The organism is Enterovibrio norvegicus (assembly GCF_002876705.1).
GTDB lineage: Bacteria > Pseudomonadota > Gammaproteobacteria > Enterobacterales > Vibrionaceae > Enterovibrio > Enterovibrio norvegicus_B.
In genome coordinates this window covers 63,268-106,382 of sequence record NZ_MDAG01000013.1, presented here as the reverse complement: position 1 = coordinate 106,382, position 43,115 = coordinate 63,268, and the positions used below count along the sequence as shown (strand labels likewise).

Sequence of the window (43,115 nt, the reverse complement as noted above, 5' to 3'; positions counted from 1 at the left end):
CAGGGAGAGCAGGGAGAGCAGGAAGAGCAGGAAGAGCAGAAGAGCAGAAGAGCAGAAGAGGAGCAGGTTTGAGTTTCGAGAGGTTAGATAAGAGCGAGAGAGCAGAGCAGGAAAAGCAGAAGGAGCAGGGTGGCGTTTCGAGAGTGCTAGGTAAGAGCGACAGACAGGAAAAAGAGCAGAATGGAACGACTATCGAGAGGTGGGCTCTGCGACCAGAAAAAGTGTTAGAGCCCACGAATCTTTGCTTAGACAGATCCCGCATTCACTTGATAGAAATACACACCTATTCCCACGAGAGCCGCAACGCTCAGTGCTGTTAGGCCGATTTTCACCCAGCTATACGGGCGCTCTCCTTGTATTTCACCAGTACGGGCATTCACCAATATTTGGTAGAGCTCGCCCTTGTGGCGATAGGCAGATACCCATACAGGGCACAGTAAGTGTTTGAATGTTTCCTTACTGAATTGGGTTTGCGTAGAGGTGATCTGTTGCCGATCGCCGCCAATGTCTCTGTGAATAGTTCTCTCAATTTGTGGTTTCATGATGTCTTTTGCTTCAATGAAACCTTCTTTTAGATCAACCTGATAGCTTTCAGTAACATATCCACTCAAGTACTCTTTTTTGTAATCAACAACGTTGTTGAGATCCCAAGGTTCTAATTCATAGAGCATTTTTCTTGGCAGCGAATGCGTAGCAGGTACCAGAACATCGTCAAAAGAATCATAGACTTCTCCCCTAACGCTTCTCCATCGTGTTTTTCTCACCTGCTCACTGACAGATTCACCGTCTGAATTTTGGCGTGTCACTGTCTCGTAGTAATCATCACCTCGCTGCCCACGATATTGCGTTTTGGTCTCGCAATCGTACGTCCAGTAAGGCAAGTAAATACCTTTGAATTTCTCGTGCTGCGTAATTTGCTTTTGAAGCGAATTCGGGGCAAACCAAAGGCCTTTCAACCAACTGGAAAAACTCTCCCTTGCTTGGCTTCGCGAAACGTCAAAGGCAAGCAAGCCTTGCGGTTTGATCAACTTCTTCGATTGCGCTTGTCCAACCACAATAGGAGAATCACAGAAAGGACAGTTGCCAGACTCCTGATTCTCTTCCAGTTCAGGTTGAGCACCACAGCCTGAGCATTTCACTATGTGCCGCTCAATTTGCTCTTCCGGCAACGGTGAGTAGCTCTCTAGGTAGCTGGAAAGGCAGAGTTCTTCGTTCGCTTCATTGGCAGCGGTTTCTTCGGTCTTGAATTCAGTGAAATGCCCACAGTAGTTACAAGAAAGCCCTTTCGTTCCGGGTAAATAGACTTGATCAGCAGCACAGTTTTCACACTGGGTTTTTAGCTGTTCCATTTACGCCCCCGGAATTGGTGGTGGCACAGCACCAAACAGATTACGTAATTCACTGACGTCAGCCGCACCCGCCCAGCTCGCCATGCCTTCTTTCCAAACCAGAGTTTGACGAGTTATCTCTTGTGACTGCACTTTGGCCTGAATAACATCTAGACCGAACGGACCTGTTTGTTGTCCATTGATCGCCACGAAAAACTGGGCTTGAGCTGGAAGTGGTGGCGGCGCAGCTGGCGCTGCAGCCTGTTGGGTGTTGACGTTTTGCTGTTGTGAATTTTGGTTATTGAGTGATTGCGCCATCTGGTTAGCCATGGCAAAACCCATCCCCATTTCCATCCCTGCGTTCGCACCGCCGCCAGGGTTGTTTGCCGCTGTTTCCATGGCGTTTGCGGCCTGAAATTGCGTGTATTGATTCAGGTTACCCAAAATACCCATTGATGAACGCTTATCCAGCGCTGCTTCTACGTTTTCTGGCAGTGAAATGTTTTCTACCAAAAATTTCTGCAAGCTCAGTCCATAGCGAGCAAAATCGTCATCCATTTTGGTGCAAAGAAACGTAGAGAATTCGTCGTAATTTGCTGCCATATCAAGAACAGGCAATTTGCTTTCTGCAACGGCATCAGAGAATCGAGATACGGCCAGCGTGCGAAGTTGGCTCTGGATTTCATCCAGCGTAAATTGCCCGTCTGTGCCGACGACTTCCTCAAGCAGTTTCTTAGGGTTACTCACTTTGATATCGAAGTTGCCAAACGCGCGGATTCGGATAGGGCCGAATTCTGGATCGCGAAGCATGATAGGGTTTTTAGTACCCCATTTGTTATCCGTAAAAGTGCGAAGGTTTACGAAATATACTTCTGCTTTAAACGGAGAGTTAAACCCGTGTTTCCATCCTTTGAGTGTGCTCAGAATAGGAAGGTTAGCCGTGGTAAGTTCGTACATCCCGGGTTCGAAAATATCGGCAATCTGTCCTTCATTGATAAAAATGGCAGCCTGTCCCGGTCTTACTGTCAGTTGTGCGCCGTTTTTGATTTCATTCTGATAGCGCTCAAATCGCCAGACAAGCGTATCGTTGCTATTGTCTATCCACTCAACAATATCAATAAATTCGCCGGTGATTTTATCCCATAAACCCATTGCTTAAACTCCATTTCGCCAATGACTATTTTTTGAAATAGTAACAATTCTCGAAGGGATAAACGTCGCTTGGGAGAGCCAAGTATGGCTGAAATAGTCACCTATGTGATTCGGCTCACATTGGTTTGTAAAGTGTCACTATTCCATTTAAAAACAGATGTTTAATAAAAAACACAAAGGGCTCAATAAAGAGAGGGACGATGCGTTAGACGTCGTTTGGGGAATTGCGATGAACCAAAAAGGCAGCAATTGAATCGTTGGTAAGCAACCTTGTTTCGAGAGCGGTTAAGCATATCCTCGGTACTTTCGTCATTCTATCTATCTCATCTCATCTCATCTCATCTCATCTCTTCATTCATCCAAGACGCCAATCCGAGTGTTGGATGTGTGTCCTAATTAGTACATTGCTTAATTAGTATTCACTGAATATGGACAGAGAAAATCGGGAACGTTAGCTTATTCTTGAACAGCAATTGTTTGAAACAGCAATTGTTTGAAACAGTAGTTATTTGAAATAGTAGTCATTTGAATAATAGGGCGCTCGAAAATGAATCAAGTGAAGAAGAACACCGCCCTTTGGGCAGGGATGGCATTGGCGTTGAGTTTTCCAATGCAGGGACTTTCCGCAGAAGCATCGAGCAGCACTTACCAAGGCACAGGCAGTATCACACAAGGTACGGCGACACCCATTGAAGCATCCATGTTTGAATGTAAAAACGGTCGCAGCCGTGTGGCAGGTGTTGGCGAGATAAAAGACGGCGACGGACAGGTATGGACAGTACCGGCGGATACGCAGTATTTAACCGCGACGAAAGCGGTCGATCTTTACGAAGAATGCGCCAACATTACCCCGAAAAACATCGAACAGGTTGATCTCGACAGCGTGCCTGTTGTGACGGTGGATGCAGATGGTGAGGTGGTAACAGGTTACATTTTTGCGGATAACTACTTCGAGCTGTACGTGAACGGCAAGTTTATCGCATTGGATTCCGTCCCTTTCACGCCATTTAACTCAAGCGTGGTGAAGTTCAAAGTCAGCAAGCCTTACACGATCGCCGTAAAACTGGTCGATTGGGAAGAGAACCTTGGTCTTGGCTCTGAAAACAACCGTGGCAAGAAATACCACGCGGGCGATGGCGGCTTTATTGCAAGCTTTAGCGATGGCACCATCACCAATGCAGATTGGCAAGCACAGGCTTTCTATACCTCGCCGATCTACGATCTCACCTGTTTGAGCGAAGAAAACGGCGCGAGATTATCGACAGATTGCACTACTGAAGGCACAGATGACGGCGCAGACGCGTATGGCGTTCACTGGAAAACCCCTGAGGCGTGGATGAACCAAGCGTTTGATTCCGCATCGTGGCCGCAAGCAACCCTGTACACAGAAGATGAGATTGGTGTAAACAACAAAAAGTCTTACATGAATTTCAGAGAGAAATTTGCAGGCGCGGGGGCGAGCTTCATTTGGTCTACCAATGTCGTGCTCGATAACGAAGTGTTGTTGCGATACACAGTGAAGTAGTTCTGCCTCGCGGTCATACAAAGGTGCTTATACATTCGCGCTAGACAAACGCGAAGAGGTAAAGGGGTGAGTGCATCGCCCCTTTATCCGTCCCAATCCGTTATAAACCGTTAGCATTCCCAAACACCCGTCAACGTATCCCAACTACTCCCACCATCCTGATCTTCGTTTATGGCGTTCGCATTTTTATCGCGACGTCGGACTGGTTGCGGGAGGTGTTAAGACGCCTACATATTCGTTCTGAAACTATTTCGAACAAAAAAGGCCTAACAGATGCCTACCCTTTGAATTTCCTATTCGATAGTATTGGCGATGTCTTCGAAATAGTTTGGAAAACGAAACAATGAAGAGTGTTCCTACACACAAGCCACGCCCTATGATTGACCTGATGGTCAGTATCGTTGCACCCGCATTTATCCTCATGAAAATGAGTGGTGAGAATGAATTAGGTGCGAGTGGTGGTTTGATCCTAGCGCTAAGCTTCCCATTGGGATGGGGCTTATTTGAGCTAGTGAAATACAGAAAGTTTAACTTCATCGCGTTATTGGGCTTGGTCAACGTACTGCTTACGGGCGGCATTGGATTGCTAGAGCTTGATACCAAATGGTTAGCGATCAAAGAAGCTGCTATTCCTGGGGTTATCGGTCTGGCGGTTCTCGCCTCAACGTTTACCTCTTCGCCGTTGATAAAAGCGCTGCTGTTCAACCCATCGGTGATGGACGTTGAGAAAATCAACGAACGTCTGCAATTGCGTAACAGCATGGCCGCGTTTGAATCGCGCTTGCTGAAAGCCACTTACTTTGTCGCGGGTTCGTTTGCGTTCTCTTCCACCATGAATTACATCCTGGCGAAATGGCTCGTCACCAGCCCAGCCGGTACGCCTGAGTTTAACGAGCAATTGGGTCAACTCACGCTTTACAGCTACCCAATGATCGCACTGCCATCGACAGTGATGATGATGGCCATTTTCTATTACCTATGGCGCACCATTCATGGTTTGACAGGATTGAAACTGGAAGAAGTGCTGGCGAACAAATCTGCGGGTTAAGTTTGTATACGTGATATCGACATCGCCGAAACATGGAAAGGCCGCTGAGAAATCAGCGGCCTTTTTTGTTTTCAGCAAACGGAATGCTTCGACTTCAGCCTGAATGCAGAGGCTAACCAAAGTGAATTCGCTTAGTAGTGACCGCCATGATCACACCCAAACAGAGAGAAGCTCGGCATATCCCAGCCGTGTGTTAAATGCCCATCAAACGCGTATGCGGTTCCCATCAAGCCAAACAGAACCAAAGCACCAATTGCGAGTTTTTTCATTGCGTTAATCCTTCTATTTCGAACTCAAACTTTGGCGCTAGTATCGCCATTTTTACTGGGATGAGAAGGCGATTTACGTAGCTTTACCTTGGTTTACGGTTTGATAAATAAATGGAATTTTTAGAGGCAGAGTACGAGGTGCGAGATAAAGGGAAGGGACTAGAAGTGAGATTGCGAGTATCGAGATAAGAGAAAGAGCCAAAGCGAAATGGCTCTTAGGTTCTCCCCACTTTACAAATCAATCGAGTCTTTGGGATGATGAATACCATCGTAGATTTTCACTGGCTCTAACTCATAGGCATTGATGCCTTCTAAGCACGCGACGTTTATTGCAAATTGATGCGGGTTCGAACGTCTTTGGTGGTGCGTATAAATGCCACAGGTTTTACAAAAGTAATGCTTTGCCGTCATTGTATTGAATTGATAAAGCGTAAGATTCTCTTCGCCTTTAGTGATTTTTAAGTTCTCTAACAATACTGAAGCAGCAATCGCACCGCGTTTCCGACACATAGAGCATGAACAACGACGTGGGTCTTCAAGGCCATTGGGTAACCTCAATTCAAGCTCGACCGCGCCACAATGACATTTTGCGATGTGAACCTTTTTCACTTCCATTTTTTCTTCTCCCTGTCTATGCGCAGATGATTGATTTATTGCTCATTCACGGGTCTAGCCCACCCGATACGTCATGAATGCTTCTACGAACGTATCATACTGACGCAATGCATCGGTTGAACAACGTATTGTATTGCGACACGAGTAAAAGCTCAGGGGCGAGAGGTGAGATTGCGCGAGGGACGAGAAGTGAGATTGCGAGTATCGAGATAAGAGAAAGAGCCACAAGCGTGAGCTAAGTGGCTCTTAGATTTGCCCTAGAGGGCTCTGTGACTAAGGATAATGAGATTTGGGATGTCTATCCCGAAGCATATTTTATCTATGCCTCAACAATATCTAACACAGGAATGGCTTTATCGGGTTGTATACACTCACTAGGGATAACAAATAACTTTGCTCCCTCTGATATACCTTCCCATTTCGAGTATAAGTCACCAGATGTATTTTCTTTTGTTAAATAGTACTGGTTTGATTCTATATCTTTGGCAAATTTTCTTGTGGTATCTTTCATTACATGATAAACCCTAACTTCAACATAAGACGAATCTATTTCATCTAATCCCGTTCTTTCTTCAGTTAAAACGCTGATGTGTTGAAGCGGGTTTTCTGGGAAATCAATATTTTTTAGCTTTATTACGGTTTCTTTTATTGCTTTGACTTTAGATTCTGTATTTTTATCCAAAGATTGTTGGTCAATAATTCCAATATAGTGAGATTCAATGAAATTTAGACTGGTTCTACAGAAATCATTCCATTTTTCATCATCAAATAGTCTAGGTATGGCAAAATCAATTTCAGTGATTATTTTTAGACTTTGTATACAAGGGCTTTTTAAATAACCAGCTAGTTTAAAAACGTTATCCATAACAACTATACTATTTGTCATTCCCTCTACATAAGCATCGATATTAGCCTTAAAACTATTTTCAACCGTTCTTTTATAGGCAGTAGCTCGATAGCCGCCAAATAAAGCGCTGAATGTTTTTCTATCCTCCCAATCATTGGTTTGTTCGATTATTGTGCAATAATCACCTCTCCATAGCAGGGATTGAAAAAGTCCATGATAAACATTGGCTAAGAACTTAGTGTCCTGTATTTCCAATTCTTCGCATTTACTAACTAGCTCTAAATAGGTCTCAGCGCTTAATTTGTAATCTTTTGAACGGAAATAACAATCAGCCAGTACAAATAAATTGAGTGGTTCGTCTCTACTAATACATACCGCCAATTTTGCTTGTTGAACGGCTGTTTTATAATCCTTTAAGTAACTTGATATTCGAGCATATTCACGTTGAAATATTGCTAAGCTTTTATATGTTTCGTATGAATTTTTAAACCTTCTTAATAATTCTCCCATTTTTTCCATATCTGCCTTGCAACACCTATGGAAACTCTCTAGTAATATTTTTAGACTTTGAGTTGTGTCGTTAGGAATATATGATACATTAAGGTTTGATATTGATAGCTCGATTTGCTTTTTATCAACTTCATTAGATTTTATATCTAGGTTATTTTTTCTACTAAGGATGGCATCTCTAATGGTTATATTCTTTGTGTCAATTAGAAGTAGATCTCTTATTGATGAACTTAAGTCATATAATTCGACGTCATCATATATTTTTCTTGATATTAAGCTAGTTGGTATTACTTCTCTTAAAGCGCTTGATAAGTCATCTAAGCTTAATTCTAATAACGAGCATAGATGTATTTTGTCACTTTCTCCTGCAATCAGCAGCGCCTCTAAGATAGAATTGGCATTAACTGATAAAGATTCTATCAAGTTTCTAAAAGAAAATTCAGCAATTTCAGATTTTGTACTAGATATCGCAGAGTGAATAGCGCTTCCACATAGTATTTTATCAATTGTTAATCTGATTGCTAATGGATTAAAGTAACAATCGGTCGCAACCTTTTCTGTGAACTCTCTCCCCAATACTTTACCACCTCTTTTCTTAATATAAGAGTTGATTAGATTAATTGAATGTTTTTTACCTAGAGGCTCTAAAGCTATTGATTGGTTTGAACCGATCATTGTTCGACTTGTAACTACAATTCTCCACAGCGGAGGTAGTTCTAGATTTAGCTCATCAAAAGCTTCTGGGTTGTCACGTAGTAGAGTTTCAAGGTTATCAATGCAGATCAATAACTTTTGGTCTTCAAGATATGCTGTGCATTCTTCGAAACTGTCAAAAGGAACCTCATAAGTAGTTTCGGCAGCAGTTGTTAAGGCTTCTTTTAGTTGCTGAATCGTCTGAGGAGCATTTTGGTTTCTGATGCCATCTAAAGTTAAGCTCTCAGTCTTCAAGGTGATAAAGATAATAGCATCTGCATAGGATGAAGTTTTAGGATTACTAATTTGCTGGTGTAATAAGTCTAAGACTAGTGCTGTCTTTCCATATCCCCCAGGGGCAACAACTGCTACTGTGTTTACTCTAGGGTTTGTTAATAGACTTATTAGTTTTTCATGTTCTTTTTCACGACCAATCAGTCCTGTAACGTCATGTTCAAAATGTTCAGGAAGATTGTTTCTGATTTCGAAAATTGAACTCGATAACCATTCTTCAGGAGGGTCAGATATTATACCTTCTTCTGCTGAAAGCAGACACTCTTGGATACCTTTAATACCTAACACTGCAATCAAAGGGTCACTAGCAAAAGCAGCTACTCTATACCAATAACAATTTGGGAATGTGCGGTTTGGATGAGCTATTGAATTTCTAATGTCGTATAGCTCATAAATAATAGCGAGCTTTGATATTTCAGCGATTAATTTGTTAAATGAAGTGTTATCAGTTGCTACCGAAGCTAGCTGGAAAATTTCTGATAGATAAGTCCTTTCGACAACATGGTCAATTGTGGTGACCTCGACTTCAAGTTTTCTTTCTTGTAATGTGTCTAAAATTGATGATGGTATTTCATTTATATCACTGAGATTGTCTTTTATAAATTTTCCAAATGATTCTTCTATTTCAAATAATAGCATTGCAGCTTTTCGTCTATTGATCGATTGATCTCTCAATTTTGTTTTCCTTTTACTTTATTTGTTGTATTTTGGTGTGAATTTCAAGTGAAGTAATTTTGGTTACTTTAGTGGTTTATCTGCTTGAAAATTTTATTGTCTGGCATTGAGAGACTCGGTCGGTAGGCTAGCAGAACTCAGAATCTTTATGAATTAAGTCTAAATTCCAATCGATGAATTTCAGAATGCCAATTGAATTAATAATTAGTCATAAAAGCTATCACAGTATAAATATAAAGACATAAAAATTACATGCCTTTTTGACTAGACACATGCTTTTCACTTATCAATTGTCTACAAGGTAAGCAGTACGGGGCGGGTGGTTCTATTTTGAGAGGTATTTTTGCTAAAGCCAAACCAACGCCAAGCACATCTATCCAGACATACTTAGCGCTATTCAGTATTCGTTCTTCGTGACGTTCGTTCTAATTCGCGCCTACTAAATTCTCATCAAAAAACGCCACCAATTCGTTCGCTAACGCAGTTTGCTTGGGTGAGCGCTCAATCGGTTTCGGGTCTTTGCAGTTCTCCATAAAGAGGGAGAGTGGCCAAGGGCATGAAGGCAGGTACACATAGTGGCCGGCATCTTCCAGTTCCTTGTGTGCCTTAATGTAGCTGTGCGATTGCGCGAGGGATTGCATGTCCGTTGGGCTCACGTATTCATCAAACTGTCCGTTGGCAAGAAACACGGCAGGGGTGTTTTCTTGGTCTGCCATGTCAACGAGCTGCGTGTAAGCCGGGGCAAACAACGCAATGGCGGATGCGGGAATCGCGGGTGCTTGGCTTCGTGCTGCCGCGTTGGGTTCTTGAGACAAAATCGCTTGAATGCGTTGCCCAAAGCGCGGGTTACATAACAAGATGTTTTCGCCTCGTGGCTGGGTTTCACAAAACGCGGGTTGCTTGTCGAGCACTGGCGGAAATGCCGTGCTGGTGAGCGCGGCATAACCACCGAGGGAGTAACCTAAGATGCCGACAGGCAGTGTGCGCAGGGTGTTTTGTTCATCGCTGGCGTAAAGCTGTTCGAGCAATAGCTGCAAGTGGCGCTGCCTTGCGACCATTGGGTCGTTTTCTACTAGGCCGCTGCGCAAGCCTTTGAGATCGTCATGGGTGACGGCGGCGACCACATAGCCAGCGCGTGCCAGTTGGGCAGCATAAACACGCAATGTGCCAGCAGTGGCGGAAAACCCGTGAGACATTAAGATCACGCCTTTTGGCGGTTCCGCGTTCTCAGGCGGGAGTTGCCACGCTTGGGCGGTAAGTTCGGTTTGGCCTGTTGCATCTTCCACGCTGAATTTAGAGACCTGTAAGCCTTTCTCTAGCGCGGGGTCGACGGGCGGGCGTTGTAGCAGAAAAACTGCCAACACGATAACGCCAAGCACGACGATAGTGGAAATCAGAAAAATACTCATTTTCTTCAATCGACCTCTCATTCAGTTTCCTTTCCTTTAGATATGCCAAATAGGGTGGCACCAAAAGAGGCACCAATACCTGCCGCAACTGCCAAGCAGGTGACGGTTTGAGGGCTATCTAACTCGTTGTACAAATCATTGAGATTGACGAACAGATCACCACCGAAGCAGTGACCATATCGGGCGATGTTCTTGGTGTAAACTTTATCAATAGGGATGCCCAACTTTGCAGCCAATTTCTTCCATGTTTGTGCGTTGACGTTGTGTGGCAACACCACATCAATGTCTTCTCGGGTGAGGTTGGCCTCCGCTAAACAGCGGTCGACCACTTTCTCGACGTTGATTTGGTAGAACGCGTTGTACTTCTCTTGAATGCCGTCATTGGATTCAAGGTAAATCCCGCCGGAGAATTGGCCGTCGAACAAGGTCGCGACAGACAACACGGAGATATCGCTCGGGGTGCGGCTGAGTTTCACCATGTTGATGGTGTCTGAACTCAAGGCAACAGGGTTGACGCGCATGTCCACGTTGTCCGCAATGTCGCCCGTGACCAACAAGATGTTGTTGAGGGCGCGGTTGCGTTCGAAGTATTTCATGAGCTGCATGGGCGTGGCGCATTTGGCGGCGGACGAGGAAAAGGGCAGCCAATTGCTGTCTTCCGCATCGTCGTTACGGAGCGTGGCGCGGCTGCTTCGTAACATCACACGCTCCCCGAACACGCCACATAACGCACCGGTGTGGTTGTGTACTACAGCATCGTAGGCACGGGCGGGAGTTGCTGACGTGCTGATGTTGTTTACATCGTCCGATTCCACATACGTTTGCAGCGCCTGCTGGTAATACTCGGTGCAGGGGGTGTGATCGTAGTAGGGCAACTCTTTGAACCCATACCACTGGCTAAACACCTTGGCGGAGGATGCGCTCAGGAACAGCGCATCGTGGTCGTCCAACACGTTCAGCACCCGCGGCGCGTCAGCCGTGATGTTGCGACTAATATAGAACATAGTCTTCCTTCCTTACTGACAGGGTTGAACGTTTGCCAAGTGTGGGGGATACGCTGATTTCACCGTCCGGCAAAAAGCGTTCGTCTTGCACCAGCAGTTGATAGCATTCGGCGAAGGCGTGCTCATCCAAAAAGTCGGTGGCGGCGATGCTGTCTAGCGCGTCTAAATGGGGTTTGAATTTCGGCATCACGCCGGGTTTCGAATCGGTCAAATAACCCCACAAATCGAACACATCGGCTTCGTATCGGCACAGGCTCGCCAAATCAAACAGCATGATTTTTCTGACGTACCACAAGCCCATTTGTGCATTGGGTGTGGTGCCGCTGAACCATTCTGCACGCATGTTTTTGTTGCGGATGTTGTGCCATGCGCGCGGGCCGTTGATGAATTTTTTCGGGTCTACGTCGATAGGGTTAATGCCCAGATCTTGGTGTTCCATGAGACGCGAGCTGCCGCGTGGTTCTAGGATTTTCCAGCGCCCTTCGTCGAAATATTCCACCACCACATGGTCTGCCAGCGCGCGTTTGGTGTCGTAATACATGTGGGTGAAGCCAAAGCGAAGGCGAGCGGGCACACCTTGGGCGCGAAACTGGCTGCACACCAATAATGCAAGGTCACGGCAACGACCTCCGACAGGGGTGACAGGCGCGAACGTGTCTGCGTTCAGTTCATGGTAACGGGCGATGATATCGCTGACAGAACGCAGTTCGAGATCGTCGGCGCGTTCTGGGGCCATTTTGTGAAACTCAGAATTGTTGTAGTGCGCGACCAAGTCATTCGCGAGATCAATCGCGCTTTGTGGGTCAGACAAAATGTCGTCGCCATAAGCCGGATGAAAGCTGCTCCAATCATCAAACGCGGTGTAGGGCGTTGGGGTGGCGTACACGTCATTGATGTTGGTCATGACGGTGTGAGCATCTTGGCTGCTTGGGACTTGCGTGGTTGTTGAGCTCATCGTGTTTCTCCATGAATCAGACTGTCGAGAACCGCCAAGCATTCCTGCTTTACCGCGTGCTCGTGTTGGGATTGGGTGAACCCGCCGGTGGGCGTGGCGTTCGCGTCTTTGGTGACGGACAAAGGAAGGTGAATGAAATCGTAATGTTCCCCCTTTGGCAGTAAGTGAAGCTGGGTGTGTGACGCATCAAAGAAGCTTAAGTAGTGCAATGGATCGCCAAACGTAGGGTGCGTGTCTTGTTCAGAATGAATCAGATCCATGCGTGAAACAGGCGCTTGCGCTAGCAACTCGGCCAAGCCAGGGGTTGCTGATAACCCCGGAGCCATGAGTAACAAGCGGTGTTGCCACTGCGGGCAATGGCCTTTTCTGACGGCGCGTAATAAGGGGTAAATGCCTGCGGAAAAGGAGGCGTAACGCACTTCACTTAACGTCTCGGGCGAAATGCAAAGCCCGGTGAGTTCGGTGAAGGTCTGCAATATCGACGGGTACGCGGCGTAAGCATCTTCAAGGGCGAGGGCGATTTTGTCTGGGTCATCACTCGGCTTGAGTTCAGGGTTGATGTAACAGCCCACTGACATCACCCAATATCCTGCTTTGGCGAGCGCTTCGGCAAGGTGAAACTGATCTAACGGCCCGCCGTTAAAGCCCGGGAAGATCAGGCAGAATTTGCTCACCTGAATGTCGGATTTTGCTTGAATGCTGCGTGCTTTTACTGCGTCACCTTTGTGCGTGAGGTAATAGCGCATGGGCTTGGATGGCGCTGATGCGTCGGCGTTTTCAGCGGTTTCCTTTTCAGGTGCCCAGATCGCCACGTTTGTCGGCTTACCATCAATGGGGACGAGCCGATTAAACACACGGATCGCCTGTTGTCGTTTAGGCGGTGCCGCAGTCGTCGGCTGCACTTGAGGTTGCAGTGGTCTGGCAGACTGCATCTGGGGCTGAGTCGGGGTTAACGCCATCAGAGGCGTGTCGTGATCAAACATGGCAGGCCACCTTTTCCATCAAGGCTTTCTTGTCGAGTTTGCCGTTTCGGTTCATCGGCAGTTCCGAAACGTTGACGAAGTGCGGCTGCACATAGTTATCGTATTGGTCGCGGAAAATGCGGGCTAACGCGGCTTCGCTGATCTCGGCATTTACGGTGACTACTAAAAGGCGATCGAATGTGCCTTCGTTGCTGTGAGAAAAGGGCGTGACCACCACATCTTCTGCATTGGTTTGTTCTTCGACAAAGGTGCGACAGGCGGCGGTGTTAAAGCGATATCCGCCGATTTTAATGTCGTCATCTTGGCGGGCGATAAACACATGGTTGCCGTCTTGTTCGATGCGAATGATGTCGCCCGTTCGGAACATGTAGCCGTGTTCAGGGTGATAAGAAAAACGCAGCGCGGTTTGTTCAGGGTTCTTCCAATAGGCTTTCAATACCTGCGGGCCTGCAATGTAGGCTTCGCCCGTCCCCGTGGCGTGAAATGCGCCGTCGGCTTCGGTTTGAATCAGTAATCGATGTCCACCAAACGGCCTGCCAAGGGGCATGTGCTGGGCGTATTCTTTGGCGGGATTGTACAAACACGCCATCATGGCGACGGTGCATTCCGTCGGGCCGTAATAGCTATATACGGTGCAGTCTGGGGCGGCGAGCGTGAGGGTGTGGAGCAGCGAAGGTTGCACGGGTTCGCCGCCAACAAAGGCCAATCGCAGAGCAGGGTATTGGTTTGGGTTCAACTGGCGGGTTTTGTTCAAATACGCCACGGTGGATGGCACTGATGCCCAGACGCTCACTGCATGGCGGGTGAGATAACCTGAGAAGTTGAACTTGTCGTTTTCACGCAGCACAGCAATGGCGGCTTGATTGAACAAGGCGATAAAGATTTCGTGAATGCTGAAATCAAAACTGAGCGGGGAAATGTGGCTCAGTACATCGTCAGCATGAATACCGAATTCGTCCCGCGTGGCTTCGAGGTAGTTCAGCAAATTGTGGGTTTCGACACTCACGCCCTTGGGGTTGCCCGTGCTGCCTGAGGTGAAGATCAAATACAGGTCGGGGTTGTCTTGGCTCGGTGTAGCAAGCCATTCGCTGTTGGCATCCAATGGCGGCAAAGGCTGGTGAAACGCGCCATCACTTAAGGCTTTGCCGCGCTCTGCCACCAAGGTGGGACACGCAGCTTGTTGGGCGACGGTGAGCAAACGAGACGAGCCGGAATCGGTCAATGTGTCGGTAAAGAAGAACGCCACGGGGAGTTCGTTGATCAAACGCGCTAAGGAGCGGTTGTCGATCTCTGCCGTCACGGGCACCAGGGTGTAGCCATACACCACGCTGAACACGTACATCACCACACTGGTGTAAGAACGCTCGGCGGACATGAGAATGTGCGTGCCCGTTGGCGTGCCTTTCTCCGCGGCGTTTAGCCGTTCATACAGGCGCGCGGCATCATCTAAGACGTCGCGATAGCGGTAAGTTTTATCTTGGTCGAGAACGGCAACGCGATCTGCCGCTTCCACCATGATGTTATATAGCGTGTCTCTCATTGCGTAATCCTTCTAGCTGAATAACATCAAGCACACAGGCGCCGAACATCCCGCCAGCGCCGGAAGCCACGGCGAGAAAACGCAACGGGTTTTCTGCGGTGGGAGGTGTGTCTTCATGGGCGAATGCTTCAAGTGCATCGCTGAGGTTGATCACCATGTCATTGCAGAAGCAGTGACCTTCGGTCTGTATGTTTCGCGAAAACAAACGCGACTCAGACACGTCGAGCGATTGGCAAAGGAAACGCCATGATTTGATGTTGATATTGTGTGGGAGTAAGAGGTCTATCTGTGACAGGGTGACGCCCGCTTTGTCTAACGCGCGGTGGATCACCTGATGCATGTTCTGGCGATAGTTTTCTTCGTAAGCTTTGGTTTCGACGTTGTCGCCCCAAATGCCACGCGCAAAGCGACGGTCGTAATGCAAATGCACGCTGCTCACCCGAATTTTTGGCGCGTCGGTGTGGCTCAATCGCAAACTGGTGTTGCTGTCGCCTTGCACGGATAAGCCACGGGTGATGCGCATTTCTTTGCTGAACGCGAGTTCGGTGTTGTGAATGCAGTACTGGCGCGGTGCAGGGGCAGAACGCGCAATCATGTCGAGTTGCTTAAACAGCGACACACAGCGATTGGCGTTGCTTAACCCGAGCGGCGTAAGGTTGTGAATGCGCGCTAATGCACGATCAACGGATTGCCCGAATTGCGCTCGCATCGCCCCAGTATTTGCGCTACGAAGTTCGACATCGTTGCCATATTCTTCGCTTGTGTCTTCCGAAGAAAGTGACACTAGAGGCATCATGAGTGCCTCGTGCGGTTCGCCTTCTGGCAGCACATTGACGGTTTCAATCCCCATCATCTTTTTCAGAATGTGGGCGTTGAACGAGGTGCAATGCACGGCATCAAAGTCATCAACCAGCACCAGCTTTTTCTTCGGCCTGACCACGCGAATGGCGTCTATCGACAGGGCGACGCTGTTGTTATCTTCGATCCTCATGAGGTTTCCGCCTCTGGGTTCACGTTTGCATACAGCATCTTGTGGTCAATCTTCATGTTTTTGTTCATCGGCAATGGGCCGATATTGATCTTCAGCGGCAGAGCATAGCTGGGCAGCGTGGCGGCTAAGCGGCGACGAATATCAACTTCCTGCAGGTTTTCCCCTGAGATGAACAACACGATGCCGATGGTGGTGCCGTTACAGGAATTCTTTTCGACCACGGCAAGGTTTGAGCACGGAATGGTTTGGCAAATCAGGTGCAGAATTTCGTTCTTTTGGATGCGATGCCCGCGAATTTGCAGTTGATCGTCGCCGCGTCCGAGGTAGTGATTCGGCTTGTTGGGTGAAAGCTCTACGTTGTCACCGGTGCGATAAAGCAATTGCCCGCTTTGCGGTTCTTCCACCAGTTTTTCTCTGCAAACGCTGCCTTCACGAAAATATCCATCAAAGACTTGTGGCCCGCCCACGAGCAATTCCCCACGGCCTTCTTGGCTGATGTGGCCTTCATTGAGCACGTAGAACAGGGTGTTGTCCCAGGCTTCGCCAATGGTAAGCACGCCGTTTCGAATGTCGTCTTGCTGCGGGAAGGTGATGTCTTTCCCTGAAACGGAAACGGTGCATTCGGTCGGGCCGTATAAATTGAAAATGCGGCTGTTTGGGGCGAGTGCGCGCCAAGCTTGTTGAATGACCAAGGTCAGCGCTTCGCCGCAAATCATGGTTTTGCGAATGCGGTTAAAGGTGTTGTTATTGAACTTGCGCAAGTGGTCTAAATGGTTGATGAAAGAGGGCACACAAGACCAGAAAGTGACGCAGTGGCGTTCAACGAATTTGCTGACGGTGGCTGGGCTGAGCAAGTCAGATTTATCCGCAATGCACAGGCAGCCATGATTGTGGATGGGCAAATACAATTCATGGATGTTGAAGTCGAAACAGACATCGTGGATCACCGAGAAATGTTCGTCCTGTTCGACACCGAAAAAGCGGGTGGCGGCAGACAAGTAACTGTCGAGATTGTGGCTTTTTATCGGCACAGATTTCGGCACACCCGTGGAGCCTGACGTTGACAGTATGTAGACGCACTCATCGAGGGAAAGGTGATTATCTCCTGCGTTTTCAGGGCGTGAATGGGTGCGGTAAGACAAATCTTCATCGGCAATCACAGTAAGGCTGGCTCGGGCGGAAATCGGGCCCAGTTCGCTTTCGGTTTGGGTGTCTGTCAGCAAGATGAAGTTCTGCCATTTGCTTGCTTTGGCAATGGCGCGATCGAACGGTTCATTGAGCGACAGCGGCTCGTAGGGGATGCCTTCCAGCCCAAGTAGCAGATTAAACAAGTTGGCAAACAGTGGCGATCGTGAGCAGGTCAAAATCGGTACGTTTTTCTGAATGCCACCGTGCGCGTCGAGCATGTCGCGAAGCTGGCTGGCGAGCACCAATAGGCCGCGATAACTGTAGGTTGCGTTGCGATACCGCACCGCGGTTTTATCGCCAAATTGGTCGATATTCGCCACGATGCTTTGTCGCAGTGATGTGCCTTTTGGCATTGAGTCGTGCGCGATTACACGCTCATTCGAGGGAGTGTTAGTCATAAGACGGGTCCTTATTGGTATCGGTCCGTTTCAGCGTCACGCTTGAAAAAAAGCCACCCACACCCGCGGTTACACACAGGAAGTAATCGGGTATCGGGTGAGGTGGCGAATGGGGGGCGTCGCGTTGCTCTGCATAGTATTGTTCTGCAGAGTCTGGCTCTGCGTAGCGTTGTTCGAGCAATTGCAGGTTAATGAAGGCATCGCTGCCGTAGCAGTGTCCGTGGTCAGCCACGCCGTCGGTGAAAAAGGAAAGTTGCGGGTTGTTGAGTTTCTTTTCGATGGCTTTCCATGTGTACACATTGACGTTGTGGGGCACGATGGCGATGCGACTTTCTGCATCCAACGTTAGTCCTGCCAATGATTGTTCGATCAGCGCAACAATCCGATCTTTATAGGTTTTCTCGTAAATCGAATGCTTTTCTTCGTCTTCCCACGCGCCGCCAAAATGGGCGGGATAAACCTGCGATTCGTAACTGATCAATTGGTAGTCGCCCGCTGCGCCGTCATCCAAGCAAATCGCGCTGCGTGCATCGCCTGTGACGGTCGAGCCGGGAATGTCTTTGAGGATCGGCGTGAAGCCGGTATCGCAGGTCACAATCACGTGGCGTTTTCTCGCCGATGCCTTGTTATCCGCATTTTGTTGACGACGGCGATACAGGTCGATGACTTTGAACGTGGACGCGCAATTGCAGGCGGTTGAGCCAAACAGCGCGCCATTTCCGCGACTTGAACGGTTTAGCGAGCGCAAGCATGACTGCCCAAAGGGATACACTTCCTGCCCTGTGTGGGTGTAGGTGAGTGCGTCGGATTCCAGCAGCTCGGTTTGCTGACAAAAGGCGTCTTGCATCAAGTATTGCTGCGGCGACAGTTTGGACACTGGCGTTTGGGCTATGCGGAATATCTTTTTGATGATGCCGACATAGCCTGCGTCATAGCCGAGATGGGAGAGGGTCGTTTCTACAGGCTCTCTGTAAGTTGCTGTGTCCGACCAGTAATTCAATTGGGTCATAGCGCATATCCACTTGCGAATGTATGACTCACATTGTTGTTGGTTATTTGTTCTTCACCCAGCTGTCAATTCTGACAGTTAGCGTCATTCCTTCGATATGCGATGGTGTAAAGCACAGTGGGAATCTACCCATTCCGCCTTGATGCGTCGTTTGCTTTTCATGCCTGTTGGCAACCCTACAGGCAGGTGATGTTAAGTGAGCGAGGCGGGGCGATTGCGTTATACCAAGGAGGAGTTATGACTACGCCAATGATCAAATCGCTATTGAAAAAACGCTACGCGCTTGCGCTGTTGCTGGTGGTGCCTTTTGTGCACGCCAAATCCAGCTTCGACAAAGAGGAAGTGCGCAGCATGTTGAATGGTCATGAGCTGTCTGGCAGCCCGTGGGTGTTTGAGGAAAGTGATGAAATCAATCACTTCATGTTCCTGCGCGAAGAGCGCAACCAAGAGTATCTCGAATACTTTGTTTACATGAGCTTACGCGCTGAGAAGGCGTGCCATAACGTGCTGAGTCTTATCACGATCAACACCAGTAACGATGAGTTGGAATCGGTAGACATGGTGCATCACGCCCCTGCAAAACGCTGCCTGACTTACGTTGAGTTTAAGAATCCTTAAAGGAAAGCACCCATAATAGGACGTTCAAGATGTTAAATACTTCGATGCCTCATACGCCGTTTTATGTGTATGACCAAGCCGGGATTCAGCAACAATGCGACCGCTTGAAAGCCGTGACCCTGCCGGATGTCGCCACTGTGTTGTATTCCCTGAAAGCGAACCCAAATCCGTCATTGGTTGAAACCATTGTGAACCAAGGGTTGGGCTGTGATGTGAGCAGTGCCTTTGAGCTAGATGTGGCACTTTCAAGCGGTGTTGCGCCGAAAAACATTGGCTGTGTTGGCCCGTATAAATCCACGCGACTTTTAACGGAATGTGCGCGAAACAACATTGCTTTTGTTGCGATAGAAAGCGCCGATGAATTGGTGGAACTGGGCGAACTGAAACAGCGCTATGATTCGGACACGGCGATTTTACTGCGCTTAAACCCGAACGTGGAAATCTCTGGCGGCTCAATGAAAATGGGCGGTGCGGCATCGCAATTTGGCATCACGGAGGAGGATTTACCGTCTGTGTTGGCGCTGGCTGCATCTCATAGCATTGCCATTTCTGGCGTACACATATATGCCACCACACGGGTACTCGACCCTGACAGTTTTATTGCTAACTTTTCGGCGCTGTGTGATTGCCTGATTGAGCTGCAAACGCGTTTTGCGTTGCCGCTTCATGTGCTCAATTTGGGCGGCGGCTTTGGCATTCCTTATTACAAAGGGGAAGAGGCGCTTTCCGTAGAACCGATGCAAGAAGCTTTGCTGTCTTTGCAGCAGAATTTGATTGAGAAAACCGGGGCGACACGCCTGTTCTTCGAAAGCGGGCGTTTCATTGTGGGCGAGAACGGCAAGGCCGTGATTCAAGTGAAATCCATTAAGCAGTCAGGGGGCAAAACCTTTGTGGTGTGCGATGGCGGTTATAACCTCTTTCACGGTGCAACAGCGTTTGCGAACTTGATGCGAAAACCTTATTTCATCGACAAGGCGACAAGCACGAACTTGGATGACATTGCATGTGCGGCGCTGCCAGATCGCGCGAGCATGACGGTTGGCGCAGGTCGCTCAGAGACAGAAACACAGCGATATACCCTCGTTGGCCCACTGTGTACACCGTCTGACATTATTGCTGACAAGTTTGATTGTGCGCCTTTAGCGGTGGGTGATTACTTGGTGGTGCATCAAGTGGGCGCGTATGCGATCACCAGCTCCCCAGGGCTGTTTATTGGGCATGGGTTCCCTGCAGAATACTTGGTCACGCCAGCAGGGGTGAAACAAGTGGGCAAGCAAGATTCAATTGAAGAAATGAAGCGCAGGTACACGAACATTGAACAGGACATGGCTTCGGAATCGCTGCGACGTGCGAGTTAATGCTTCCCTGATTAGCCATAGCAATTATTTACCACAGCAACGAATAGCCATCGCAATTATTAACCCTAGTAGCTATCAACCACAGCAATGATGAACCACAGCAATGATGAACTATAGCAACGCGGCGCCATGAGGCGCCGCGTTTTGGGTTGTGTTGGGGAGAGTCAGTTCAATCAAATGGGCACGAACCCGCATTTACAAATTGGGTTTGAGCAGCCCTTTTTTGATTGCGAGTGCCACGGCGTGTTGACGGTTCGACGCAGAAAGCTTCTTCGTACAGTTGTTGAGGTGAAACAACACGGTGCGTTCAGACACATTGATGATCTTTGAAATTTCCCACGCTGTTTTTCCTTCGCTTGCCCAAAACAAACAGTCGGTTTCTCGTTTGGTGAGGGAGACCTCCTCACAACCTTGGTTTTTGATCTTCATGGTGAGGTAACACTCAAGAAGATGGGTGGCGAGGGTATGTGCAAAAGGAATAGCAGCATTAAGCTTTTCACATTGGTTTTCGACATCACCAATTGCCATGCTGAGTAACACAAAATCCCCAGACGCAGATTTGATAGGCACTGTGAACCCGTTACAGAGGCCGTATTGGCTGGCGAGCGCCATCAATTCTTGCTGTTTTGGATCTTGAAATTCTTCACGTTGAACGAGGGAATCCCAGCGAATAGGTGCTTGCTGGGTCATGATGTAACTCACTACTGGATCGACACGTTGTTTATTTTGTTGAAAATATTTTTCTAACCAAGGTGCTGGATAATTAGTGAATGTATGAATAACAGGCGCATAAAGTGATTCTTGCTCAATAACACCAAATAAATAATAAGGGAGTTCAACGAGTTCACAGAATTGTTCGCACAATGATTCAAGCTGTTCTTTATTTTTTACATCATTCAGTTTTTCAATAATGGCATATAACTGATCGGTATCCATAAATACTACATTTTCATCCTTGATGTGAAAGGCTGAGTGAGGCGAATTAGACATCGTTATCGATTGAAGGCAACGCAGTTTTCTATCACATACTTGTGCCACGGCTCGCTCTATCGCTTGCTGTACCAAGCTATCAATGCACTAAAACATAGCACTGCGTTCCAGAAATGGTCAAACGAAAGGCCAGTTTTTTGGGCTGTGATTATTACAATCTGCCCAATGAATCTAAAGTGAGAAAAATAAAGTAAATGCTCTTACCGATTTATTAGAATGACTTGAGTTTTATAAGGGAATATCAAGGAAAGAATGAGTGTGTGATTTGGTTAAAAATTAATCAATGCTGTCATTGAAATTAAATAATTCATTCGTTGAGTGTAAATAATGATGTGTTTAGTTTCGGTATTTATTTAAACATGAGTTTACTTTATTTATTTTCATTTAGATAAATGAACGAAAATACGTTGGGATAACAGAAAGAAATCAGAGGAGGATGGTGGGTGTTTAACGATGACGACACTCACTTCAATGCTCTGTTTTATATGCGGAAAATTGAAGTGAGTTTTGTTGATATGTCCTATCAGGCATTCAGCGAGCGGGTTTCATCCATGCATTGGGTTTTCCGACGCATTTGGATCAGAACGCCAGCATCAAAGCTGTGGGTTGATGTTACCTTCCAGCCAAAAAGGCTAGGGACAGTTTGCGCTTGTTTCCCAAATGACGCAGACAAGGGCTGAAAGGTGGGCAATTCGGTCAAAGCCACATAGGTTCGACACTCATCAACCGTGTTAACGTTTGCGAGCTCACCAAAGAAGGCGTAGTCGCACAAGGTAACTAAGGTGCTTTGCCCGCCACGGGCGAGTTTGTTCTGCAATTGAACAAGGGCATCTGCACTTTCAATTTCGATGGCACAACATTTTTCTTTGATGGCATTTAGCTGAGGATCGCTCTGCGTCAGGCTTTTTTGAATGGCCACAATGGTGTGTTTCGTCAGCGCGTGATGAAAGGTGCTTTCCGCACCAAACCCCGATAAGAAGTGATCGTATTTGACGCCCTGACCTTGGCTGTTCATTGAGATGAAGCAGGTCGTCCAAGGTCTGTGGTGTTTTTCTAACATCGCTGGGCCAAAGAAAATGGATTCATTTTTCAGGCTCAATGCTGGGGTTGTTAAGGTGTAATTCTCTGACTCATGCGCTTCCACCGCCAAAGCCGTGTTCATGGCCTCTGACAGTTGGGGGAAACAGACCAAATCGAGTTCCCACTTTTCTGCTATCTCTTCCAGTTCAGAAATCTTGTAAGAATGACGATGAGGTGGGGAGGAAATATAGAGTCGACGCTGATGTGCCGCAGGTTTCCCCCGCTTTAAAGACGCAAACATGGGGTCACCTGCAAAGCCGCTATAACTCGCAATGAGCTGATTTTTTTCGAACATCAACCAAGCAACGCCGTTACGACTTGAAAGCGCTTTCGCTTTGTTTAATGCCATGACTAATTCATCTGGCATTGCTTCTTCCTCATTTAATGGGCCGAGAGTCTTTTGCGCAGATGCGCGTTTTTTGGTCGGATTATCCAAGGTGTTCTATTCCTGTTTCCTAGCGTGATCTTGCCGCGATCTTGAATAGATGCTGCATCGTTACTGCCTTAGTTAGTGCATAGTGCAACCATAGGAAAATGTCGCTCAAAAATCCCCTGTCACAAGTGATAGGAAAGGGCTCTGAACAAGAATAAATGCTGCGTTATCAAAGGGGTGAAGTACCCCTTTTTATCACTGTTATTTCCGACAGCTTACCGATGTAGAGGGGCTGCCATAGCCTTGAACTCGTTCTCAAGCAATCGCCTTAAACGATTACCACCGACAAGTTGAAGGAATAACCATGAGCCAGCTAATTACCCTGACACCAGAATCAAAGTTCAATAATCCTGCTGTTCTGAACAATATCTTCCGTCTACGTCATCGCAGCTTTTTGGAGCGCTTAGGGTGGGAAGTCGATTCAACGCAAGACATGGAGTCAGATAACTTTGATGAAATGGATCAAACCAGTTACGTCGCACTGACGGAAGAAAACCAAGAAGTGATTGGTTGCTGGCGTGCAATGCCAACGCAAGGCGAGTACATGCTGAAAGACGTGTTCCCTCAACTGCTACAAGGCGAAGAAGCGCCAATGGAAGAGGGCATCTGGGAAATCTCACGCTTTACTACATCAAAAGAGAGCTACGAAAACACCAATGGCTGGTTCGGTAATAACGCCCTGACACTCATCCGCTCGTTCTACGACTTCGCCCAAGAAAACGACATCCGCGCTTACGTGCTCGTCACCACCGTCGGCTGCGAAAGAATGCTCCGCTCACTCGGCCTAAACATGCGCCGCATGGGGGATGGAAAATCACTGAAAGTCGGCAAAGAACGCTCAGTCGCCCTGCGCTTGGAAGTGGATGAAAACTTAAAGATTCATATTAATTGAGTTTATCAATACACAGACGGTAATGCCGGCATGCTTCTCTTTTCTCACTAATTTTGTGTCGTCTTTACAAAAATAAATCCCGCCTAGTTGGCGGGATTTTTCGTCTGTTTCTTTCGCCTATCTCATCACCGTTTACTCCTCAACCTCTAGGCATAACTGAACCCCATCACCCAACCCCATCAATCAGTCCGGCTTGTACGGCATAGGTGATCATTTCTGCGGTCGAAGTGATGTCGAGTTTGTGCTTGATGTTTTGGCGGTGGGTTTCGACGGTTCTGACGCTGATGTCGAGTTCTTGGGCGATTTTTTTGCTGCTTTTCCCTTCGGTGACGAGCAAAAGTACGGTGATTTCTCGGCGGCTGAGAACAGATTTGGTGGTGGTCTTTATCGGGCTTTCTTCGGGGGCGTTGAACAGGGCTTTACTGGCGGACTGGCAAAAGTAACTTGCGCCTGAATGCACGGTTTCTATGGCTTTGACCATCTCTTCTGCCGAGATGTCTTTTAGGATGTAACCAGATGCGCCGCATTGCATGACTTCCAGAATGTATTCGCGGTTATCGTGCATGGTGAGCATGAGGATCTTGGTGTTTGGGTGTTCTTGCTTGAACAAGGCAGTGGCTTCTAAGCCGTTGAGAATGGGCATGGTGATGTCCATCAGCACGACGTCAGGGCCAAGCAATTTGGCTTGTTCGAGGGCTTCAACGCCGTTGTTGGCAGTGCCAACAACAGAAATGCCCGGTTCGCTTTCCAGCCTTGCGATAAAGCCTTCAATGACGACGCGGTGATCGTCAACCAACAATACGCGAATGTCGTCCGTGCTTTGGCTCATGGCTTATTTGCTCCTTCATGTCCTTGATATTCTGCCCTTGATGTCACGGCATACCCTGATTTCTCGAATGTCTTTGATTACCGCTTTTGATTACAGTTCTTTGGTGATTGCTGATAAGTCTAACAACACCATGATTTCAGTGCCGTTTGCGGTGCTAGAACTGATTTCCAGATCACCCCCAATGAACTCGATACGCTCTCGCATGTTTCGCAAACCAATGCCGCGGCCTTTGAGCGCACCCGACACCTTAAAGCCAATGCCGTTGTCTCGAATGATGAGCTGAAGACGTTCACCAAGTTGTGTCACTTCAAGCTCAACAAGAGAGCTGCCACTGTGCTTTTCAACGTTCACCAAGGATTCTTGCACCACGCGATATAAGGTGGTGACAACGTCCGGGGCGAGGGTGGCATCAATCTGGTCGAGGTGGGTATCAACTTGAATGTTGGTGGCAGATGCGAAATCGGCGGCAAGGCTTTCTAGGGCTGCGGTTAAGCCGATGTCATCGAGCGTAGTTGGGCGAAGGGTGCGAGACATTCTGCGCACTTCACTGATCGCCATGACCAAGGAACGTTCACTCTTTTGAAGGTGAGTCAGTTCGCTTTCTTCGTTCCTGTACATCACGCTTTTGGCGAGCAATTCCAGATGGCACTTGGCGGAAACCAAGAGCTGATTAATGCCGTCGTGCAATTCTCGTGAAAGGTGTTTTTTCTCGTCTTCTTGCATCATGACGGTGCGGTAGGCGAGTTCTCTGAGTCGAATATCTGCGATGCGGTGTTCGCGCAAATTCACCGCTAGTGCAATCACGATCATGATCACGACAGAGGTAATGAGCACCACAATGATGGCGAGGTAGGTGGTGTTGATGCTGGTTTGCACCGAGGTTTTCACTTCTTCGATTTGATGACCAATGTCTTCAATGTACAAGCCAGTGCCAATCATCCAGTTCCATTTAGGTAACCAAATCGAGTAGCTGAGTTTTGGCACAATTTCATTGGTTGAAGGCTTGTGCCAAAGGTATTCGTGGAAGCCACCGCCTGTTTTGGCGGAGGCCATCAAGTTCTCAATGAGAAACCCACCATTCGAATCTTGAAGCTTCATGAGATTTTGACCTTCAAGCTCCGGCATGATGGGGTGAACAAGGTTGTAACCGTGTTCGTCATACACAAAAAAGTAACCATCATCGCCATAGCGCAGGGTTCGAATCAGCTTCAACACTTGCTGTTGTGCCTGTTTGTCGTCGGCGCTTGCATCCGCATAAATGTGCTCAATACTTTGGGTCGCGAGGTTCATGTAGTCTTTAATGGATTGTTCTCGGGAAGAGAGCAAGCTGGCGCGAAACGTGGAAATTTCTTTCACGCCTAAAGACTCCGCTTGTTGAATCGTGATCCAACCAATCATGTAGCTGATGACTATCAGTGGGATCACTGTCAGCAATATGATTTTAAGTTTGAGTGACATTCATGGCTCTCCCTGCGCGTCGATGATGGCTTTATTAACTGTATACTCAATTTCGCTCAAACACTTAGCGCGTCTTATGTGGCATGAGTAAAAGAAAGGAACGGCTTTTCGCCGCCTTTCTTTCTAGCTGTCGAATCCATACATAGAGGGGAACATCAAAATGCTGGCGAGCACCGCAACCTGAATGACGATGAAAGGCATGACGCCGCGATAAATGTCCCGTGTTGTGATGCCATCTGGCGCGCAGCCTTTCAGGTAGAACAAGCTAAATCCGAACGGCGGCGTTAAGAAGGAAGACTGCAAGTTCATCGCGATTAAAATCGCAAACCACGTCATGTTGATGCCCATTAGTTCAGCGACAGGCGCGAGAATGGGCACAATGATGAAGCAGATTTCGACGAAATCGATAAAGAACCCCAACAGCAGTACCACCAACATGGTGATGATCAAAAAGCCCCATTTCTCGCCGGGTAAAGCAGTCATCCACTCTTCAACCAAATAGTCTCCGCCTGTGTAGGTAAACGCCATCGAAAAGGCCGTAGCACCAAGCAGAATACCAAACACCATTGCCGTTACTTTCACGGTTTCAAAGGCGCTGTCGTAGAGCAGTTTCCAAGAAAATTGACGGTAAATAATCGAAAGAATGACAGCACCAACACCGCCCAATGCCGCGGATTCGGTTGGCGTTGCAATGCCCGCGAAGATAGAGCCGAGCACCACGATGATCAGCGCCAACGGCGGGACAACGGCTTTCAGAGCTTCGATGACCTCTTCTTTGCGTGATTGGCCTTCAATGGGCTCCATGGCTTGCGCGGCTTCTGGGTGTCGAAAGGCGAAATACAAAATGTAGAGAATATACGCGCCAACCAGCATTAACCCCGGCCATACAGCGGCTTGAAACAGATCGCCCACGGGAATGCCGAGCACGTCACCAAGAAGAATCAGCACAATCGAGGGTGGAATGATTTGCCCTAGCGTTCCTGACGCGCAAATCGTGCCGCAGGCAAGTCCCTTGTCGTATTGATACTTGAGCATGACGGGCAATGAAATGAGCCCCATTGCCACAACCGATGCACCGACTACGCCGGTTGACGCCGCCAAGAGGCTGCCCACCAACACGGTCGAGATGGCAAGGCCACCACGCACGCCGCCAAACAATCGCGCCATGGCTTCGAGCAGTTGTTCAGCCAACCGCGTTTTTTGGAGCACCAGCCCCATGAACACGAACAAAGGGACGGCCATCAGTACCGTATTCTGCATGATGCTCATGATACGAAACGGCATGAACGCGAAAATCTCTACACCTTCTGCCCACACTCCAAACAGCAGCGCAATGCCACCAAACGTAAACGCGACCGGAAAACCCAATAACAGGGTAAACAGCGCCGCAACAAACATAACGATGCCGATCATAAAGGGCTCCCTGAAACAGCTGGACGAACGAGACGAGTAATGGCGTTGAGCGTGAGGGCAAAGCCAGTGATGGCGATAAATAAGAAGGAAAGCGGGATCATGGCTTTTATGATCCAACGGTGCGGTAAGCCACCGGGATCGCCGCTGCTTTCGCCAAGTTGCAAGGCTTCGTGGGCGAAATCGATACCGAAATACACAATCAACACACTAAAAGGAAGCAGGAAAAGCACACAGCCGAGCAGGTCGACCAAGGCTTGCGTTTTCTCACCCCAACGTTCGTAAAGCACATCTATTCGCACATGCCCGCCCGCTTTGATGGCGTAAGGGACACCTAACAAGAACACGGCAGAAAACAGATGCCATTCCATTTCTTGTAGGGCAATAGATACGCTATCAAAGGCGTAACGCATGATGACGTTGTAAACCACGTTGAGCATGAGAAGAAGAAATAAGGTACTGGCTATCCAGCCGAGCAAATCGGCCAATCGGTTGATTAATCGTTCGAGAAAAATCAGGCTTTGCATATCGACACCCTGTCAAAACGAAAAAAAAGCGCCGAGCAATTTACTCGGCGCAAAAGCGTCACTCAACCGTCTGTTGGCTGTTCAGATAAGCCTTATCCGAGATAGAGGTCCAGCGACGAATCTTGGAGAGATATGCAGCTTGTGAATCGAGGATTTTCTTGGCTTGTTCATCTTTCGCGGCATGCTCTGCGAGCAGCGCATCATTGGCAGATTTCATGGCCGTAAGCACAGGTTCTGGGAACTGTTTGACTTGGATACTTGGGTAATCATTCAACATGGTTTCCCATGCGTCTGCACTGGCATGGGCGTTTTGGATATACATGTCGTAAGCGGCGGTGCGCATCGCAACGCGGAGGATTTCTTGTAAATCTTCAGGTAGCTTGTTCCAGCTACGCTTGTTGATCATAAACTGCAATTCCGTCGCGGGTTCATGCCAACCGGTATAATAAAAAGGGGCGACTTTGTGAAAGCCCATGCGCAAATCCAAGCCGGGGCCAACCCACTCAAGCGCATCAATGGTGCGGCGTTCGAGTGCGGTATAGAGCTCGCCCGGTGCGATGTTGGTTGGGCTTGCGCCCAGTTTCGCGAGGACTTCTCCTGCAAAGCCCGGAATGCGCATTTTCAGCCCATCTAAGTCTTCAACGCTTTTGATTTCTTCCTGAAACCAACCGCCCATTTGTATGCCCGTATTCCCCCCAGGGAAAGAAAGCATGTTGTGAGGGGAGTACACTTCCTCCATCAATTCCATACCGCCACCGTGGTAGAACCAAGCGTATTGTTCAGAGGCGATCATGCCGAATGGCATGGTGGTGAAATAGAGGGTGTTAGGGACTTTGCCTTTCCAGTAATACGATGCGGAATGCCCCATGTCATATTGACCCGCTTTGACCATGTCAAAAATACCAAACGGCGCTTTGTGTTTGTTGGCAGAATCAATGCGAATTTTCAGACGACCGTTAGACATTTTTTCAGCCATTGCAGCCATGTTTTTGCTGGCGTCACCGAAGATGGGGAAATTGGGTCCCCATGTTTCCGCCAGCTTTAAGCGATACACCTTATCGGCGGCAAAAGAAGAAAAGCTCGCTGTCGTGAGCAGTGTGACAGCGCCGAGCGTGAGCAGCATCTTTTTCGCTGTTGAAGTAACAGTGACCATGATTCACATCCTTTTGATCGTTGCGTTCGACCTAAAGAGTGCGAAACATTTTATTAACAAAGTAGCCGTGTTATTTCGCACGTAGCGATACAAAAGAAGGGATGCGGCTAACTAAATTTCTCCGTATATCTACGTAGTGTTTTGGTAGGCTTTTCGATAACGGCTTGATTATTTCTTCCAACGCCTCTTTCTCACCCCGCAAACTCTACGTAGTTTCTGAAGCGTAAATATCCCCATGTTTTAGCGGTTTATGTGATCTGGATTTAACAAGAGGTTAACGCGGAGCGTGTTTCTTTCTGAGCAACAAGCGTGCATGGGAATCGAACCAAAACACACAATGCAGACCTCTTGGTGTTCATCTTCTCTTCATGCTTCCTCCTCATTTGTGTTGACCATACGTAAAAAAGTGGTTATTAATTGTTTGTTATTTTAATTAATAGAACGATACGTTTCATAAATTGATAGTTAAGATCATTAATCAATAGTCTCTGGGCGGTGCAGCATGAAAGCCATGAACAACATCATCGAGAAAGCAAAGGATCGGCATTCAAGAATTGTGTTGTGCGAAGGTGAAGACCGACGGGTTTTACAAGCGGCATTTGAGGTGCAGCAACGCGGTATTGCCAGCATCATACTGGTAGGAAACAAAGCGAACATACAAGAAACCGCCGACGCCGCCGACATTCCTTTAGAAGGCTTTAATGTGATTGACCCTCATGTTAGCCCACTCACTAATGATCTTTCCGAACACTATTTCTTGTTACGCCAAAAGAAGGGCATCACGCGTGAACAAGCGTTAGTAGAAACGCGAAAACCGATCAATTTCGCCAACCTTATGGTCGCAAAAGGCATGGCAGAAGGTTCTGTGGCAGGTGCAATCCACACCACGAAAGACGTGGTGCGTAGCGCGATTCAAATCATAGGGCTAGACAAAAAAGCCACCATTGTGTCGAGCTTCTTTTTGATGATGCTGTGCCAACCATTCCACACTTTAAAAGGCGGACTGATTTTCTCAGATTGTGGCCTAGTGATTGATCCCACCGACGAAGAACTCGCAAACATTGCGCTTGCGGCAGCAAGGAGCGCCGAGAGTTTGCTGATGGTAGAGCCAAAAATCGCCATGTTGTCCTTCTCGACCAGTGGCAGTGCGCAACATGAATCGGTCAGCAAGGTGGTGCGCGCATCACAACTGGTGAAACAACAAGCCCCCAATATCGCCATTGATGAAGATGTGCAGCTTGATGCTGCGATTGTCGCTGACGTCGCCAAAAAGAAGCTACCGAATTCCAACGTAAAAGGGCAATCCAACGTGCTTATTTTTCCGAACTTAGAAGCGGGAAACATTGGCTATAAATTGGCAGAGCGCATTGGTGGGGCAGTGGCGATTGGCCCGTTGTTACAAGGGCTGGCAAAGCCTGCGAATGATTTATCGCGAGGGTGTAGCAACGACGATATTGTCAATGTCATCGCGGTAACTGTCATGCAAAACGAACTCGCGTTAGAGGATAGAGGATAGAGGATAGCCGGAGCCAGGGGGAGAAGGGGGGCAATAAATAACACTGAGTGCACCGTTGTTGGGATTTTGAGTAGCAAAGCGGGCGTGAACTATTGACGGAATGCACGTCCGAATCTAGTGTTTGTTCCTATAATTGGAATAAATAATTTCATTAAGTGTTTATGCTTAGTCAGAGAGTGTATTAGCACTGAATACTACGGCAAGTTCAACGCTCGCTTTGATAGCGAGAGCAAGGACGGACAACCATTCGAATTGGCTTTTCGATAACGAGGGTTTCATGAAACATATCAACTATATCGACTCTTTATCCAAATTTACGGCTGCCATTGATAACATCAAAAAGCAGCATAAAACGGTGTTGTACCGAGGCCAGCCCAACATTCGAAGTAAGTTGCTCCCTCAAGCCGCGCGAAGTTTAACCAAATCCAGCGACATTGAAGCCAACATGTTGGCCGTGATTAATCTCTATGGCCGTGACTACATCGATTTGGAGAACCCAACGACGTGTCAGTTGTTGGTTGAAGCACACAATGCAGGGCTAGAAACACGCTTGCTGGATTGGAGTGTCGACCCGTATGAAGCGCTGTGGTATGCCTGCCACAGCCCCGGCTCTCAACCCCATGTGTACATGTTGATCGCGGATGACATTCCCTCGCTAGAGATTGATGAGAACCCGTTTGAGATTGAACAACTGCACATCATGCCCGTCAACCCTGGCTCTCCGTACAAGAACAAGCGCCTCACCGCGCACCCTTCACGCTTAGAAAACGGCGAGCCGCAGTTCACCGCGTTGGAAGACGAAGAGGGTTTGCAATCCCTCTTAACTGAATTGCCGATCATGCCGGATTTGAAAGACAAAATTATCTATGAACTGAATGAAATCGGCATCAACGAACATTCGATTTACAACAGCCTGTATGGCTTATGCCGACACATCAACCTGATGTACGACAACAATCAATGCAGCCGCATCACCCCTGAAGACGCAGACTTACCGGCTGATGCATCCGCAGACGGCGACTTAAAGCAATTCAAGAAGAAATACGTGCCTGACTTTGACTTTGATTGAGGGCGTTTTTGAGATGCTGCGATAGACGAAAAGGAAAGGGTAGTCACCAGCCGCAATAACAGCTGGTTGAATGCTGGAAAAGACGGAACGAAAAAGGGCGACCGTATGGGGCGCTCTTTTTGGGTTTGGTGTGAGTGAAGGAGGTGTGTCCCAATGGCTTGTTTTCCGATTAGTTCTAGAGCATGAGAATACCGTCTAAATGCTCCAAGCCATGAGCGGAAAAAAGAATAGAAGTATGCAATATTCTTTAAGAGAAAGGTCGCGCATTGGCGACCTTTTTTGGCGATTGTCAACGAAGTTAATCAATAATCGCCATAGTAGTATTTGTATTCAGCAATCAAATCCAAGAGCACTTTATCACGTTTTAGCTTTTGCGTTGTTTGATTCAAAACATCTACTACCCAGATTTTAAGGTCATCAGATAGCTCCGTGTTTTGGAAAGTGTAAAGCGAGGTTGCGTCAGTCACGTTTTTTACATACTCATACTCGGTGATGATTTTTCCGTTCGCCAAGACTCGAAATACCACTTTGAAATCTTTATTCCTAAGGATAGGAACCAGACCCAAGGTACTCGCAGCCAAAAGTCCAGAAGTCGTTTCTGCAGCAAAACCTCCCGACGTTTGCACCCTTTCTACGTAAGTCACGAATCTGATTGGCGTACCGGGAACACCTTTATCCAAATGCTGGTAAAAACTATCTTTGTTCAGCGCATCTACAACGAAGTCATCAATAACGTTAATAAGATTTGCGGGTGGCAACACCACCGAATTAGACGCTGAGTATGCGGAAAACGGCAGTAAAAGGAGTAAAAAATACAGTAATGCTTTCATAACCAGACCTTATTGATAACACGCAATTGGCGTAGCGGATTTAAGCGCAAGCTCAGTCGGAGAGAGTTTAGTATTCTTGCGTGTTGAGAAAGGAATGCTGTTTTTCTTCAAAAACTTTTTAAGGATTTGAGGGGACGTAGCAAAGTTAACGTTTTGAGGAATCACCCCTCTTTTAACCAGTGAAGCGACGTTAAGTGTACTTGTCGTTACCCCCATCACCTCACCTTGCTCTGATACAAGAGCACCGCCACTAGAGCCTGGCTGTATTGGTGCGCTGAACTGGAAAATGCCTTTACTGCCCGCTAAGCCCTTCACAGAAGTGATATTGCCAAATGTGATGTTGGGTGATGTTTCTAGCAGTCCGTTTAGTGGGTAGCTCACCAGGGTGATTTTTGAACCCAAAGGGAGACTTTCCGCACTGGTTTGGTTGAGGTAGTACTGACGGGGCGTGTTGCTCGAGATAACAGCGAGATCTAGCAGATTGCTTTGAGCATTCGGCGACACGATAAACTCTTTGTCATCCACTTTAACCTTCGCCAATAAACATTGATTTATAACGTGCGCAGCGGTAACGATGTCTCCTTGTTTGTTAACAAAGAAACCGGTACCCGTACTCTTTGGTTTATCGTCAATGAGCTTTTCAAGATCAAAGTGGCTGATATCACCAGACCGAAGCTGCTTGATTTCTTCTGAATGTTTATTGGTAAAGTTAACCAACATGCCAAGCATTGATGTATAGGAAGCGTTATAAAAGCCAGCGTCCAACTGGTCGCGGTTGAAGGTACTCTTTCCAGTTGATACGTCGCTATACAGTGTATTTCCATCGCGGTCAAAGATGGTAAATGTCATTTTAGACACGATCTTATTACCGTCCGCTTCCCACTTCGGGTGAATCTTGAAAACCAAAGACGCTTTGTCTCTTTTACCAGGCTCAAACCAGGAGAATGCTGAATAGTAATTATTGAAGAGGGACTCTGTCGCCTCCGTCAACGCTTTACCTGGTTTTTGTATGTTGCCCCTAAGGACAAATTCAGTCTTGAGGAAGGAAGCTGGTATATATACTGCTACATCCTGCTTTAGGGGGAGGGTAATACCTGGTGCCAGTTTGTGTTCTTTATTGGTGACAGTGTTTTCCTGAATTCGTGTTGTGCTGTTACAGCCACCTAACACCAGAGAAAGAACACAAGCCAAGCTGATAAATATTGCTCTACGCATAGACGAATCCTTGTCTATTGAAATCCTTTTGCAACCGAAAGGGCCATAATGCCTCTGTTTCTTAGGTGATTTTTTGACGCAATTCCGTGCAAATACTGCTTCATACTATTTGTATGTATAGTGGGATAGTAATTCATTAGGCTGCACGAAAAAGTATGGGTTTTGAGAATGAGAGAAGAAATGTAAAGGTCTTGCGGGTTTAAGCTAATATTCAATAATATCAATAATATAAACGAGGCGCTCTTGAGGCTGGAGCTCTTTTGCCGTTGGGGGTTTTGCAGAATTGAGCCCGATAGGAGATGTTGGAAGGTGTACCGAGTACACAACTGCAAGACAGACTCTCGAAGTTAAACGTAATTTATTCAATTTCAATGTGCAGTGCTCGGAATTAAAGTTCTGTCCTCTCTGGGCCAGCGGATTGAAAAAGGACGACCGTATGGGTCGCCCTTTTTGAGTTTGGTGTTGAGTGAAGGGTGTGTCCCAATAGCTTAATGATGGGACACTTATTGGCTAAAGGACCTTGTAGGATCTGGCTCTCGTGTATTGATAATCCACTCTGGTTAAATGTGGCTTTGGATAAATTTTTCGCACTAGCTCGGTTTGCGTTTTTGTTTTTTAGGAAAGGGATCTTGAAGGTTTCTCTGGGATTTCATGACAAAGATTTTATGTTTAACTAGAAATGTGTCGGGGCTGTTGATGCTCACGATGTTAGCCGCAATACTCGCCGATATTTTGATTTTCGCGCTAAATATTGGACCTGAACATGGCGAGAAAAAGAATGACTTTGTTGGTTGTTATGCCAATGAGTTTTTGTTGATTGATTTCTACTGCAGAGGTTTTGTGCTCTCAGAGTTGATTGAAAATTGGCTTAATTGGCCACTACAACTTGTATATTTTTCGCTGCAACTTATATATAGACAATCTGATTTTGTAACCAAATTGAATACATTTATTATCACTTTTATCTTGTGGTCACCTGTCATTGTTTTTGTTATCTCTTGGATATTTCTAAGGCGACGCTCTTAGACACAGCACCTAATGGACTTAAAGTGCCTGTCCCCGCAGTGTGTCCTTGCAGTAGCTGCCGCATATCACCTTAAACACTAAAACTAACGCACAGTAAAAATGCCACGCGTGCCGAATCACTCCTAAATTGTTTGTTTTGTTTCTAACTTACCTGCTATTAACACGAAATCTAATTCAATAAGCCTATTGGTTGTCTCTGATCCCCACACCTTAATGAGTTCTTCGCGAGCTTCGTGGAGAAAGCCATCACCGATATCATCAACACAGCGTCGTGAAGCAGAAAAAGTACGAACAAAACTCAAAAACTCATCAAGATTCCAATTCACTTGCATCCTAATCTCTGGGGTTGATAGTCGAGAGAATGGGAGCTCAATACTTTCATAATGCTCCCAAAGTAGACGATTTTGGGAAGCCCAATACGGCTCAATAACATTTAATATGCTTTCTTTGAAAACTTTGTCCACAGCTAAGCCAACACTCGGCCACGTATATCCCCATGCAGCAAATACGCCGTTAGGCTTTAGTACACGCTTTACCTCCGGCCAATAGGCATCAAAATCAAACCAGTGCAATGCTTGAGCAACGCAAACAAGATCGAATGAACTATCAGCAAAACTTGTACTTTCAGAGGCAGAAACAGAGTATGTGATTTTAGGGTTCAGCTTAGCATTCGAGATTTGCTCACTACTTACATCTGTGGCTTCGACTTGCTCAAAGTAATGCACTAAGCTATTGGCAGCCTGCCCATTTCCGCAAGCACAGTCCCAAGCCAGCAAAGTCGATGGAGCAACTTTTGCCAGATATTCAAAGAGTGCTTCGGGATAATGAGGTCTAGCGATCTCGTACAGACAAGACTTGTCACTAAAGAGTGTGTGAGTTTTCATTACTTCCTCCTTGAAACATAACAACTTATTAGCGGGCAACTCGCCCTATTAGTCCGCTCTCCATCACCCAACATGCAATGTGATTGATAAATTAGTCAGTAAAATTTATCACAGCATAAAAATGAAGGCATATCGAAAGTATGTGATTTTAGACATGGTACATAAATCAGGCTTATCAATTGATGTGCGTAGAGGCTGTTTATAGAGGGCATTTCGAAAGGAGAGAAAAGTGCAGAACATCACCGCTCCCCCAAGAGAGAGCGGCAACAAGGTTCATTAACCAATAATGGTCAACGTCGCCTGCAAGATAATCAGGTTAACGATATCAATGAAGAATGCGCCGACGATCGGCACCACCATGAAGGCTTGTGGCGATGGGCCGAAGCGGTTGACCACAGAGCCCATGTTCATCACGGCGGTTGGGGTTGCGCCTAAGCCAAAGCCACAGTGACCACTGGCGATAACGGCGGCATCGTAGTTACGCCCCATGACGCGATAGGTCACGAAGTAAGTGAATACTGCCAGCATCATGGATTGCACAATCAGGATGATGAGGAAGGGCACTGCCAGATCAAGAATGTTCCACAGTTTTAGGCTCATCAATGCCATGGCGAGGAACAGGGCGAGAGACACTGTGCCGAGAATGTCGACGGTGTCTACGTCCATTTTCTGAACTTTGGTGACTTCTACCACGTTGGTGATCACCACGCCAATGAACAGCGCATACACGAAATCTGGGATCATTAGCCATGTGATGTTAAAGCTGCTTACCCATTGTTCTAGGTATTTTGCGCCGGTTACACAGATCAGCAAGATGAACAGGGTTTCGATCACTTTCTTCGCGGTGACGTTGTCTTCTTCGTTCTCGCTGTAGGTCACGAGTTCTGGGAATTGGTCATGGGTTTTGTTGGTCGCGCCGTATTGAGATTGCAGTTTGTTTTTGTCGATTAAGCGCTGTGCAACAGGGCTGCCAATGATGCCGCCCATGATCAAACCAAAGGTGGCAGATGCCATCGCGATTTCCAGCACGTTATTCATGCCGTAAACATCTTGGAAGGTTTGTGCCCAGGCTGCGCCTGTACCGTGTCCGCCAGACAGAGTGATGGACCCTGCGATTAACCCCATTAACGGATCAAGACCAAGGGCGGTGGCAAGGGATACACCAATGCCGTTTTGGATCATGATGTAGAGCGATGCGACACCGAGGAAAATAAATACTTTTGCGCCGCCTTTGATGAGCTGCGTGTAGTTTGCGGCTAAGCCAACCGTGGCAAAAAACATGAGCATAAAGGTGTGTTGTAAGGGCAAATGGAAATCGAGTTCTATGCCTCTAAAGTGCAACACTGTGATGGCACTGGCGACGACTAAACCGCCGACAATCGGCTCTGGAATATTGAATTTTTTTAGTACAGGAATTCGTGCGTTGATGAAGTGGCCGAGGAACAGCACAAAAATGGCGATCATAAATGATTCAAGCGCACCAACAGAAATTAATTGATTCATAAAGCCTCTTAAGCCTCAACATCCTCCTTAATGTATGAGAGCGAATTGTTCTTTGATTTGATGGACATGGAGCTAAAAAGAGTGGCATCGGCATCCTTCGCCGAGTCTGCAGAGTTGCTGCAAGGGCGACGTTATCTCACATTGCGGATGTAAAGCACAGCCTTTGATTACAAATTTATTCATTCTAAATGATTAAAATTGCTGATTAAGAAGAGCGAAACAAGGGGCGAGATTAAAGGTACGAGGTGCGAGAACGAGCAAAAAATTAAGAGCTAGAGCGAGAGAAAAACGAATTTCTAGCGTTAGGCCGTAGCTATCTGCTCTAATCTCTAATCTCTAATCTCTAATCTCTAATCTCTAATCTCTAATCTTCTATCTCGTCCCTCAAATCTCTTTTATCTCGCCCTCTGCTCTCAATGCTTATGCGGAATCAGCCCCGCAATCATCATGGTGTGCGTCGCGAGTGCCTGACATTTCTTCGATGCGGCGCAGCTTCGGTCGGCGGTGTCGGGTTGTTGTGCATAAATCACTTTGCCGTCTTTGATGGTACTCAACACCGTAATGTCGGCGAGTTGTAACGGGTTAATCTCTAGTGGGTCGTCGGAGAGCAGTACTAAGTCTGCAACTTTACCTACCTCTATTGAGCCTTTTGTGGCTTCCTCGAAATGCTGATAGGCCGACCAGATAGTTTGTGCTTTGAGTGCCGTCATGGCATTCACGCGTTGGTCTTTGCCGAGCACACGTCCACTGCGGGTGAGGCGGTTAACGGTGGCGGAATACACGCGCATGGAATCTGGGAAGGCGACGGGGGCATCGTGGTGCGAGGTAAAGATCATGTCTCTGTCCATCGCCCAGCCTGTGGGAGAGATATTTTCAGCGCGTGCGTCGCCAAGCACGGATTGCGCGTGCCAATCGCCCCAATAGAAGGTGTGCATAGGGAAGAATGACGGAATGATGTTGAGATCGTGGAATGACTGCACCTGGTCTTCTCGGGCGGTTTGTGCATGAATCGCCACAAATCGTCGTTCGCCAGCGCCGTAGGTTTTTGTCGCTTTCTCTACTGCGTGAATGTATTGGTCGATGGCGGCATCCCCATTCACATGGGTGAGCATCTGCCAGTTGTTTTCCATCGCCATAGCCACGTATTTGTCGGCTTCTTCATCCGACATGATGGGGTAGCCTTTATATTGCGCGTTCTGGCCTTCAGGTGGCACAAGGTAGGGCTTGGTGAGCCATGCTGTTTTACCTTGTGGCGAGCCGTCTAGTGTTAGCTTCACGCCGCCGACACGAAAACCGTTTTTATAGCCTTCGCCATAGAAAGGCGCTTTCATGGTGTCTGTACCCAGTTGAATATCGACATAGGCCACCACATCGAGCAAGAGCTTTTCTTTCTGCGCAATGTCGTACATGGCGTGCACGCTGTCAGACATGGTGCGGCCTTCTTGGGCGGTGGTGTAGCCATACTTTGAGTAGAGTTTCATGCCTGCTTGGAACAGGAGCTCGTTTTCTTCAGGGCTGATTTGCGTGAACAGCGGAATAAGCGCGCCGAAAAACGCGGATTCTTCCAATACACCGCTCGGCTCTTCACTGTCTGGCAGGCGGCGAATTTGTCCGCCGGGTGGGTTCTTGCTTTTGGCGGTAAAGCCAAGCATGTCGAGGGCCTTGCTGTTCAATACCCCCAAGTGCCCTGATTGGTGGATGATCATGATGGGCACATCGGTAGAGACGGCATCCAAATCATAGCGGGTAGGGTGTACTTGTTTTTTTAGCTGTGAGTCGTCATAGCCAAAGCCAATGATGAATCCCTGCTCTTTGTTGACGGGTTTGCTTGCCCATTGGCGCAGGGCATCTTGTAACGACGCAATATCGGTAACAGGGCCGTCGGGTGGTGACAACAAGTTAGCAGACACGGCTTGAAGGCCGGTGTTCATCACATGGCCATGAGCATCAATGAAGCCCGGCACCATGGTGAGGCCTTTTAAATCGACCACTTTGGTACGTTCAGAGGCCAATGACATGACATAATCATCGTTGCCAACCCCCAATATTTTTCCGTCAAGAATGGCCACGGCTTCCGCTGAAGGCTGTGCATCATTCACGGTAATGACGTTGGCGTTGCGGTAAATCGTATCGGCGTAAAATCGAGGTGGGCTTTCTGCCCATGCGGCTTGAGAAGCGATAAGAGCTGCAAGGGTTAGTTGTTGCGCTTTCATGAGTGTTCCTCTGACATGAATAAAGCGGGGCAATCCCCGCTTTATTTTTAAGTATCGTCTGGCTTCTAGGGTCTCATTCAGTGTATGCCGTGCTTCGCCCAAAAGTCGTCCAGATTTTGAATCAGAAGTTTACGCTCATCTTCGTTTAAAAATGCTGCTTCGATAGCATTTCTAGACAACTGGGTAAGTTGTTCTTTTGATGGCGAAAGTGCGGCACTCAGCGCGAGGAAGTTGTCATTCATGTAGCCGCCAAAAAACGCAGGGTCGTCCGAGTTAACCGTCACGCACAGCCCTTCATCTAACAGGGAAAGGACATTGTGATCTTCCATCTTGTCGAACACGCGCAACTTGGTGTTCGACAGCGGGCAGACGGTCAGCGGCATGCGTGTATGCGCTAGCTCTTGCACAAGTTCGGGGTCTTGCACACATTGCACACCATGATCGATGCGATTGACATGCAGAAGGCGCATCGCATCCCAAATGTTGCTGGCTGGGCCTTCTTCGCCAGCATGTGCTACGGCCTTTAACCCCAGTGCTCGTGCTTCTGCGAAAACGCGGGCGAACTTTTCGGGCGGGTGCCCAACTTCTGACGAATCTAACCCGACACCCACAAGGCGGTGAAGGTGGGGTTTAGCTTGCTCTAGCGTCTCAAACGCGGCGTCTTCTGACAGATGGCGCAGGAAACACATGATGAGTTTGCTGGAGATGCCCAGCTCTTTTTCGCCTTGTCGTAGCGCGTGATAGATGCCGTTAACGGCGGTATCGAACGCGATGCCTCGATCGGTGTGCGTTTGTGGGTCGAAGAAGATCTCTGTGTGCATGACGTTGTCGGCTTTACAACGCATCAAATACGCCCATGTCAGGTCGAAGAAGTCGCGCTCTGTGATCAGAACATTGGCACCTTGATAATAGATATCCAGAAAAGATTGAAGATTATGGAAATGGTAAGCCGCGCGCGCTTCTTCCACATTGGCGTAGGGCAGGGAAATGCCGTTACGTTCCGCCAATTTGAACATCAGCTCGGGTTCTAATGAACCTTCGATGTGAAGGTGCAGCTCTACTTTTGGTAAGTGTCGGATAAAGTCTTCCATAAGATTCTCCCTTACACGTTTTGGTTGTGGTCACCCTAGGTATGAAGTGTTCACACTGCCAACGAAATATGACAATTGGCGTTGGTGACGATGATTTCTCCCGTTTCGATGCTGTATGAAGAAGGGGTCTGTTACCTGTCTTAGTGACATTCTTGATAGATATGAAGACAAGGGAGCGGTTTTTCCGTATGCGCTCCACTATAAAAAAACTAGTGGTAACTGACCAATCGGTCAACTTACAAACATACTGCGTTAGCCGTGGTGTGCGTTGTCATCCAAAATCACATGCCGTGTTATTTGCGGGGCGTTATTTCTGTGTCGCGCGTCTGTCCGCGCACGTGAGCAATATTTACTTACATTGTATAAGGTTACTGGCCGCGAGAGTCTGACATACTCAATGTTCTGTTTTGGATGTAGACGAACTGACGCCTGATGACGATTCTCTATCCTGCTTTACTGCTGATTACCTTGTGGGTGTGCATTTTTGTTCACTACTCCAGTTCGCTTAACTGGCAGGTGGTGAGCGATGTGGGTGTCTATGGCTTGGTCGCCACCGCTGTTGCGTTTCCTGTCTTGCATGGCGAGTGGGGCGACTTTAAGTTCGCGGGATACATCATCGCAATCGCGTCGGGCATTGGGTTACTCGGTAAAATGTTGATAGACGCCAAACGCCCTGACAAAAGCGGCAACGACAGTTTCCCTTCAAACCACACCGCCAACGCCTTTGCTGCCTCGACCGTGCTCGCCATGAGCTACGGCTGGATCATCGGTTTGCTGTCTTATGGAATGGCAATGCTGGTGGGATTAGGGCGTGTGAAGGCTTTAAAACACCATTGGCGTGATGTCATCGTCGGGTTATGCGTCGGCCTTTCAACGGCAGTTTTCGCCGTCGCATGGCTCTAGGAGCGAGATTGTGAGAACGCGAGATTACGAGATTGCGAGAAGGCAAGATTCGAACAGATTTCTCTTAATCTGTTATCTCTCGCTTTTGCTCTCGCCCTTTCTCGCTTCTGCTCTCTCTCGAATCTCAAATCTGCTCTTCCTAGGTCTTGCTCTTCCTAGCTCCTAGGACCTGCTCCTCCTCGCCCCTGCTCTTAAGCATCAAACGCCAAATGCTTCCTTCCTGACCAATTCGAAATCACATCAATCATGCGTTTCTTGCTGACAGGTTTCGCGAGGAAATCATCCATGCCGACACGTTTGCATTTCTCTTTGTCTTGATCGCTCACATTGGCGGTCATGGCAAGAATGGGGAGGGTTCGTCCTTGCTCGTTAAGTGTTCTGATCACTTCGCAGGCTTCAAATCCGTCCATTTCTGGCATCTGCAAATCCATCAAAATCATCTCATAGTGTTCTTTGCTGATCGCTTCAATGGCTTCTTTGCCATTGTTGGCGGTCACGACGTTAAAGCCTGAACGTTCTAGCATGGTGCGCGCCACCAATTGATTGGCAGGGTTGTCTTCCACCAACAAAATGCTGGTTTCACGCGCTGGACGGTATGGGCGGCGTTGCTCGGCCTCGTAATTCGACTCTTCGGGATAGTGCATTTGGCAAGGCAGTTGGATCATAAACTCACTGCCGACATCCACTTTGCTGTTGAGGGTTAATTCGCCGCCAAGTAATTCTACGAGCTTGCTCGAAATGGCCAATCCCATGCCGACACCGCCATATTTGCGGGAGAAGGTGGCGTCTTTTTGGGTGAAGGGCTCAAAGATGATGGACTGGTAAGCTTCTTCGATACCGATGCCGGAATCGCGGACTTGAATGCACACTCCTTTCGGGAAAGCATGCGTCATCACAAGTTCGACTTCGCCTTCTTTGGTGAACTTGAGGGCATTACCGACAAGGTTTGTCAGCACTTGCGAGAGCTTGCCTTTGTCGGAGGTGGCGAGAAAACGGTGGTTTAATTCATCGTCAAACGTCAGGGTGATGCCTTTTTCTCGTGCTGATGCTTCGAACAGTCCCAGCACGCTTCTGCCGAGCTCGCTGATATCAAACTCTGTTTCCTCTAGCTTCAATGCGCCGACATCAATTTTTGAGTAATCAAGGATGTCGTTGAGTTGGCTCAGTAGCAGGTTGGCGGCGTCATCTGCCATTTCCGTCAAGGTTTCACAGTGTGTGGGGAGTTTCTCTTCTTTCAAGATGTCGAGTGCGCCCATGATGGCGTTCATGGGTGTGCGAACTTCATGGCTCATGGTGGCGATGAACTGTGATTTTGCGACGTTTGCAGCGACTGCTGCATTGCGCGCTTGGTGGAGTTCTATTTCGCGATCTTCTTGTTTTTTGATGTGTTGGGCCAACATGCCGACGCTGTTATCAAGTCGGGTGAGTTCATCCTGCCCTCTGTTGAGTTTTATTTCAGCATGCGCCAAAGACAATAAGCGTTGATTGATGCGTGAAATGGGCGAGATGATCAGCACTTGGGAGAGTAGGTAAATTAACCCTGCCAGTGACAGTAAGGTCGCGGCGGTGTACATGCGCATTTTCTCAACGTGCATGTTTATTTCTTGCAGCATGTTTTTTTTGCTGAGGGAAATGCGCATAGAGCCGACACGCTCGCTGTTGTGCTGCACATTGTTCGTGAAAT

35 protein-coding genes (1 of these 35 running past the window's edge) are annotated in these 43,115 nt (G+C 47.7%); 8 read left to right on the top strand and 27 right to left on the bottom strand.

The annotated features are described in order from the left end of the window. Nucleotides 1-245: 245 nt before the first annotated feature. Together BCT27_RS08080 and BCT27_RS08075 are read right to left on the bottom strand one after the other, a co-directional pair. A complete protein-coding gene (locus BCT27_RS08080) occupies nt 246-1,349 on the bottom strand; it encodes a TFIIB-type zinc ribbon-containing protein (RefSeq protein ID WP_102395514.1) in 1,104 nt (367 codons plus the stop codon). Further along, on the bottom strand, nt 1,350-2,480 hold the full coding sequence (locus BCT27_RS08075) for an SPFH domain-containing protein (RefSeq protein WP_102395513.1): 1,131 nt from the start codon (nt 2,478-2,480) through the stop codon (nt 1,350-1,352). A 610-nt stretch (nt 2,481-3,090) separates the two neighbouring features. On the opposite strand from BCT27_RS08075, the gene BCT27_RS08070 reads away from it, so the two are divergent. Both BCT27_RS08070 and BCT27_RS08065 read left to right on the top strand, forming a co-directional pair. Continuing rightward, the gene (locus BCT27_RS08070) at nt 3,091-4,005 is read left to right on the top strand and encodes a hypothetical protein (protein WP_198597537.1); all 915 of its coding nucleotides are present in this window, start codon (nt 3,091-3,093) and stop codon (nt 4,003-4,005) included. A 343-nt stretch (nt 4,006-4,348) separates the two neighbouring features. Continuing rightward, on the top strand, nt 4,349-5,053 hold the full coding sequence (locus BCT27_RS08065) for a VC0807 family protein (RefSeq protein WP_102390249.1): 705 nt from the start codon (nt 4,349-4,351) through the stop codon (nt 5,051-5,053). A 131-nt stretch (nt 5,054-5,184) separates the two neighbouring features. On the opposite strand, the gene BCT27_RS25640 is transcribed toward BCT27_RS08065, so the two are convergent. From BCT27_RS25640 to BCT27_RS08015, 11 genes are all read right to left on the bottom strand, one after another. After that, a complete protein-coding gene (locus BCT27_RS25640) occupies nt 5,185-5,322 on the bottom strand; it encodes a hypothetical protein (RefSeq protein WP_198597528.1) in 138 nt (45 codons plus the stop codon). A 231-nt stretch (nt 5,323-5,553) separates the two neighbouring features. Beyond that, nucleotides 5,554-5,937 (bottom strand): GFA family protein, encoded by a 384-nt coding sequence (locus tag BCT27_RS08060; RefSeq protein WP_017013068.1) that lies wholly within the window; start codon nt 5,935-5,937, stop codon nt 5,554-5,556. A 319-nt stretch (nt 5,938-6,256) separates the two neighbouring features. Next, nucleotides 6,257-8,956: an ATP-binding protein gene (locus BCT27_RS08055; RefSeq protein ID WP_102395512.1), complete on the bottom strand. Its 2,700-nt coding sequence runs from the start codon at nt 8,954-8,956 to the stop codon at nt 6,257-6,259. A 425-nt stretch (nt 8,957-9,381) separates the two neighbouring features. Continuing rightward, nucleotides 9,382-10,386, bottom strand: a complete 1,005-nt coding sequence (locus BCT27_RS08050) for an alpha/beta hydrolase family protein (protein WP_102395511.1) — start codon at nt 10,384-10,386, stop codon at nt 9,382-9,384. Beyond that, the gene (locus BCT27_RS08045) at nt 10,383-11,369 is read right to left on the bottom strand and encodes a 3-oxoacyl-[acyl-carrier-protein] synthase III C-terminal domain-containing protein (RefSeq protein WP_102395510.1); all 987 of its coding nucleotides are present in this window, start codon (nt 11,367-11,369) and stop codon (nt 10,383-10,385) included. Before BCT27_RS08045 ends, BCT27_RS08050 begins: the two co-directional genes overlap by 4 nt. Beyond that, nucleotides 11,356-12,324, bottom strand: coding sequence for a transglutaminase-like domain-containing protein (locus BCT27_RS08040; protein WP_102395509.1), 969 nt, complete (start codon nt 12,322-12,324; stop codon nt 11,356-11,358). The genes BCT27_RS08045 and BCT27_RS08040 overlap by 14 nt, the downstream gene beginning before the upstream one ends. After that, complete coding sequence (locus BCT27_RS08035; protein WP_102395508.1) at nt 12,321-13,307, bottom strand: alpha/beta hydrolase; 987 nt, start codon at nt 13,305-13,307, stop codon at nt 12,321-12,323. Before BCT27_RS08035 ends, BCT27_RS08040 begins: the two co-directional genes overlap by 4 nt. Beyond that, nucleotides 13,300-14,847: an AMP-binding protein gene (locus tag BCT27_RS08030; RefSeq protein WP_102395507.1), complete on the bottom strand. Its 1,548-nt coding sequence runs from the start codon at nt 14,845-14,847 to the stop codon at nt 13,300-13,302. Before BCT27_RS08030 ends, BCT27_RS08035 begins: the two co-directional genes overlap by 8 nt. Next, nucleotides 14,828-15,838 carry a 3-oxoacyl-[acyl-carrier-protein] synthase III C-terminal domain-containing protein gene (locus BCT27_RS08025; RefSeq protein ID WP_102395506.1) on the bottom strand — a complete coding sequence of 337 codons (1,011 nt, stop codon included), beginning with the start codon at nt 15,836-15,838 and terminating at the stop codon, nt 14,828-14,830. The genes BCT27_RS08030 and BCT27_RS08025 overlap by 20 nt, the downstream gene beginning before the upstream one ends. Beyond that, nucleotides 15,835-17,424 (bottom strand): AMP-binding protein, encoded by a 1,590-nt coding sequence (locus tag BCT27_RS08020; RefSeq protein WP_102395505.1) that lies wholly within the window; start codon nt 17,422-17,424, stop codon nt 15,835-15,837. The genes BCT27_RS08025 and BCT27_RS08020 overlap by 4 nt, the downstream gene beginning before the upstream one ends. Continuing rightward, nucleotides 17,417-18,433, bottom strand: coding sequence for a beta-ketoacyl-[acyl-carrier-protein] synthase family protein (locus BCT27_RS08015; RefSeq protein WP_102395504.1), 1,017 nt, complete (start codon nt 18,431-18,433; stop codon nt 17,417-17,419). Before BCT27_RS08015 ends, BCT27_RS08020 begins: the two co-directional genes overlap by 8 nt. 237 nt (nt 18,434-18,670) lie before the next feature. Between BCT27_RS08015 and BCT27_RS08010 the strand changes: the two genes are divergently transcribed. Continuing rightward, nucleotides 18,671-19,051: a hypothetical protein gene (locus BCT27_RS08010; protein ID WP_422386137.1), complete on the top strand. Its 381-nt coding sequence runs from the start codon at nt 18,671-18,673 to the stop codon at nt 19,049-19,051. 29 nt (nt 19,052-19,080) lie between these two features. Then, nucleotides 19,081-20,409, top strand: coding sequence for a type III PLP-dependent enzyme domain-containing protein (locus BCT27_RS08005; RefSeq protein WP_102395503.1), 1,329 nt, complete (start codon nt 19,081-19,083; stop codon nt 20,407-20,409). Between the two features lie 195 nt (nt 20,410-20,604). Here the strand turns inward: BCT27_RS08005 and BCT27_RS08000 are convergent, their stop codons facing one another. Together BCT27_RS08000 and BCT27_RS07995 are read right to left on the bottom strand one after the other, a co-directional pair. Beyond that, the gene (locus BCT27_RS08000; protein WP_102260380.1) at nt 20,605-21,345 is read right to left on the bottom strand and encodes a helix-turn-helix transcriptional regulator; all 741 of its coding nucleotides are present in this window, start codon (nt 21,343-21,345) and stop codon (nt 20,605-20,607) included. A 577-nt stretch (nt 21,346-21,922) separates the two neighbouring features. Next, nucleotides 21,923-22,846 carry a hypothetical protein gene (locus tag BCT27_RS07995; RefSeq protein ID WP_241908530.1) on the bottom strand — a complete coding sequence of 308 codons (924 nt, stop codon included), beginning with the start codon at nt 22,844-22,846 and terminating at the stop codon, nt 21,923-21,925. 370 nt (nt 22,847-23,216) lie between these two features. Between BCT27_RS07995 and BCT27_RS07990 the strand changes: the two genes are divergently transcribed. Beyond that, nucleotides 23,217-23,804, top strand: a complete 588-nt coding sequence (locus tag BCT27_RS07990) for an acyl-homoserine-lactone synthase (RefSeq protein ID WP_017010620.1) — start codon at nt 23,217-23,219, stop codon at nt 23,802-23,804. Between the two features lie 166 nt (nt 23,805-23,970). Here the strand turns inward: BCT27_RS07990 and BCT27_RS07985 are convergent, their stop codons facing one another. The 5 genes from BCT27_RS07985 to BCT27_RS07965 form a co-directional block, all read right to left on the bottom strand. Further along, nucleotides 23,971-24,633, bottom strand: a complete 663-nt coding sequence (locus tag BCT27_RS07985) for a response regulator transcription factor (RefSeq protein WP_102395501.1) — start codon at nt 24,631-24,633, stop codon at nt 23,971-23,973. A 90-nt stretch (nt 24,634-24,723) separates the two neighbouring features. Beyond that, the gene (locus tag BCT27_RS07980; RefSeq protein WP_102318332.1) at nt 24,724-26,091 is read right to left on the bottom strand and encodes a cache domain-containing protein; all 1,368 of its coding nucleotides are present in this window, start codon (nt 26,089-26,091) and stop codon (nt 24,724-24,726) included. Nucleotides 26,092-26,214: 123 nt separating this feature from the next. Further along, complete coding sequence (locus tag BCT27_RS07975) at nt 26,215-27,504, bottom strand: TRAP transporter large permease (protein ID WP_102395500.1); 1,290 nt, start codon at nt 27,502-27,504, stop codon at nt 26,215-26,217. Beyond that, a complete protein-coding gene (locus BCT27_RS07970; protein WP_102395499.1) occupies nt 27,501-28,028 on the bottom strand; it encodes a TRAP transporter small permease subunit in 528 nt (175 codons plus the stop codon). Before BCT27_RS07970 ends, BCT27_RS07975 begins: the two co-directional genes overlap by 4 nt. 58 nt (nt 28,029-28,086) lie before the next feature. Beyond that, nucleotides 28,087-29,151, bottom strand: a complete 1,065-nt coding sequence (locus BCT27_RS07965; protein ID WP_241908545.1) for a TRAP transporter substrate-binding protein — start codon at nt 29,149-29,151, stop codon at nt 28,087-28,089. A gap of 532 nt (nt 29,152-29,683) precedes the next feature. Here BCT27_RS07965 and pta point away from each other — a divergent pair. Both pta and BCT27_RS07955 read left to right on the top strand, forming a co-directional pair. Beyond that, nucleotides 29,684-30,697, top strand: a complete 1,014-nt coding sequence (gene pta / locus BCT27_RS07960; RefSeq protein ID WP_102395498.1) for a phosphate acetyltransferase — start codon at nt 29,684-29,686, stop codon at nt 30,695-30,697. Between the two features lie 277 nt (nt 30,698-30,974). Further along, a complete protein-coding gene (locus BCT27_RS07955) occupies nt 30,975-31,766 on the top strand; it encodes an FRG domain-containing protein (RefSeq protein ID WP_102395497.1) in 792 nt (263 codons plus the stop codon). A 302-nt stretch (nt 31,767-32,068) separates the two neighbouring features. Here BCT27_RS07955 and BCT27_RS07950 read toward each other — a convergent pair whose 3' ends face one another. The 6 genes from BCT27_RS07950 to BCT27_RS07915 all read right to left on the bottom strand — a co-directional run bounded on the left by BCT27_RS07950 (nt 32,069) and on the right by BCT27_RS07915 (nt 40,528). Continuing rightward, nucleotides 32,069-32,596, bottom strand: a complete 528-nt coding sequence (locus tag BCT27_RS07950; protein ID WP_102395496.1) for a hypothetical protein — start codon at nt 32,594-32,596, stop codon at nt 32,069-32,071. Nucleotides 32,597-32,605: 9 nt separating this feature from the next. Continuing rightward, nucleotides 32,606-33,811, bottom strand: coding sequence for a S1 family peptidase (locus BCT27_RS07945; RefSeq protein ID WP_102318339.1), 1,206 nt, complete (start codon nt 33,809-33,811; stop codon nt 32,606-32,608). A 1,148-nt stretch (nt 33,812-34,959) separates the two neighbouring features. Next, nucleotides 34,960-35,721, bottom strand: a complete 762-nt coding sequence (locus BCT27_RS07930) for a class I SAM-dependent methyltransferase (protein ID WP_102318342.1) — start codon at nt 35,719-35,721, stop codon at nt 34,960-34,962. A 276-nt stretch (nt 35,722-35,997) separates the two neighbouring features. Next, nucleotides 35,998-37,224 carry a sodium/glutamate symporter gene (gene gltS, locus BCT27_RS07925; protein ID WP_102395495.1) on the bottom strand — a complete coding sequence of 409 codons (1,227 nt, stop codon included), beginning with the start codon at nt 37,222-37,224 and terminating at the stop codon, nt 35,998-36,000. Between the two features lie 413 nt (nt 37,225-37,637). Further along, nucleotides 37,638-39,437, bottom strand: a complete 1,800-nt coding sequence (locus BCT27_RS07920; protein WP_102395494.1) for an amidohydrolase — start codon at nt 39,435-39,437, stop codon at nt 37,638-37,640. A gap of 77 nt (nt 39,438-39,514) precedes the next feature. Then, the gene (locus BCT27_RS07915) at nt 39,515-40,528 is read right to left on the bottom strand and encodes an adenosine deaminase (protein ID WP_102391728.1); all 1,014 of its coding nucleotides are present in this window, start codon (nt 40,526-40,528) and stop codon (nt 39,515-39,517) included. Between the two features lie 432 nt (nt 40,529-40,960). Here BCT27_RS07915 and BCT27_RS07910 point away from each other — a divergent pair, with 432 nt between their 5' ends. Continuing rightward, nucleotides 40,961-41,431 carry a phosphatase PAP2 family protein gene (locus tag BCT27_RS07910; protein WP_102318346.1) on the top strand — a complete coding sequence of 157 codons (471 nt, stop codon included), beginning with the start codon at nt 40,961-40,963 and terminating at the stop codon, nt 41,429-41,431. 191 nt (nt 41,432-41,622) lie between these two features. On the opposite strand, the gene BCT27_RS07905 is transcribed toward BCT27_RS07910, so the two are convergent. Beyond that, a protein-coding gene (locus BCT27_RS07905) for a response regulator (protein ID WP_102395493.1) crosses the window boundary here: on the bottom strand, nt 41,623-43,115 show its 3' portion. The gene runs 337 nt beyond the window's last position; the window shows 1,493 of its 1,830 coding nt (coding positions 338-1,830); its start codon lies beyond the right edge, outside the window; the stop codon is at nt 41,623-41,625.

Bases quoted from the DNA above. Each gene is read 5' to 3' on its own strand.
- BCT27_RS07975 (WP_102395500.1), bottom strand. From the start codon at position 27,504: ATGATCGGCATCGTTATGTTTGTTGCGGCGCTGTTTACCCTGTTATTG.
- BCT27_RS07990 (WP_017010620.1), top strand. From the start codon at position 23,217: ATGAGCCAGCTAATTACCCTGACACCAGAATCAAAGTTCAATAATCCT.
- BCT27_RS08075 (WP_102395513.1), bottom strand. From the start codon at position 2,480: ATGGGTTTATGGGATAAAATCACCGGCGAATTTATTGATATTGTTGAG.
- gltS (WP_102395495.1), bottom strand. From the start codon at position 37,224: ATGAATCAATTAATTTCTGTTGGTGCGCTTGAATCATTTATGATCGCC.
- BCT27_RS08050 (WP_102395511.1), bottom strand. From the start codon at position 10,386: ATGAGAGGTCGATTGAAGAAAATGAGTATTTTTCTGATTTCCACTATC.
- BCT27_RS07980 (WP_102318332.1), bottom strand. From the start codon at position 26,091: ATGTCACTCAAACTTAAAATCATATTGCTGACAGTGATCCCACTGATA.
- BCT27_RS08020 (WP_102395505.1), bottom strand. From the start codon at position 17,424: ATGACTAACACTCCCTCGAATGAGCGTGTAATCGCGCACGACTCAATG.
- BCT27_RS08010 (WP_422386137.1), top strand. From the start codon at position 18,671: ATGACTACGCCAATGATCAAATCGCTATTGAAAAAACGCTACGCGCTT.
- BCT27_RS07915 (WP_102391728.1), bottom strand. From the start codon at position 40,528: ATGGAAGACTTTATCCGACACTTACCAAAAGTAGAGCTGCACCTTCAC.
- BCT27_RS08015 (WP_102395504.1), bottom strand. From the start codon at position 18,433: ATGACCCAATTGAATTACTGGTCGGACACAGCAACTTACAGAGAGCCT.
- BCT27_RS08035 (WP_102395508.1), bottom strand. From the start codon at position 13,307: ATGTTTGATCACGACACGCCTCTGATGGCGTTAACCCCGACTCAGCCC.
- BCT27_RS07985 (WP_102395501.1), bottom strand. From the start codon at position 24,633: ATGAGCCAAAGCACGGACGACATTCGCGTATTGTTGGTTGACGATCAC.
- BCT27_RS08025 (WP_102395506.1), bottom strand. From the start codon at position 15,838: ATGAGGATCGAAGATAACAACAGCGTCGCCCTGTCGATAGACGCCATT.
- pta (WP_102395498.1), top strand. From the start codon at position 29,684: ATGAAAGCCATGAACAACATCATCGAGAAAGCAAAGGATCGGCATTCA.
- BCT27_RS08060 (WP_017013068.1), bottom strand. From the start codon at position 5,937: ATGGAAGTGAAAAAGGTTCACATCGCAAAATGTCATTGTGGCGCGGTC.
- BCT27_RS08065 (WP_102390249.1), top strand. From the start codon at position 4,349: ATGAAGAGTGTTCCTACACACAAGCCACGCCCTATGATTGACCTGATG.
- BCT27_RS08000 (WP_102260380.1), bottom strand. From the start codon at position 21,345: ATGGATACCGATCAGTTATATGCCATTATTGAAAAACTGAATGATGTA.
- BCT27_RS08040 (WP_102395509.1), bottom strand. From the start codon at position 12,324: ATGAGCTCAACAACCACGCAAGTCCCAAGCAGCCAAGATGCTCACACC.
- BCT27_RS25640 (WP_198597528.1), bottom strand. From the start codon at position 5,322: ATGAAAAAACTCGCAATTGGTGCTTTGGTTCTGTTTGGCTTGATGGGA.
- BCT27_RS07965 (WP_241908545.1), bottom strand. From the start codon at position 29,151: ATGCTGCTCACGCTCGGCGCTGTCACACTGCTCACGACAGCGAGCTTT.
- BCT27_RS07950 (WP_102395496.1), bottom strand. From the start codon at position 32,596: ATGAAAGCATTACTGTATTTTTTACTCCTTTTACTGCCGTTTTCCGCA.
- BCT27_RS07955 (WP_102395497.1), top strand. From the start codon at position 30,975: ATGAAACATATCAACTATATCGACTCTTTATCCAAATTTACGGCTGCC.
- BCT27_RS07945 (WP_102318339.1), bottom strand. From the start codon at position 33,811: ATGCGTAGAGCAATATTTATCAGCTTGGCTTGTGTTCTTTCTCTGGTG.
- BCT27_RS07920 (WP_102395494.1), bottom strand. From the start codon at position 39,437: ATGAAAGCGCAACAACTAACCCTTGCAGCTCTTATCGCTTCTCAAGCC.
- BCT27_RS08045 (WP_102395510.1), bottom strand. From the start codon at position 11,369: ATGTTCTATATTAGTCGCAACATCACGGCTGACGCGCCGCGGGTGCTG.
- BCT27_RS08030 (WP_102395507.1), bottom strand. From the start codon at position 14,847: ATGAGAGACACGCTATATAACATCATGGTGGAAGCGGCAGATCGCGTT.
- BCT27_RS07970 (WP_102395499.1), bottom strand. From the start codon at position 28,028: ATGCAAAGCCTGATTTTTCTCGAACGATTAATCAACCGATTGGCCGAT.
- BCT27_RS08005 (WP_102395503.1), top strand. From the start codon at position 19,081: ATGTTAAATACTTCGATGCCTCATACGCCGTTTTATGTGTATGACCAA.
- BCT27_RS08070 (WP_198597537.1), top strand. From the start codon at position 3,091: ATGCAGGGACTTTCCGCAGAAGCATCGAGCAGCACTTACCAAGGCACA.
- BCT27_RS07910 (WP_102318346.1), top strand. From the start codon at position 40,961: ATGACGATTCTCTATCCTGCTTTACTGCTGATTACCTTGTGGGTGTGC.
- BCT27_RS07995 (WP_241908530.1), bottom strand. From the start codon at position 22,846: ATGCCAGATGAATTAGTCATGGCATTAAACAAAGCGAAAGCGCTTTCA.
- BCT27_RS07930 (WP_102318342.1), bottom strand. From the start codon at position 35,721: ATGAAAACTCACACACTCTTTAGTGACAAGTCTTGTCTGTACGAGATC.
- BCT27_RS08080 (WP_102395514.1), bottom strand. From the start codon at position 1,349: ATGGAACAGCTAAAAACCCAGTGTGAAAACTGTGCTGCTGATCAAGTC.